The sequence below is a fragment of the Paenibacillus sp. P5_B5 genome (genome assembly GCF_056400365.1).
In genome coordinates, this window is the sequence record NZ_JBFULK010000011.1 from 1 (window position 1) to 57,671 (window position 57,671).

At 41.7% G+C, this 57,671-nt stretch carries 58 protein-coding genes, 1 pseudogene and 2 riboswitches (1 of these 61 running past the window's edge); of the genes and pseudogenes, 44 read left to right on the forward strand and 15 right to left on the reverse strand.

Translation table 11 applies throughout. The features are described 5' to 3' along the window. The 5 genes from AC1DOK_RS15100 to AC1DOK_RS15120 all read left to right on the forward strand — a co-directional run. The coding region (locus AC1DOK_RS15100) for a GNAT family N-acetyltransferase (RefSeq protein ID WP_477555127.1) at positions 1–320 on the forward strand (320 nt) is incomplete at its 5' end. Positions 321–572: 252 nt separating this feature from the next. Then, a complete protein-coding gene (locus AC1DOK_RS15105; RefSeq protein ID WP_477555128.1) occupies positions 573–1,355 on the forward strand; it encodes a DeoR/GlpR family DNA-binding transcription regulator in 783 nt (260 codons plus the stop codon). 2 nt (positions 1,356–1,357) lie between these two features. Further along, positions 1,358–2,503, forward strand: a complete 1,146-nt coding sequence (gene nagA, locus AC1DOK_RS15110; RefSeq protein WP_477555129.1) for an N-acetylglucosamine-6-phosphate deacetylase — start codon at positions 1,358–1,360, stop codon at positions 2,501–2,503. A 123-nt stretch (positions 2,504–2,626) separates the two neighbouring features. Next, a complete protein-coding gene (locus AC1DOK_RS15115; protein ID WP_477555130.1) occupies positions 2,627–2,974 on the forward strand; it encodes a RidA family protein in 348 nt (115 codons plus the stop codon). 96 nt (positions 2,975–3,070) lie between these two features. Beyond that, positions 3,071–3,574 (forward strand): DinB family protein, encoded by a 504-nt coding sequence (locus AC1DOK_RS15120; RefSeq protein WP_477555131.1) that lies wholly within the window; start codon positions 3,071–3,073, stop codon positions 3,572–3,574. Positions 3,575–3,800: 226 nt separating this feature from the next. Here AC1DOK_RS15120 and AC1DOK_RS15125 read toward each other — a convergent pair whose 3' ends face one another. Next, the gene (locus tag AC1DOK_RS15125; protein ID WP_477555132.1) at positions 3,801–4,745 is read right to left on the reverse strand and encodes a helix-turn-helix transcriptional regulator; all 945 of its coding nucleotides are present in this window, start codon (positions 4,743–4,745) and stop codon (positions 3,801–3,803) included. A gap of 115 nt (positions 4,746–4,860) precedes the next feature. On the opposite strand from AC1DOK_RS15125, the gene AC1DOK_RS15130 reads away from it, so the two are divergent. From AC1DOK_RS15130 to AC1DOK_RS15180, 11 genes are all read left to right on the forward strand, one after another. Beyond that, a complete protein-coding gene (locus AC1DOK_RS15130) occupies positions 4,861–5,382 on the forward strand; it encodes a dihydrofolate reductase family protein (protein WP_477555133.1) in 522 nt (173 codons plus the stop codon). Between the two features lie 640 nt (positions 5,383–6,022). Further along, positions 6,023–7,093 (forward strand): metallophosphoesterase family protein, encoded by a 1,071-nt coding sequence (locus AC1DOK_RS15135; RefSeq protein ID WP_477555134.1) that lies wholly within the window; start codon positions 6,023–6,025, stop codon positions 7,091–7,093. 533 nt (positions 7,094–7,626) lie between these two features. Next, positions 7,627–8,073, forward strand: a complete 447-nt coding sequence (locus AC1DOK_RS15140) for a DinB family protein (RefSeq protein WP_477555135.1) — start codon at positions 7,627–7,629, stop codon at positions 8,071–8,073. A 258-nt stretch (positions 8,074–8,331) separates the two neighbouring features. Then, a complete protein-coding gene (locus tag AC1DOK_RS15145; RefSeq protein WP_477555136.1) occupies positions 8,332–9,489 on the forward strand; it encodes a winged helix-turn-helix domain-containing protein in 1,158 nt (385 codons plus the stop codon). Positions 9,490–9,563: 74 nt separating this feature from the next. Then, positions 9,564–10,880: an MFS transporter gene (locus AC1DOK_RS15150; RefSeq protein ID WP_477555137.1), complete on the forward strand. Its 1,317-nt coding sequence runs from the start codon at positions 9,564–9,566 to the stop codon at positions 10,878–10,880. A gap of 1,175 nt (positions 10,881–12,055) precedes the next feature. Continuing rightward, complete coding sequence (locus tag AC1DOK_RS15155; RefSeq protein ID WP_477555138.1) at positions 12,056–13,093, forward strand: hypothetical protein; 1,038 nt, start codon at positions 12,056–12,058, stop codon at positions 13,091–13,093. A 184-nt stretch (positions 13,094–13,277) separates the two neighbouring features. Further along, a complete protein-coding gene (locus AC1DOK_RS15160; RefSeq protein WP_477555139.1) occupies positions 13,278–13,877 on the forward strand; it encodes a DUF5412 family protein in 600 nt (199 codons plus the stop codon). 79 nt (positions 13,878–13,956) lie between these two features. Beyond that, positions 13,957–14,919, forward strand: a complete 963-nt coding sequence (locus AC1DOK_RS15165; RefSeq protein ID WP_477555140.1) for a hypothetical protein — start codon at positions 13,957–13,959, stop codon at positions 14,917–14,919. 167 nt (positions 14,920–15,086) lie between these two features. After that, positions 15,087–16,067 carry an aldo/keto reductase gene (locus AC1DOK_RS15170; RefSeq protein ID WP_477555141.1) on the forward strand — a complete coding sequence of 327 codons (981 nt, stop codon included), beginning with the start codon at positions 15,087–15,089 and terminating at the stop codon, positions 16,065–16,067. A 177-nt stretch (positions 16,068–16,244) separates the two neighbouring features. After that, the gene (locus tag AC1DOK_RS15175; RefSeq protein WP_477555142.1) at positions 16,245–16,589 is read left to right on the forward strand and encodes a putative quinol monooxygenase; all 345 of its coding nucleotides are present in this window, start codon (positions 16,245–16,247) and stop codon (positions 16,587–16,589) included. A 20-nt stretch (positions 16,590–16,609) separates the two neighbouring features. Continuing rightward, the gene (locus AC1DOK_RS15180; protein WP_477555143.1) at positions 16,610–17,062 is read left to right on the forward strand and encodes a zinc-binding dehydrogenase; all 453 of its coding nucleotides are present in this window, start codon (positions 16,610–16,612) and stop codon (positions 17,060–17,062) included. A 115-nt stretch (positions 17,063–17,177) separates the two neighbouring features. Here AC1DOK_RS15180 and AC1DOK_RS15185 read toward each other — a convergent pair whose 3' ends face one another. Beyond that, positions 17,178–18,230, reverse strand: a complete 1,053-nt coding sequence (locus AC1DOK_RS15185) for a PdaC/SigV domain-containing protein (protein WP_477555144.1) — start codon at positions 18,228–18,230, stop codon at positions 17,178–17,180. A gap of 265 nt (positions 18,231–18,495) precedes the next feature. Between AC1DOK_RS15185 and AC1DOK_RS15190 the strand changes: the two genes are divergently transcribed. Together AC1DOK_RS15190 and AC1DOK_RS15195 are read left to right on the forward strand one after the other, a co-directional pair. Further along, positions 18,496–19,026, forward strand: a complete 531-nt coding sequence (locus AC1DOK_RS15190) for a PadR family transcriptional regulator (protein ID WP_477555145.1) — start codon at positions 18,496–18,498, stop codon at positions 19,024–19,026. Positions 19,027–19,037: 11 nt separating this feature from the next. After that, positions 19,038–19,856 (forward strand): SDR family oxidoreductase, encoded by an 819-nt coding sequence (locus tag AC1DOK_RS15195; protein ID WP_477555146.1) that lies wholly within the window; start codon positions 19,038–19,040, stop codon positions 19,854–19,856. A gap of 91 nt (positions 19,857–19,947) precedes the next feature. Here the strand turns inward: AC1DOK_RS15195 and gcvPB are convergent, their stop codons facing one another. The 3 genes from gcvPB to gcvT all read right to left on the reverse strand — a co-directional run bounded on the left by gcvPB (position 19,948) and on the right by gcvT (position 23,984). After that, entirely contained in the window at positions 19,948–21,438 is a 1,491-nt protein-coding gene (gcvPB, locus tag AC1DOK_RS15200) for an aminomethyl-transferring glycine dehydrogenase subunit GcvPB (protein WP_477555147.1), read from the reverse strand. Beyond that, the gene (gene gcvPA / locus AC1DOK_RS15205) at positions 21,438–22,790 is read right to left on the reverse strand and encodes an aminomethyl-transferring glycine dehydrogenase subunit GcvPA (protein ID WP_477555148.1); all 1,353 of its coding nucleotides are present in this window, start codon (positions 22,788–22,790) and stop codon (positions 21,438–21,440) included. Before gcvPA ends, gcvPB begins: the two co-directional genes overlap by 1 nt. An 87-nt stretch (positions 22,791–22,877) precedes the next feature. Continuing rightward, positions 22,878–23,984, reverse strand: coding sequence for a glycine cleavage system aminomethyltransferase GcvT (gene gcvT / locus AC1DOK_RS15210; RefSeq protein ID WP_477555288.1), 1,107 nt, complete (start codon positions 23,982–23,984; stop codon positions 22,878–22,880). 71 nt (positions 23,985–24,055) lie between these two features. Beyond that, a riboswitch (glycine riboswitch) is annotated at positions 24,056–24,158 on the reverse strand. 3 nt (positions 24,159–24,161) lie between these two features. Beyond that, a riboswitch (glycine riboswitch) is annotated at positions 24,162–24,256 on the reverse strand. A gap of 167 nt (positions 24,257–24,423) precedes the next feature. Here gcvT and gcvH point away from each other — a divergent pair. The 9 genes from gcvH (at position 24,424) to AC1DOK_RS15255 (ending at position 32,877) form a co-directional block, all read left to right on the forward strand. After that, on the forward strand, positions 24,424–24,810 hold the full coding sequence (gcvH, locus tag AC1DOK_RS15215; RefSeq protein ID WP_477555149.1) for a glycine cleavage system protein GcvH: 387 nt from the start codon (positions 24,424–24,426) through the stop codon (positions 24,808–24,810). A 105-nt stretch (positions 24,811–24,915) separates the two neighbouring features. Further along, positions 24,916–25,392, forward strand: coding sequence for an acyl-CoA thioesterase (locus AC1DOK_RS15220; protein ID WP_477555150.1), 477 nt, complete (start codon positions 24,916–24,918; stop codon positions 25,390–25,392). Positions 25,393–25,604: 212 nt separating this feature from the next. Beyond that, on the forward strand, positions 25,605–26,699 hold the full coding sequence (locus tag AC1DOK_RS15225; protein WP_477555151.1) for a sulfate ABC transporter substrate-binding protein: 1,095 nt from the start codon (positions 25,605–25,607) through the stop codon (positions 26,697–26,699). Next, positions 26,689–27,534 carry a sulfate ABC transporter permease subunit CysT gene (gene cysT / locus AC1DOK_RS15230; protein WP_477555152.1) on the forward strand — a complete coding sequence of 282 codons (846 nt, stop codon included), beginning with the start codon at positions 26,689–26,691 and terminating at the stop codon, positions 27,532–27,534. The genes AC1DOK_RS15225 and cysT overlap by 11 nt, the downstream gene beginning before the upstream one ends. 26 nt (positions 27,535–27,560) lie before the next feature. Continuing rightward, entirely contained in the window at positions 27,561–28,418 is an 858-nt protein-coding gene (gene cysW, locus AC1DOK_RS15235) for a sulfate ABC transporter permease subunit CysW (RefSeq protein WP_477555153.1), read from the forward strand. 1 nt (position 28,419) lies between these two features. Further along, positions 28,420–29,496, forward strand: coding sequence for a sulfate/molybdate ABC transporter ATP-binding protein (locus AC1DOK_RS15240; RefSeq protein ID WP_477555154.1), 1,077 nt, complete (start codon positions 28,420–28,422; stop codon positions 29,494–29,496). A gap of 41 nt (positions 29,497–29,537) precedes the next feature. Next, positions 29,538–29,960 (forward strand): alpha/beta hydrolase family protein, encoded by a 423-nt coding sequence (locus AC1DOK_RS15245; protein WP_477555155.1) that lies wholly within the window; start codon positions 29,538–29,540, stop codon positions 29,958–29,960. Between the two features lie 92 nt (positions 29,961–30,052). Next, positions 30,053–31,006, forward strand: coding sequence for a lysophospholipase (locus AC1DOK_RS15250; protein ID WP_477555156.1), 954 nt, complete (start codon positions 30,053–30,055; stop codon positions 31,004–31,006). A 185-nt stretch (positions 31,007–31,191) separates the two neighbouring features. After that, a complete protein-coding gene (locus AC1DOK_RS15255) occupies positions 31,192–32,877 on the forward strand; it encodes an AMP-binding protein (protein ID WP_477555157.1) in 1,686 nt (561 codons plus the stop codon). 235 nt (positions 32,878–33,112) lie between these two features. Here the strand turns inward: AC1DOK_RS15255 and AC1DOK_RS15260 are convergent, their stop codons facing one another. Further along, the gene (locus AC1DOK_RS15260; protein ID WP_477555158.1) at positions 33,113–33,346 is read right to left on the reverse strand and encodes a hypothetical protein; all 234 of its coding nucleotides are present in this window, start codon (positions 33,344–33,346) and stop codon (positions 33,113–33,115) included. A gap of 173 nt (positions 33,347–33,519) precedes the next feature. Between AC1DOK_RS15260 and AC1DOK_RS15265 the strand changes: the two genes are divergently transcribed. From AC1DOK_RS15265 to AC1DOK_RS15280, 4 genes are all read left to right on the forward strand, one after another. Then, positions 33,520–34,065: a chromate transporter gene (locus tag AC1DOK_RS15265; RefSeq protein WP_477555159.1), complete on the forward strand. Its 546-nt coding sequence runs from the start codon at positions 33,520–33,522 to the stop codon at positions 34,063–34,065. Positions 34,066–34,108: 43 nt separating this feature from the next. Further along, complete coding sequence (gene ytxJ, locus AC1DOK_RS15270; protein WP_477555160.1) at positions 34,109–34,450, forward strand: bacillithiol system redox-active protein YtxJ; 342 nt, start codon at positions 34,109–34,111, stop codon at positions 34,448–34,450. 3 nt (positions 34,451–34,453) lie between these two features. Further along, positions 34,454–35,338, forward strand: a complete 885-nt coding sequence (locus AC1DOK_RS15275) for a DMT family transporter (RefSeq protein ID WP_477555161.1) — start codon at positions 34,454–34,456, stop codon at positions 35,336–35,338. A gap of 151 nt (positions 35,339–35,489) precedes the next feature. Beyond that, positions 35,490–36,776: an NCS2 family permease gene (locus tag AC1DOK_RS15280; protein ID WP_477555162.1), complete on the forward strand. Its 1,287-nt coding sequence runs from the start codon at positions 35,490–35,492 to the stop codon at positions 36,774–36,776. Between the two features lie 85 nt (positions 36,777–36,861). Here the strand turns inward: AC1DOK_RS15280 and AC1DOK_RS15285 are convergent, their stop codons facing one another. Continuing rightward, the gene (locus AC1DOK_RS15285; RefSeq protein WP_477555163.1) at positions 36,862–38,034 is read right to left on the reverse strand and encodes a M20 family metallopeptidase; all 1,173 of its coding nucleotides are present in this window, start codon (positions 38,032–38,034) and stop codon (positions 36,862–36,864) included. Positions 38,035–38,175: 141 nt separating this feature from the next. On the opposite strand from AC1DOK_RS15285, the gene AC1DOK_RS15290 reads away from it, so the two are divergent. The 5 genes from AC1DOK_RS15290 to AC1DOK_RS15310 all read left to right on the forward strand — a co-directional run bounded on the left by AC1DOK_RS15290 (position 38,176) and on the right by AC1DOK_RS15310 (position 41,779). Beyond that, complete coding sequence (locus AC1DOK_RS15290; RefSeq protein WP_477555164.1) at positions 38,176–38,829, forward strand: GDSL-type esterase/lipase family protein; 654 nt, start codon at positions 38,176–38,178, stop codon at positions 38,827–38,829. Between the two features lie 33 nt (positions 38,830–38,862). Continuing rightward, complete coding sequence (locus tag AC1DOK_RS15295) at positions 38,863–39,645, forward strand: alpha/beta fold hydrolase (RefSeq protein WP_477555165.1); 783 nt, start codon at positions 38,863–38,865, stop codon at positions 39,643–39,645. Between the two features lie 55 nt (positions 39,646–39,700). Further along, positions 39,701–40,483: a GNAT family N-acetyltransferase gene (locus AC1DOK_RS15300; protein ID WP_477555166.1), complete on the forward strand. Its 783-nt coding sequence runs from the start codon at positions 39,701–39,703 to the stop codon at positions 40,481–40,483. A 19-nt stretch (positions 40,484–40,502) separates the two neighbouring features. Beyond that, positions 40,503–41,117 (forward strand): cyclase family protein, encoded by a 615-nt coding sequence (locus tag AC1DOK_RS15305; protein WP_477555167.1) that lies wholly within the window; start codon positions 40,503–40,505, stop codon positions 41,115–41,117. Between the two features lie 149 nt (positions 41,118–41,266). Then, positions 41,267–41,779, forward strand: coding sequence for a glutathione peroxidase (locus AC1DOK_RS15310; RefSeq protein ID WP_477555168.1), 513 nt, complete (start codon positions 41,267–41,269; stop codon positions 41,777–41,779). A gap of 168 nt (positions 41,780–41,947) precedes the next feature. Here the strand turns inward: AC1DOK_RS15310 and AC1DOK_RS15315 are convergent, their stop codons facing one another. Together AC1DOK_RS15315 and AC1DOK_RS15320 are read right to left on the reverse strand one after the other, a co-directional pair. Next, entirely contained in the window at positions 41,948–44,032 is a 2,085-nt protein-coding gene (locus tag AC1DOK_RS15315; RefSeq protein WP_477555169.1) for a HelD family protein, read from the reverse strand. A gap of 164 nt (positions 44,033–44,196) precedes the next feature. Then, positions 44,197–44,292 (reverse strand): annotated as a pseudogene (locus AC1DOK_RS15320) (undecaprenyl-diphosphate phosphatase); the annotation flags it as partial. A 140-nt stretch (positions 44,293–44,432) separates the two neighbouring features. Here AC1DOK_RS15320 and AC1DOK_RS15325 point away from each other — a divergent pair. Further along, positions 44,433–46,808 carry a type IA DNA topoisomerase gene (locus AC1DOK_RS15325; protein ID WP_477555170.1) on the forward strand — a complete coding sequence of 792 codons (2,376 nt, stop codon included), beginning with the start codon at positions 44,433–44,435 and terminating at the stop codon, positions 46,806–46,808. A 103-nt stretch (positions 46,809–46,911) separates the two neighbouring features. Next, positions 46,912–47,583: a uracil-DNA glycosylase gene (locus AC1DOK_RS15330; RefSeq protein WP_477555171.1), complete on the forward strand. Its 672-nt coding sequence runs from the start codon at positions 46,912–46,914 to the stop codon at positions 47,581–47,583. Between the two features lie 535 nt (positions 47,584–48,118). On the opposite strand, the gene AC1DOK_RS15335 is transcribed toward AC1DOK_RS15330, so the two are convergent. Together AC1DOK_RS15335 and AC1DOK_RS15340 are read right to left on the reverse strand one after the other, a co-directional pair. Further along, positions 48,119–49,516: a hypothetical protein gene (locus AC1DOK_RS15335; protein ID WP_477555172.1), complete on the reverse strand. Its 1,398-nt coding sequence runs from the start codon at positions 49,514–49,516 to the stop codon at positions 48,119–48,121. Between the two features lie 168 nt (positions 49,517–49,684). Continuing rightward, positions 49,685–49,831 carry a hypothetical protein gene (locus AC1DOK_RS15340; RefSeq protein ID WP_477555173.1) on the reverse strand — a complete coding sequence of 49 codons (147 nt, stop codon included), beginning with the start codon at positions 49,829–49,831 and terminating at the stop codon, positions 49,685–49,687. A gap of 100 nt (positions 49,832–49,931) precedes the next feature. On the opposite strand from AC1DOK_RS15340, the gene AC1DOK_RS15345 reads away from it, so the two are divergent. Both AC1DOK_RS15345 and AC1DOK_RS15350 read left to right on the forward strand, forming a co-directional pair. Then, positions 49,932–51,191, forward strand: coding sequence for a spinster family MFS transporter (locus AC1DOK_RS15345; protein ID WP_477555174.1), 1,260 nt, complete (start codon positions 49,932–49,934; stop codon positions 51,189–51,191). A gap of 128 nt (positions 51,192–51,319) precedes the next feature. After that, positions 51,320–52,282 (forward strand): ROK family protein, encoded by a 963-nt coding sequence (locus AC1DOK_RS15350; RefSeq protein ID WP_477555175.1) that lies wholly within the window; start codon positions 51,320–51,322, stop codon positions 52,280–52,282. A 97-nt stretch (positions 52,283–52,379) separates the two neighbouring features. Here the strand turns inward: AC1DOK_RS15350 and AC1DOK_RS15355 are convergent, their stop codons facing one another. Next, complete coding sequence (locus tag AC1DOK_RS15355) at positions 52,380–53,495, reverse strand: aminopeptidase (protein ID WP_477555176.1); 1,116 nt, start codon at positions 53,493–53,495, stop codon at positions 52,380–52,382. A 152-nt stretch (positions 53,496–53,647) separates the two neighbouring features. Here AC1DOK_RS15355 and AC1DOK_RS15360 point away from each other — a divergent pair, with 152 nt between their 5' ends. Continuing rightward, the gene (locus AC1DOK_RS15360) at positions 53,648–54,187 is read left to right on the forward strand and encodes a hypothetical protein (RefSeq protein WP_477555177.1); all 540 of its coding nucleotides are present in this window, start codon (positions 53,648–53,650) and stop codon (positions 54,185–54,187) included. 51 nt (positions 54,188–54,238) lie between these two features. Further along, positions 54,239–55,384 carry an MFS transporter gene (locus AC1DOK_RS15365; protein ID WP_477555178.1) on the forward strand — a complete coding sequence of 382 codons (1,146 nt, stop codon included), beginning with the start codon at positions 54,239–54,241 and terminating at the stop codon, positions 55,382–55,384. 4 nt (positions 55,385–55,388) lie between these two features. Here the strand turns inward: AC1DOK_RS15365 and AC1DOK_RS15370 are convergent, their stop codons facing one another. Beyond that, positions 55,389–55,709, reverse strand: a complete 321-nt coding sequence (locus tag AC1DOK_RS15370) for a hypothetical protein (protein WP_477555179.1) — start codon at positions 55,707–55,709, stop codon at positions 55,389–55,391. A 252-nt stretch (positions 55,710–55,961) separates the two neighbouring features. Here AC1DOK_RS15370 and AC1DOK_RS15375 point away from each other — a divergent pair, with 252 nt between their 5' ends. Continuing rightward, positions 55,962–56,099: a hypothetical protein gene (locus AC1DOK_RS15375; RefSeq protein ID WP_477555180.1), complete on the forward strand. Its 138-nt coding sequence runs from the start codon at positions 55,962–55,964 to the stop codon at positions 56,097–56,099. A gap of 270 nt (positions 56,100–56,369) precedes the next feature. Beyond that, the gene (locus AC1DOK_RS15380; protein WP_477555181.1) at positions 56,370–56,933 is read left to right on the forward strand and encodes a DNA-3-methyladenine glycosylase I; all 564 of its coding nucleotides are present in this window, start codon (positions 56,370–56,372) and stop codon (positions 56,931–56,933) included. Here AC1DOK_RS15380 and AC1DOK_RS15385 read toward each other — a convergent pair. Continuing rightward, on the reverse strand, positions 56,920–57,147 hold the full coding sequence (locus AC1DOK_RS15385) for a hypothetical protein (protein ID WP_477555182.1): 228 nt from the start codon (positions 57,145–57,147) through the stop codon (positions 56,920–56,922). The two genes, AC1DOK_RS15380 and AC1DOK_RS15385, sit on opposite strands and share 14 nt — an antisense overlap. 164 nt (positions 57,148–57,311) lie before the next feature. Beyond that, a protein-coding gene (locus AC1DOK_RS15390) for a MetQ/NlpA family ABC transporter substrate-binding protein (RefSeq protein ID WP_477555183.1) crosses the window boundary here: on the reverse strand, positions 57,312–57,671 show its final stretch. It continues 432 nt past the right edge of the window; 360 of the gene's 792 nt are visible here — the last part of the coding sequence; its start codon lies beyond the right edge, outside the window; it ends in the stop codon at positions 57,312–57,314.

The following is a 57,671-nucleotide window of genomic DNA, read 5'->3' on the forward strand; positions in this document are numbered from 1 at the left end:
TTAATCATCGATTTCCATATGTCATTAAGCAAGAAGACAAGTATATAGGTTTTGTGTTAGTAAGATTTATTGAATCAGAAGAGCGGAAGTACTACTCGATTGCGGAGTTTTTTATTATGAAGAAATATAGAAAAAAAGGAATAGGTAAAGCGGTAGCTAAACAAATATTTGATTTACATAAAGGGCAGTGGGAAGTTGATCAATTAGAAAGCAACAAACCAGCTCAGGTATTTTGGAATAAGGTCATTAATGAATACACGCAAGAAGAATTTAAAGAACGAATTGAAAATAGTAAAAAGATACAAGACTTTAATAGCTAAATCAAAGAAGTGGGTATTGCGCACCGAACAATGTTGGTATTACAATGCATCCAGCAAGAGGTATTGGTAAGGCGAACCAATCACTTACATAAATGAGTAATTCAGCAGTACATTTTATAGAAATAAGCGAAATGGATCTACTACGTTGTGGTGAATCCTTTTTTTGACTTATAAACACTTATTGAATTTTATTAAATGCTTATATATACTTAAGTCATAAATTAAAATACTTATCTAAGGAGTGCTTCCAGTGTGTTTCAAGAAGCTAGATTATTGAAAATTCTTGATTACTTAAAACAACATCAATCAATGAGCGTTGTAGAGATATGCTCGATCTTTCAAGTATCCAGAGATACGGCGCGAAGAGATATTGTCAAATTGGTTCAAGAAGGTGTTGTTGTTCGGACACATGGAGGGGTAGCTCTTCCGGAACTTCAGAAGGAGCTCTCTTCCTATCAAGATCGTCTCATTGAGGGATCCACCAGTAAGAATCATATTGGTAAGCTTGGAGCTAAGCTGATTCACGATCATGAGACGGTATTCTTGGACGTATCGACAACGGTCCAATTTGTCGCGGAACATATTCAGGCGAAACAGATTACCGCTGTTACACATTCGATTGATAATGTAGGCATTCTCTCCAAACGAGATGATTTGAGCATTTATGTACTTGGTGGCTATCTACATACCCAGAACCGCCTATTATATGGTCCTTCCGTCATCGATAAGATTAGTGAAATTCGAGCAGATAAGGCGTATATTGGGGCAACGTCTATCCAGCCAGACGGACTCTACTATCCCTATGAAGAAGATGTTCGAGTGAAGAAGGAAATGGCCAAGCAGTCGGATCAAGTGATCCTAGTTGTGGATCATTCGAAATTCGCGGCAAAATCAAGATTTAAGTTAGATATTGATTACGTGGATATCATCGTGACAGATCAATCCATTTCCAGCAAAATGAGAGAAGTATTAGATCAGAAAAATATCACACTGATTGAATGTACAGCAAATAATCCTCAGGACGGAGCTGAGTAGAGATGAACAACAAAATCATTCAACATGTCAACGTATTGCTCCCACATCAAATACTACCTTCCGCTACAGTCTGGGTCACAGACGGGAAGATCGAGCGAATTGAGACACAAGAAGCTCCGCAATTTTACGATGGGTACGAACGAATAGATGGCAATGGGATGTGGCTCATCCCTGGAATGATAGATGTTCATATCCACGGAGCCAATGGCTACGATATGATGGATGGCACGGAGGCTAGTATTCAAGAGGTATCCCTTACATGTGCTGCAACCGGATGCACCTCGTTCTTAGCGACATCCGTAAGTTCAACGATGGATGATCTACTGAACATGATTCGCAGCGTGAAATCGGTGATCGGTCGTGAGCAAGGGGCGAAGATTGCCGGCATTCACTTGGAAGGACCCTATTTGAATCCAAAGCGTAAAGGGATGCAGAATGAGAAGTATCTTCGCCATCCTGATCTCGATGAAATGAAGCTTATTTTCCAGGAAGCTGGTTCGCTCATTAAAATGGTGACGATTGCTCCAGAATTACCGGGTGGATTAGAGCTGATTTCTTACTTGAAGGATCAAGGGGTTGTCATTGCCGTTGCACACTCCGACGCCTCGTATGAGGAAGCGAAGGAAGCATTTGGAGCAGGCGCGAGTCATGTGACACATTGCTTTAACGGAATGAGACCGATTCATCATCGAGACCCCGGTCTGATCGTTGCCGCATTCGAGGAACCGCATGTAAGTCTGCAAGCGATTGTCGACCAAGTACATCTACATCCTGCAATCATCCGCCTGATGCATCGCATCAAAGGACCGGAAGGGATGATGCTCATTACAGACGCGCTTCAAGCGATGGGAATGGGCGATGGAGAGTACCTGTTTGGCGGCCACCATGTCACTGTTTCCGAGGGGATTGCAAGACTAGCGGACGGTACTTTGGCATCGAGCACGGTGACGATGAATGAAGCGTTGCGACTAACCGTAGAAAATGGAATATCCTTCACAGATGCTGTACAGATGGCTTCGACATCGCCTGCTCGTATTCTAGGTCTGTCGAACAAAGGGAAAATTGAAATTGGATGTGATGCGGATTTTGTCCTCCTCAATGAGAAGTATGAAGTACAATGGACGATGATTGAGGGGCAACAGGTTTAATTCATTCGCATATTCCTATTAACGCGGATCCTGTGTGGAATTCAAGTAAAAGAAAATATTTACAAACGGGAACGTTTGTTCTAATATTGAGGGGTGAACTTATAACATAGGAGGCTCATGGAAATGATAAATCGGATTTCAACACCGTTTAGCTATTCATCTGCTGTTGCGGCTGGAGATTATGTGTTTCTCGGATTACATAGAGGTTTTGGAGTAACCTTTACAGAGCAGATTCACAATACTTTTTCACACTTAAAAGACACACTCAATCAACTCGATGTACCACTTCAAAACTTTGTAAAAGTTAATGTTTACCTCAAAAATATTAAGGACTTACCTGAAATAGAACAAGTTTTTTGCGAGTATTTTGTGAAGGATACTTTCCCTGCAAGGATGACATCCACAACAGAGTTCATCGATTCAGATTGTCTTATGATGATTGACGGAATAGCGTACAAAGGATTGAACTAACGTGTCCGTATAGATATTCGTGTTTTCATAGATGAATTGGAAGGATAATCCAAAAATTAGCGAAATTATTATATAAAAACGCTTAGGGGGATTGTTATGTTCCAAACCGTAGACAATTTTTTAAAATCTTGGGAGTACGAAGCCGGGGCAACACAGAGACTATTAAATAATCTAACGGATGAGTCACTTAAACAGGAAATCACTTCGCAAAATTGGACTTTAGGACGTATTGCTTGGCATACCGTAGCTGCCATTCACATAATTGCCTCAAATACAAATTTAACGTTTAAAGCCCCAGCTGAAGATTGGCCCGTTCCTGCTTCGGCTCAGTTTATAGCAGACAGCTATCATCAAGCCAGTGATGCATTTGTTCAGGCATTAAAAACTCAATGGATCGATAATACCTTAGGAGAACGTATAGACTTTTTAGGTCAAAAAATGCCAAATGGGTCTCTTTTGATGTTTTTGATTCTGCATCAAAACCACCATCGAGGACAAATGACGGTTCTTATGCGACAAGCAGGATTAACCGTTCCAGGTATATATGGCCCGTCAAAAGAAGAATGGGCTAATTTTGGTATGGAAACCCCGAAAATGTAACCTAATCATAACAGAAAGTTTAGTCAAAATTAGTTAGCTCTTTTTGTCAGACGTAAGACAATAATATTAAATACAATATGTAGTATCTTATTAAGTTCCCTCGGAGAACGCTAGTGCAAAAGACGAATAAATTAAACTCTCCTATTTCATGAAAGCCTAGATTTAATAGGTTTATTGGGAGGGTTTTGTAATGTGCTGGTTAGCAAACTAGGAATAAAGTATAATATCAAAACTTTATATCTTGATACATCGTTAAAATTTCTTCTGCTTTTACTAGCAAACCATCAATTAATTCCTTAGGTTCAATAATTCGCGCATGAGTGCCAAGTCTATAGAATAGTGGGGTTATAAAACCAATCTCACCCTTATCAATGATTGAATCCATGTATCCGGTACCATCTTCGTTGGTTACTACGAAACCTTCAAAGTAAGGAACACTTTTACATTGCCGTACTCCTTCTGTTGTTAACAGAACATGCAACCGTACTGGATTTTTCACTTCATTTGAGCTAAACCATTCTTCTAAATTCATGAATTCCTCTTCATTTTTTTCGGTGGATAATATGGAAAGAATGCGATCTACACGATATAGTAATATTTTTTGTTTACCATAATCATAAGCAGGTAAATACCATAATCCATCATGAGCATATACACCGATCGGACGAATATGTTTGATTGTCATTCCTGATTTAGATTCATATTGAATCCGTAAATTGTTACCTTCAATAGAAGCCTCTAAAACGTCTTTTAACAGTGGTGTATCAATGGTTCTCTTGGGATTCCAAAAAGCGATATAGGAACGAATTTTATCCACCTTTATTTGGGCATCACGCTGTAGTGAACTATATAATTTATGAGCAACCGAGCTAATTTCAGCATCAAAAGGCAGGTTGCGATAGTAACTTAGTGATTGAAAAGCAAAAAAGATTGATACAGCTTCCTCTTCGGTAAATAAAAGTGGTGGAAGCATTCTACTTGTTAAGACTGTATATCCGCCGTTCCGTCCTTGTTCAGCATATATGGGCAACCCCATATCGCTTAAGTCCAAAATATATCTGTGAACAGTGCGAATGGATATGTTAAATTCATCTGCTATTTCTTGAGCTGTAAACTTTCTTTTGGCACTAGCGTACATAAGAATATCTAATAAGCGTTTTGCTTTTGACATTTTCCTCACCCTTTATCGTAATCATGCCATTACTTGTCATGTTTTATTGTTAGTATAGTACTTACCTGATGATTTTATCAATAAGGACTATGATCAAGATAAGGGGAGATTCATTATGTCACGTGAAGTTGTTTTATTTATTGCAACTAGTTTAGATGGGTTTATTGCGAAAGAGGATGATGATTTACAGTGGTTAATAGAAACAGCGGGGGAAGGTGACAATGGATATACCGAGATGTATCAAACCATTGATACCACGATTATGGGCAAAAGGACATATGACTATGTAATAGAACATATGGAACCATTTCCGTATCCTGATAAAAAATGCTATGTCTTTTCCACTTCAGAAACAGGTTCAAATGAATTTGTGGAGTTTGTGAATGAAGATGTAGTGGAGTTTACCAAAAAGCTAAAAGAACAAGAAGGCTCAAAAATCTGGATGATCGGCGGGTCAGGTATACTTGATGCTTTTGTAAAAGAGAACTTAATTGACGAGTATATGATTACTGTCACACCTCATATACTTGGTTCTGGCATTCCATTATTTAAAGAAAATAATCCGCAACTAGATCTATGTTTAGTGGATACTAAACGGTATGGACAATTCGTACAACTACATTATAAGGTGAAGTAAGGTAAGAGATAGCAAAATTTGAGTAACAGAACACGACTGTCATTGGACAGACGTGTTCTGTTTTTTCGTGTTCAGCTAACAAACAGGCAAAATAGTTTAAGATCAAGCGCAGTGAACCCTATCACAAATAGTGGTAAAGCGGAGTATAGAGTTAGCTGTGAGCTTCAAAGAGTGCAATAATGTGAAATAAATAAATCCACAAAAGAATAAATTAGGGTTTAAAAAGACCGGAGTGGCTTGCGCTACAAACAGGTGATAAGAATGAGTGACTTATATATTAAACCCTTGAGAATTATTTACTTTTTATTTTTTATTGTTTTATATATTATTAGAATTATCAGTTTTAATGTCTCTAGTTGATTACATGGGACAAGGAAAACGACGAAACGAAAGTGAACGGATGGGAGCCGATTTGGACCAGTCCAACCTGATCGACGCGGTACTGAGCAAAGGCGTGAAGGCGCGCAGTTCAAAGCGTTCAGTGAGAAAAATCCACAGATCGATGTGCCACTGTTGCAAGCTCAAACCGCTAGCGCACCGCTCAACAATGATCTGATCGGCCCCAAAAATGAGGATGCGCTCAAAATAGCGGCAGAACGGGAAATGTATCGATACTAGAAATGAGAGGATTGATTTTACCTTGAGCACATTGTTGCCCGAATATTATTCATCCACCTTGGATCGGGTTGTCAAGAAGTCAGTGCGGCTTCGTAACGAACAAACGGTAAACTTCGTGTTCATTACCGATATGCATCATTATGCCGGAGGCGAACAGCTGCACGGTGCCGAAGCGCTGGTCAGGCTTTCGCAAGCCGTCCCCCTGGATTTTATCGTATCGGGCGGCGATATGAGCCTTAACGGGCCGAAATCCGCGGTCATCCGCGCGCAGAAGGAAATCAGCGACGGCATCGCGGCTGCCAGCGCTCCAATGCTTCCGATCAAGGGCAATCACGACGATAACTCGGTGTACGGCTACAACGACAGCCATAGGCACACAAGACATGTGCTGTTTTCGGAAGAGACGTTCGATCTCGTCTTCCACCGTCTAGACGAGGTCGTGACGTTTGACGAAACGAACCGGAACGGGATGTACTACTACATGGATTTGACTGAGAAGCGGACGCGCGTAGTTGTGTTGAACTGCATTGATATTCCTTATTTGGTGAAGCCGGACGGCGGATTGAAGTATCAGGGGCAATGGAAATACGTCTTCTCTGACAAACAACTGAATTGGGTCGCACATCGAGCGCTGAACTTGCGCGACAAGCCAGACCGCGAGCAATGGCAGGTCATCTTCTTCTCCCACGTGGCAATTTTGCAGGACAACGTAAGCGGAGCCGACTTTGCGGTCAAGAACGGCGAAGCGATGTGGGACATCATTCAAGCGTTTCGCAATGGCATTGCTTTTGCTGATTCCGAAAACGATGAGGAATTTTCATACGAACTTAACGCGGACTTCACCGATCAAGGTGCAATCTCTGTAATCGCCTGTTTGTTCGGGCATGTTCATTGCGATCAGGCGTTTATGAAGGATGGGATCTGGATGATTTCCACCTTAAACGCGTCATGTCATCAGGAATTCGAGGATTCGCCGGAAAGAATTGTGGGTACGGCTACGGAAACGGCATTCGATCTGATGATGGTGGACTGTTCGGCGGTGGCTATTCACGCTGTGAGGATCGGAGCCGGTGAAGATCGGACGATCGCGTAATAGGTAAGGAGAATCACCCGCTGGTTCTCGTACCGATATTAACGGAAAATGAAGCTGCAAATACCTTCTTTACAAATAACAAATTGAAAGAAATTGGTTTTGAATTCCGTTATCCAACCTCAAAAGATGGTGTGCCGTCTATAGCTCAGGAATGGGTATCTAAAGCGAAATAAACGAAGCAACTGGATGTACACGTTGAATGCCGTACGACAGCTGGAGCGATTGGAGCTCTAACCAGGATAAACCGATGGCGACAGGAGCAGAATAAAAATACAAAAACCCCGTCTGACGCGGGTTTGGGGGATTCAAACCAATAACCAGTGAAATATTAATGAGAGAAAAAGCAAGTTCCCAAAAGACACATGTAGTGATCTAAGGTTATTTGCCTTTTGAATTTCTTATGTCTTAAAAATTTTATGGCATGATTAATTATTGTTTTCTAGGTATAACGAATATTTTAAGTGAAAAAGGGGTGGGACTCTATTATATTGAATTCATACAATACAATTGATTGAACATAGGAGGCGGTACCATTGAAAACAATCCAAAAGATGTTTGAACATTTAAATTGGGCTAATCAACGCATTCTAGAAGCCTTGCAAAACGGTGAGATTAATGGTGAACAGCTACGATTATTTACTCATATTCTAAATGCAGAACAAGTATGGATAACTAGATTAAAAGAAATGGATAGTTCACAAATGCCGATCTGGTCGGACGGTGATATTGAAATCTGTGAAAAACTTAGTAAACAAAATGAAGGAAACTATAAAGCATTTCTCACTAGATTAGCGGAAACTGACCTAGATAACTTAATAACATACACAAATAGTAAAGGTGAGGAGTTTAAGACTTCTATACGAGATATTTTAATTCATGTTGCACTTCATGGTCAGTATCATCGAGGACAGATTAACTCGCGACTTCGAGCAGATGGAATTGAACCAGTTAGCACGGATTACATTATATTTGTAAGATAGATGTATCAGAATTTCTCGGAGAATATAGTTAGAAAATTTAATATTTTAAAAATTAATTGTGTTGCAGGGTAATGCCTGTCCATGATTAGAAAGAAGCGAGAGTAAGCAGCAGGAAGTTTGCATGCTACTCTTTTTATGTTTTGCTGCCAAAACAGATTAAACGATAGTCGCCCATGCGCATTTTTTCTGGAGCACGGCGAAGGTTGGCTAGTATACTGAGGTCATGAAGCTGGTCCATAGGAAAGAAGGGTTCCCTGAATGCAACTGGAATTATACGCAAGTGAATATAAAGTGACTGTCGAAGGCATAACGGTAAAGTTACTACCCAAGGAGTTTGCTCTTTTGCAATTTCTCTACCGCAACAGAGGTCGTTCATTCAGCCGAGAGCAGTTGTTGGATAAAGTGTGGCCGCTGGAATATCCGGTTGAGCGGACGGTGGATGACCATATATACAGGCTGCGTAAGAAGTTAGACTCTTTTGCAGGGTTGGAGATTAAGACGATCCGGGGAATGGGCTATAGCCTGGCTGTGCAGAATTCAAAGAACGCTGGGGAAGCGACCCCCACTACCCAGGACCTGGAGCTGCATAAGACTATGCGGGATGTCTTCGAGAAATACCACCAATACGGCCAGGGCCGTTCGATGCTGACCMTTGCACGCCAACAGGATGTGCTTGGATATAAGTTGGACCCGTTCTATTCCGTCTATGTCCGTTTTGTACAAGGAGATCTAGAATGGCTGCTGACTACGAAAGAGGTTCCGCTGAACGAACGCTTATATTCACTACTGTTGTTTTATATTTTCACGGGGAACCCAAAGCAGAAGCTGGCACTCTGTGAGCAAGTGCTTGAGAAGAAACTGTTGTCTCCCGCGCAGCATAGAGAAATGGAGATTCTCAACATTCTTGATTTGTATACACTAGCAGGAGAGCCTGATAAAGCGCTGGAACGCTTAAAGGTGAGTCACGCCGTGATGACAGAACCGGATTATGAGAATTTCATCCCGCAAATGGCTATTACGGAGATGTTTGTGCACCTGGTTGCAGGGGCGGAGGAGCACGAGCTGGAGAAGATGGCGGAAGCTATTGAAGCTGGGATTTTGTTCACCAAGCCTTTTCTACGTGAGATGGGCAGTTACAAGGTGGTCAAGGGACTGTGGGTGTTGCGGCGTCAGGCATGGCGCGAAGCGGAGAATCTGCTGGACGAGGGGCTCCAAGTGCTGGGGATGTCCGGTTTTGTGCCGCTGAGGCTGCATGCCCTGCACCGGATTACTCATTACTGCGCCTTGTTTCCCCCGGTAAAAGAATTGCAGCAGAAATACACAGATATTTTTGAAGAAGATCAGGAGCGGATTGGGCTCAAAATGCTGTTAGGGTCGCTAGAAGCTACTATGCTGAACGAGTTGAACCGTTTCTGATGATGCTCTGACATTGTTCCACTACAGTAATATTGTGCTCTATACGATCTTACTGTGATTTGGAGGAATGAGTAATGACGGCTTCACAACAAGCAGGAGCAAGCCTGCTTCGTAACAAAGTATACATGCTCGTATATAGCGCCTTTGCCGCAGCAACCTTTGGCGACTGGTTCGACACGTTGGCGATCCAGGTGCTTGTAGGGTATCGCTGGCAGGCTGGGCCGCTGATGCTGGCCCTGATTCCGGTCGCCAACGCTCTGCCCAGTATCCTGCTAGGTTCGGTTGCGGGTGTCGCTGCCGACCGGCTGAACAAGCTGAAGCTAATGCGTATTTGCGATCTGCTAACGGCAGTCCTAACCTTGTTGGTGTTATTGGCTCCAAATATGTTATGGCTGCTTCCTCTGCTTATGTTACGTGCGGCTATCTCTACGTTAAATGTGCCCGCGCAGCAGTCGTTGACACGCAGCATAGTCAGGGAGGATCAACTGCTTCAGGCTACCTCACTCAACGGAATCGTGAACCAGGGCTCCAAAATCGCCGGTCCTTTATTTGGCGGATTCGCCTTGTCTCTCCTGTCGCCGCAGTGGTGCATTTTGCTGTGTGCCTGCTTCAGGGTAGGTTCATATTTGCTGCTGCTCACCGTCAAGAATGCAGAGGCGGGAGGTGGCAGGAAAGCGGTTGAAGGGGAGCACCCGTCCGTGCCTGCGCTGGAGCAACGGGTTCCGCTACGTACCATGTGGAAGGAAGGTTGGAGCTTCATCCTGCACAGCCGACTACTGCTGATCACCATGCTGTTCGGGTTAACCGGGTCACTTGCAATCCAGATGATCGACTTTCAGTTCACCAGCCTCTTCCGTGCGGTTGCGACGGATCAGGAATCTTTGCTCGGCTGGATGGTGGCGGCATCGGGTGCAGGCGCCATACTCAGCATAGTAACGATGAACAAAATGAACCGTGCAACGGGTTATGGTTGGAAGTTTGGAAGCGGTTATGCGTTGATCGGCTTATCTGTTGGAGGGCTGGGATTGCTCCCTGCCGGAGTTTCCGTGCTTCCCATACTGGTACTGGGGCTCGTGCTGGGCATCGGAAATGGCATGTTCATGGTTACATTCAACTATTGTTTGCAAAAAGAAACGCCTCCACATATGACAGGCCGTGTGTTCGGGATTCAGAGCACAGTTCTAGGGATTGTTATGATTGGAGCGCCGCTGCTTGGGGGATTTCTAGTACAAGTTACCGGTCCCGCGCGTACCTTCCTGAATTTGGGCTTTGTGATTACCGTGATCGGCCTGCTGGGCATTTTGTTCGGAAGAGTGCTGTGGCCTGCGTCAAAAGTGTTGAACAAGTTGAACAGCAATAGCTCTGTGGAGCAAACAATGGGGGGAATATAGAAATTTGAGAATGACGATATTCAGATTTTACTGCACTTTGCTGGAAGATGAAATTGGCTAAGGTGAGAATATGAAGACCGTAAACTGAGAGCGCTCGCCTTAAAAACCGTAATTGATGTATTTCATATTGGATAATAGATACTGGGCAATCATTTGAACAATTTGACAAAACAGCAGCTTTTTAAATTGTTGTTAAGCTAACATAGGACGATAGCAATAATGCAAGGGCTACCAATTGGTAGTCCTTTGTTGAATGAGCAGGATAGCGCAACAATTACTCTCCGATTGCGTCAAATATTGGGATAGGCGACTGAAGGAGACATGAGAGTTGATTATGCAAGGAGGTAACGATGGCCTACACACGTTTGATTGTTTTGGTGATGGTGTTTGAAGTATTTGTCACGACTGTAGTCGGACTTGGCATTTATTTTGGATTTTCCGTATTTCCTTATATTCAGTCACCGTTAACGACAATTGCTACTGATGAGCATACAGCTGGGTTCACCGCAACCATCCCATTATATATGCCGTCGCTTTCAGATCTGAAAATCCCATACACGTACTTTCATGCGGGGGCACAAGCATGGGGAATCACGGCATTCCTTGTATCTGCGGCTGTAATGGGGTTACAAAGTTATGTCCGGGGCATGTACCTCGGCGGTTTGAAAGGATGGGTTCTGAACCGTAAGACAGTCCCTCTATTCGCGTGTGGACGCAGGTATTTCGGCGATATGATAGCATGGTCTATCTTTCAAAGCGTGATAGGCGCGTTGATTGTTTTCCTCGCTGCAGCCTTTTTCCCGTTTGGGTTCATATTGATGATTGCTTTACTGTTCTATTCGCTTACGCCATATCTGATTGTCCTCCAAAATATCTCTTTTAGTGATGCATTGGCAAAGGCGCCTCGCATGTTTCGGCGCTATTTCGGCACATTGCTGCCGCTTACGCTATTTGCCATGCTGTGCACGCTAGTTGTCAGCCTATTACGGTCACTGACACCCCCTTGGGGATACGCAGTACCGTTTCTCGCTTACGCATTCATTGGAACCATGCTGATCGGCGAGCTTATGAGGCGGCTTGCAGCGAAGCTAACGCTTGACGGCGAACGGGCTCCGGATCTGCCATTCGGTGAGGTCCGCGCTCGTAGGATAGTAAACGCTATGATTGTGCTGCTCGTGCCGGTACTAGTCTCGGCGGGTATATTTGCAGCTTCTGGCAAGCACTTAAGTGCGTTTGAATTTGGTAGTAAAAAGAGGCTCGACGGTATCTCCTTCAATACGAATTTCTCTGACGTATTCTATGCGTCAGAACAAAAGTATACAGCTTATGAGTGGCAGACAAGTGATTACCGCCTTGCCATAAGGCTTCCGGACTTGTCTAACGAGCGGAAGCCAGGGGAACTGCGTGGAATAGCCGACATTACGTGGAAGGTGAATGAGGAAATTCGCACTTCATTTGGGAATTCAACCCACATCGACGTACAGCCGATCATGCACAAGAGCCGGTTAATGTATCGACTTGTTCGGGAGACAGCTAACGATGGCAGCTACTACTACTCCAGTATGAGTGGCTCTGCTTCGATCCTGCCAGGAGGGGAGCAGCCACGTGAGCCATTATCCATTCAAATGATGGTTAGTGGAGACGGCAGACATATTTTTGTAATGCAATACCCATCGCGCTATGATATCTCACAGGTATTCCGTGTTTCGGATGACGGGCGTTATTTGATCCCGGGAACAAGCCAGATGAATCCTATGGATTTCCACGCTTATTGGTTCACTGCGGAGCAGAGTGCGGAGAATCTGTTCGAATTGCTGGCTGCCAAGAACAAAACCAATTACATAGCGACGATTAACCGAGCTTACCTGGCGCTTGCTTGTGCCTTGCAGGAAGGAGATGGGCGATTGGTCGTCAATCTGCTGGAGACGATGCGGCAGTCCGGCGTAAACGTGAAAGCTCCCGACTGGGATGACGTGACGTGGACAGACAACTTACAGGGCAGATATAAAGGTGCCAGCTTGCAGAAGACCTTGGAGTTACTGACAAAGACTGGCGTTCAGGGGGGTTATGAAGTAAAAGAACTACTGGACAAAAGCGATGAAAAGATCGGTGTTTACCGGTTCGAGGTGCCGTTCCCGGACGGAATGCTGCCAATCACATATAAGGAATCTAAGGTAGACGGCGAACTGCTGTCCGTTAATATAATGGACTAGATCAAAAAAAGAAGTTCAGGTGTATAAGCCCACTGAATATTATCTTGCTGGTTTCAAAAAAACGACAACTGATTCAAGAAAGAACGATTGATTTAGATCCTAAACTAAACAGGCGAAGTTGGAGGAATTAAGTTGAAGCGTAACAATATTGGGAGAGGGAAAGAAAGAATCGAAATCTATGTAAGTGAATAAAGAAATTAATTCTTGTTCAACTAACGGAGGAAATATGAACAGTCTTTTCTTAACTTTATTTGGTCTAATAATCCTTCTATTAACTGGTTTAATTCTCCTAATCTTTTGTGCCAAATTGTTTATTTTTTTTATAAAAAGACGACATTTTCCGAAAAAACTCCTAATCGCTTCTCTAACAGGAATTATTGCGGTTTTTGCACTATTTGTATATACGCAGTACTTTTTTACATTTGATAACCTTGAGGGTGAATTTTACAAAGGACCTGTGAAATCCCCCAATGAAAAATATACAGCTAATGCTTACTATAGGACATATGGTGGTGCTGCTGGTGGTGTCGATGTATGGGTAGAACTCACTTACAATGATGAGAATGATAAAATTAAGACTATTTATTATAGTGATGTAAAAAGTAACTTTTCTATGGATTGGAAGGATGAGGATACTCTAATTATCGTAAATGAAGAGCCTAAGTATCCAAATTCAAATAGAAGTGTTGAATTGGAGATTGGTAAAGAGATTTATCATGATAATGGTTTAGCTTGTCAAAGTTTATTAATGAAGGACCAGTATGAAACTTGCTATCAGAACTAATCCCTATTTGAAACGAATATGTGTAAGAATCGTAATTACCAGTAATAAGGATGCAAAATGAAATTAGGAGGTTCGTTTAATGCCGGACTCATTCCACGACAGGTTGATGGAAGCAAAGGAGCGAAAGTTTCAATTGGAGAAAATAATACGTAAACGAGAGGAGCTGCAGAGACGGCTGCGAGAACAGGAGCGGATGTACATAGAACTGGAGATACAGGTTGAGTCAGAACAGACGGATGTTGACGAACTGACCCGAATGTCGCTGACCAACTTGTTTCATACCATCCTTCGAAGCAAAGAGGAACAGCTTGAATTAGAACGTCAGCAGGTATTAGCAGCCCTACTTAAGCTTCAAGAGGCCAAGCGAACTCAGGAAATTATTAAAACTGAAATCATTCAGATTGGAGAGGAATTCACCACTTTACAAAATGCGGAGCATGATTACAATCGGTTAATGGTGGAGAAGGAATCGGCACTTCGAAATTCGACTGCCGCCTCTTTGGAATTAGCGGAGATTGAGGTGCAAATAACCGACCAGACCATCATAGTCAAAGAAATTCATGAAGCATGGACAGCAGGTAAGCGGGTGCTAACTTCTCTGGAGGATGCTTCTTCCAGCCTGGAGAAGGCAGAAAATTGGGGTAAATGGGATTTATGGGGAGGAGGAGGAGTGATCAGCACTCATTTGAAGCATGACCATGTAGATGACGCGAAGCAGTTCATCCACAATGCGAACTACCTCATGCAAAATTTCCACAGTGAACTGGATGATTTGAAGCGCACTGTCCATGTAGAAATCGACATTAGTGGCATGCTTAAGGGCGCGGATTATTGGTTTGATGGATTAATCACAGACTGGGTTGTACAAGGGCGGATCAAAGATGCCCAAGACCAAACACTGAACGCGATTCAGAAGGTGAGAGACGTAACCAGCCAGCTTCAATCAGAGCACTCCTCAGCCGAATCTAGATTAAGGGGGCTGAGAACAATGCGCGTCGCTTGGATCGAAGAGAGATCATTGAATGGTAATGAGAGTATCTAGGTTTGCGTAGCTGGCATGTAAGCCATTTGGCAGCCCTATCGTTAGCTAATGGGCGGTTTAATCAACTCTGGTCAGGCAATCGCAATGACGCTTACTTGGAGTAACTCCAAGGCGCACACTACATGTATAGGAAATAAAATCTCTTTTTCAAAGTGAGGAATAATTAAATGCAATATGTGAAACTTGGAAATACTGGCTTGGATGTATCTCGGTTCTGTCTTGGCTGTATGAGCTTTGGAGTAGCTGAGCGATGGATTCATCAATGGGTACTCGATGAAGAGAATAGTCGACCTATTATCAAAAAAGCCCTTGAGCTTGGTATTAACTTTTTTGATACGGCGAATGTGTATTCAATGGGGACAAGTGAGGAAATTCTAGGAAGAGCTCTAAAGGATTATGCCAATCGTGATGAAATTGTACTTGCAACGAAGATACATGGTCGCATGCAAGAAGGTCCAAATGGTGCTGGTCTTTCTCGAAAGGCAATCATGAGTGAAATTGATAAAAGCCTTAAGAGACTCGGAACTGATTATGTAGACCTGTATATAATCCACCGCTGGGATTACAATACCCCTATTGAAGAAACGATGGAAGCTATGCACGATGTGGTTAAAGCGGGGAAGGCAAGGTATATTGGTGCCTCAGCAATGTACGCATGGCAGTTCCAAAAGGCATTATATGTGGCGGAGAAGAATGGATGGACTCGATTTGTGTCAATGCAGAATCATTTGAACCTCATCTACCGTGAAGAGGAGAGGGAGATGTTACCGCTTTGTAAAGAGGAAAAAATCGGAGTGACTCCATATAGCCCCCTCGCATCAGGCAGATTGACACGCGATTGGTCGGAAACAACGCATCGGTCCGAAACCGACCAGGTTCAAAAATCAAAGTACGATGCGACTGCAAATAGTGACCGATTGATTGTGGAACGGGTTGCGGCAATTGCAGAACAACGTGGCGTTCCTCGTATTCATATCGCGCTTGCCTGGTTGCTACAGAAAGAATCAGTTGCTGCGCCTATAATCGGTGCTACGAAAATGTCTCATCTAGAAGATGCCGTAGGTGCTCTTTCGATTACGTTAACACCCGAGGAAATAGCATCGTTAGAAGAACCGTATGTACCTCACCAGATAGTTGGTCATCAGTAAATGAGCAAAACAAGCAGATATGGTGCATTACGCTAACAGGACACGAGAGTTGAGGAGCTTGCTCGGAGGCAGCTCCTTTTTCTTTGTTAAAGTAACTCAATATCATAGTTTCAATGCCTACTACATGATATGATTACTTAGATGATACGTCTAAACTTATTAAGTAGGAGGATATTTATGAGTAATAATAAAGAAAACGTAATACTCTATATAAGATTTAAAATTAAAAGTGGAAAAAAGGAAGAATTCAAAGAACTATTATCTGCTAATATGAGAGCGATGGAACATGAACCAGCTTTTGTAAGTGCCGTTCTTTCAGATGATATTGATAATTCAAATGAGGTTACTCTTTTTGAAATCTGGAAAGGAACAAAGGAAAGTTGGCTAAAAGAAGAACTTCCTAAACCTTATAGAAAAACATATGAGAATAAACTTGTGGATTTAATCGATGAAAGAATCATTAGTTATCTTACACCAACGAATGAGTGGAGAACTAATTTAACAAACAAAAAGATAGATTAATTTATAAATTAAAGAGTGACTTGTCTAAAAAACAAGTTGCTCTTTCTCATATTAAAGAATGGACCATTTCAAAATTGGATCAAGAGGTACTACGTGCTACTGGCGGTAAGGGTGTTGACCTGATTCTGGACTTTATCGGTGCGGACTTTTGGGACAAAAACTTGTCTAGTATTAAAGTAGATGGTCGCTGGGTCCTTATTGGTATATTAGGCGGAGGTAAAATTGAAAAGTTGAATTTATTTAGCTTGATGTTAAAATGCGTACAACTAACAGGAACTTTATTAATCCCAAGAAGTGATGAATACAAGTCTAATTTAACGAATGAGTTCGCCACGATCGTAACTCCTTATTTTGAGCGAGGTGAAATAAGACCGATTGTTGACATGATATACCCAATTGAACAGGTAGGGGAAGCTCACAAGCGCATGGAAGCTAACTTAAATACCGGCAAGATAATTCTTCAAATAAACTAATTCGTCTCCATGAACATGATATTTCTACAAAAAATCGGTATGCATTTATACAAAATAAGCTAGGGGGCACCTAGCTTATTTCTTATTGATATGGAATTTTCAACTAAGGATAAACTTATTTTGCTACAGGTGCATGGAATCCGTCAAAAGTGATCGCGTATTCAGGCATCCCCATGGCATACGCAAAGTATTCATATTGCTGGAAGTATACATACAATTTATGATCGTCTGTAATGAAGAAAGGCTGATCTGCGTCAATAGTTTCAAATGGAGTTAGTAAAGATTCTGTTTGTTTCAGATCATCCATTTGTTGCTTAATCTCTTTATTGATGACTGTTAAGTAGTCTTTGTTGTCAGCAAATAAATCTTTAAGTTTATAATCATAACCTGTGTTCAGGTCAAAATTGTATGAGCTTTGGATGGTCGTGCCGTGTGCACCACCTGTATAGTCATAGTGCGAGAAGGTGATGCTCAGTATGTTATTTTGGTTATATTTAATAGCATAATCAAGGATCGTCTGTGCTTGCACATGTTTCGTTTCTTCATTGTCTGCAAATTCTTTGGCGATACTAAGCGCTTGCTGCTTAGCAGTAGCAGCGAATTTCTCAAACGTTGTATTTATTTGATCTTGAACCGTAGTATTCGTTAGTCCCGTAATTTGAGGATACTGAATGTTAAGTTCGAGATTCGTAGTTGTTGATGCATCCTTAACATTGCGGATGGTGATTGGATTCTCTTGTATACTTGTTAATTGAATAACCTGACGATCCTTGTCTCTTGTAACGTTGTAGCCCATGATCTCTGCTATCAATTCGGGAGTTATGTACGTGTTTGCATTAATAGTTGTAACTTCATCTTGGAGGTAGCTTTCATGATCATTAATAGAATAAGTATTGTGACTAAGTGAAATCGTTATACTCTTCTTACCTGACTGGGTCAACGTAATTTTCTGATCTGGAGCAGACCAGCCTACGGTATAACCGCTTGCTTCACTAATGCTACGGAGTGGAAGCAGCAACGTATTCTCCTTCGTTTGTGCAGTTGCTTCAACTTTCTGACCATTGATCTCGATCCCTTGCAACTGATCATTTGCAGCTAATATATTTGATGACAGACTCAAACTCATAGCAAGCGATGTTAACACAGCAATTGATTTCTTGTTCTTCATATCTTCCATCCTTTCAACATTTTTTTGATTATTACTAATTAAGTATAATATAAGAATGCTCCGAGTAGGTTACGTAAAGATAACAAATCTTACTAATAGATAACCTGCGTATCTGGGTTAGGTTGCATGACGGTAACCACAAAATGGATTTTATATATTGACGCGATATATATCGGAGTGATATATTAATAATTGTAATATTTCTATTTGTCTAATAATTTTCTGAAGTAAGTAATCCTTCGTACACAATTAAGGAGGTGATTGAATGAACAGTCAAGATGCTATTCTAGGCATGCTTATGAAGCATTCGTTATCGGGCTACGAAATAAAACAATTATTCGAGAATTTATTCTCTTATTTCTATCGATCGAGTTACGGAACGATTTATCCCATGCTTACTCGGATGGAGAAAGAGGGATTGATAACTAAGGAAGTTGTGCTACAAGATGGCAAGCCTAACAAAAATATGTTTACCATAACAGATAAAGGACAAGAATCTTTTCAAGCTTATTTACAAGGCCCTTTAGAGGGAGATAGTACAAAATCGGATTTTCTGATGAGACTTTACTTTGGCGAATTTGTCGGTTTTGACAAAGTGATCGCCTGGTTAAAGGAAGTACAGGAGGGTGCACAAACGGAGTTAAATCTGTTAAGTGAGAAGTATGCACTTTACAAAGATGAAATGCATCCTGCACAGGTCATCTGCATCCAGATTGGGATAAATGAATATAAGGCTAAACTTGAAACCATTGCTCAGGGATTGGCAAGTATAGAACATTTAGAACAAGGGAAGTAGGGAATTTACTAATGAAAACGATTCTTATCACTGGTTCTTCATCAGGAATTGGAAGAACTACAGTAAAACATTTTGCTGCAAGAGGTTGGAACGTAATAGCTACGATGCGGACACCTGATAAAGAAACTGAATTCAATCAGTCAACTAATATTTTGGTGCTTAAGCTTGATGTTGAGAAGAAAGATACGATTCAACAAGCGTTAGAGGAAGGGATTAAGCGGTTTGGTAAAATTGATGCTCTGCTCAATAATGCAGGATATGGAACAATGGGGATTCTGGAAGGAGCTAGCGATGAGCAAATCAGAAGACAATTTGAAGTGAACGTATTTGGACTGATCAACATGACGAAAGCGATTTTGCCACATTTCAGATCAAATAAAGAAGGCTTACTCATTAATATTTCGTCCATGGGAGGAAAAGTTACCTTCCCTACAATGTCACTTTATCATTCTTCTAAATTTGCGGTTGAAGGCTTTTCGGAATCTGTTTCCTATGAATTAGCATCACAAAACATCCAAGTAAAGTTGATTGAACCAGGAGCTATTAATACAGATTTTGGCGGAAGATCAATGGAGTTCTATTTTAATGAATCATTAACGGACTACAAGCAGTTTATGGGTGCATTTCTAGGTAAATTGAAGGTAATGGAACAAGATCCAGCGTATGCCTCAGCTCCAGAACTAGTCGCTGAAACGATCTATCAAGCGGCAACAGATGGTACAAGCCAGTTTCGATATGTCGTTGGAGAAGATGCCAAAATGCTCATCAATATGAAGGAAACCTCGGATGAAGAAGAGTATATGACGAATATAAGACAGCATTTTGCGTGAAAATAATTGATTCAATTAAGTAAGAAAAATGGATAGAGTATCAGATTGTTTCTGATGCTTCTATCCATTTTATTGTGTATAGCTATCTACATTAACCGCAGCTACAATTGAGCACAGGCTTACGGGCAGCAAGTGTTTCGTCAAGTCGGCTAACTACTGTTGAGTATGGTGCATTAATAACGAGTTCTGGGTTATCGATCGCTTCTTGAGCAATTTGAATCATGATATCGATGAATCCATCCAGTGTCTCTTTGCTTTCTGTTTCGGTCGGTTCGATCATGATACTCTCTTCAACATTGAGCGGGAAGTAAATTGTTGGCGGATGATAGCCAAAATCAAGTAATCTCTTCGCAATATCAAGTGTACGAACACCGTGCTCTTTCTGTCTGTTGCCTGACATAACGAACTCATGCTTACATGCACGATTGAACGGAACATCATAGTAAGGAGCTAGTCTTGCCATCATATAATTGGCATTCAGAACGGCGTATTCGGATACTTTGCGTAAGCCATCTGGACCTAGTGTGCGCATATAAGTATAAGCACGAACGAGTATACCGAAGTTGCCATAGAAGCTCTTTACTCGGCCGATAGACTCTGGGTAGTTATATTCAAAATAATATTGTCCAGCTTCGTTACGTTCGACCATTGGTGTTGGTAGGAACGGAATTAATAAGGATTTCACACCTACTGGGCCAGCTCCTGGACCACCGCCACCATGTGGTGTGCTCATCGTTTTGTGCAAATTAAGGTGAACGACATCAAAGCCCATATCACCTGGACGTGTAAGCCCCATAATGGCATTCGTATTCGCTCCATCGTAATAAAGCAGTCCGCCTGCTTCATGTACAACAGCTGCAATTTCAGTGATTTGTTCTTCAAATAAACCTAGCGTATTCGGATTTGTTAACATGAGTGCTGCTGTATCAGATCCGACTGCTTTCTTCAGTTCATCTATATTCACAAGTCCACGGTCGTTGGATTTAATGGTAACTGTCTCAAAGCCTGCAACAGTAGCACTAGCAGGATTGGTTCCATGGGCTGAGTCAGGAACGATTACCTTGGTCCGTTTATCTCCACGACTCTCGTGATAGGCCTTAATCATCATAAGTCCAGTCCATTCACCATGGGCGCCGGCTGCAGGCTGAAGTGTGACACGATCCATGCCTGTAAGTGCAGCAAGGTCTTGCTGTAAGTTATAGAGCAATTCAAGTGCACCTTGGATGGACTCTTCTGGTTGGTAAGGGTGGATCTTAGCAAAGCCAGGGAAACGAGCCACATCTTCATTAATTTTGGGATTGTATTTCATCGTACAAGAACCCAGCGGATAGAATCCGTTATCGATACCGAAGTTACGACGGGACAACGCTGTATAGTGACGAATGACATCCACTTCAGATACTTCAGGTAGCTCAGCAGGCTGTTGTCTTTGGAATTTCGCAGGAATGAGATCATTAAGCTGTTGCTCTGGAACATCACAAACAGGTAGGGAGTAGCCTACGCGGCCAGGGTGACTAAGCTCGAATATTAGCGCTTTATCGTGCTTAATTGCAGGAATAGATTCAGTAGCAAGCTGTGTCATTACACGAGCACCTCCAAGCATTCGATAAATTGATCAATTTCTTCTTTGGAACGTTGTTCAGTAACTGCAATCAGCATGTGCCCTGCAAGTTCAGGGAAAGCCTTATCTATTTGATAACCTCCGATGAAGCCTGATTGAAGTAATTTGGAATTCAATTGCTGTACGTCAGTTCCTTCTGGCAATTTAACGAGGAACTCATTAAAGAAGCTGCTTTCGTAAGCAAGTGATAGCTTATTTGAAGCTGCAATACGTGAAGCGGCATAGTGAGCCTTCTGTACGTTAAGCGTAGCAACTTCTTGGATTCCGCTCTTACCAAGCGTTGATAGGTACACAGACGCGCATAGAGCGAGAAGGGCTTGGTTCGAGCAGATGTTCGAAGTCGCCTTCTCACGGCGGATATGTTGTTCACGCGCTTGCAGCGTGAGAACAAATCCACGCTTGCCGCTGTGATCGACGGTTTGACCGACGATGCGCCCTGGCATACGGCGCATCCATTTGTCAGCGACGGCGAAGTAGCCGCAAGTTGGGCCCCCAAGCGAAGCTGGGATCCCTAGTGGCTGGCAATCGCCGACGACGATATCAGCGCCGAGCTTGCCCGGCGCTTCAAGCAGCCCTAGCGTGAGCGGATTCGCGCTTACGACAAGCAAGGCGCCCGCGTCATGCGCGAGCGGCTCGAATGCCGCTAGGTCTTCCAGTACGCCGAAGAAATTCGGCGACTGTACGATGACAGCGGCAGTGTCCGCGTCCAGCTTGGACGCGAGGTCGGCTGCGCTTGTGATGCCTTGCTCACAAGCGATCTCTACGACGTCGAGGCCAAGGCCTCTTGCCGACGTCGCCAAGATTTGGCGCGCTTCCGGATGGACAGCGCGGGAGACGAGCAGGCGCTTACGCTTTGTAGCGCCGCAAGCAAGTGCACCGGCCTCCGCAAGCGCCGTCGGCCCGTCGTACATCGAAGCATTCGCTACAGCCATACCTGTTAGTTCACAGATATAAGATTGAAATTCGAATATGGCTTGTAATTCACCTTGGCTGATTTCAGGCTGATAAGGTGTGTATGCTGTATAGAATTCAGAACGTGAAATTACATGATTAATAACTACTGGTAGATGGTGATCATAGATACCAGCTCCTAAGAAAGAAGCATATTGATCAAAATCAGCATTCTTACCAGATAATTTACGCATATAGCGTAGGAGTGCACCTTCATCAAGTGCTTCAGCTACGTTCAAACGTCCTTGGAACCTTACTTCTTCCGGAATATCTGCAAATAATTCGTCAATGGATTGAATGCCAATCGTTTCTAGCATTTGTTGTTCATCTTGCTCAGTCATCGGTAAATAACGATGTTTCATGTCGTAAGTTCTCCCCCTAGTTAAATAAATTCTAGTACATGCGGCCCTAGCATCTTTAAGCGTGGTACGACGAAAGAATAGGGATTTCTAACCTTTCGGACTTGATTTATAAAAAGGTGTTGCCACCACTTTAGCTCTAACCATTGAACCTCTAATCTCAACATCGACTTCTGTCTCCAGAGCAGAGTAGGAGGAGTCTAGTAAAGCAAGGCCAATATTCTTCTTAAGCGTTGGGGATTGCGTACCTGTTGTTACTTCACCAATCTGCTTGCCATCAGTGGAATAAACAGGGTAGTGGCTCCGCGGAATTCCGCGACCGATCATTTCAATGCCTACAAGCTTGCGAGGGATCCCATTTAACTTCTGCGCTGCTAGAGCTTCGCGTCCATTAAACTCAGCCTTGTCTAATTTAACAAAGAAGGAAAGCCCTGCTTCAAGCGGTGTAATGCTCTTAGATAATTCTTGCCCATAGAGTGGCAGTCTGGCTTCAAAACGAAGTGTATCCCGCGCTCCAAGTCCCACAGGGAGTAGACCATCAGGTTCTCCAGCTTCCAGAAGCTTCTTCCAGAGTGTAATTGCATCTGCTTCGTCAATATACATCTCAAAACCATCTTCACCGGTGTATCCAGTACGTGATACGAGTGCTTTCACACCTGCGATTTGCACATTCTCGTAAAAACGGAATGTTTTTAATTCGCTTAGAGGTGTATCCGTAAGCTTACTTAAAATTTGGATAGCATGAGGTCCTTGTAAAGCTAGTAAAGCAGTATCGTCTGAGATGTTGTTTAAGCGAACATCTCCTTGTAAATTTTCTTGCATCCATTCGATATCCTTATCGATGTTGGAGGCGTTAATAACAAGCATGTAAGCATCCTCACTCATGCGATAGACAAGTAGGTCATCAACAACACCGCCGTCTGGGTAGCACATGAGCGTATATTGACATTGACCATTATGCAGTTTTGATACATCGTTGGTAGTAAGCTGCTGCAAGTATGCAATGGAGTCACTACCTGAGACTAATACTTCCCCCATATGAGAAACGTCAAATAAACCAGCCTGCTCTCGAACTGCAGTATGCTCCTTCTGAATCCCAGCGAATTGAACAGGAAGCTCCCATCCACCAAAATCTATTACACGAGCATCGTAATCCGAGTAAATCGGAAATAGGGGCGTTCTTTTTAGCACCGGAATCACCTTCACTTTACTTTTTTTAGTCAATAAAAAAAGAGCAAAAAGCGCGCATGCGAGATGCGATCTTTTTGCCCTGTCCTTTGTACCTGAGAGTGTCCCTACGCACATGTTTAAATGCGTCAAGTTTCCCCATGGGTGTTTACTTGATCTGTTATCAAGCAAAGCTCTCCAGAGATGCGTCCTATACAAGTCCTTTTGCCTGAGAGATTCACCCGTTTTGGGGCTTACTCCTTCGGCGTTACGTTTGTCGTAATCTCTCCCTGTATGATCATCCGCAATATTTATTTGAATCTTATAAAAATTTTGTTGAACAAATAACTACTCTCTATATTTACGATTACCAGAACATTTTGTCAATACCTGAAACACATATAACTTGACTTTATTGTTTTATTTGATTTAACCTTATATCGAAATCACAAAACGGAGGCGGATTAAAATGAGTGAAGTATCATCAAAACTATTATACTCGAAAGAGCATGAATGGGTAGAAGTTTTATCGGATACAAAGGTTAGAATTGGAATTACAGATTTTGCTCAACATCAGCTTGGAGATATCGTATTTGTTGAATTGCCAGAAATTGGTGCGAAGGTTGCACAAGATGATAGTGTTGGAAGTGTGGAATCGGTTAAGACGGTTTCGGATATTTATTGCCCTGTAGGAGGCAAGATTGCAGCTGTTAACAGTGCGCTAGAAGATGCTCCTGAGCTAGTCAACAGCAGTCCTTATGGCGATGGCTGGATGATTGAGGTTGAATTGAGTGGCCCAGAAGCACTTGAAGGATTGCTTACGGCGGCTGAATATGAAGCTTTTACAAAAGGATAAGAATTGATACTATTCGCTACATAGTTTAATATGGAGTTAAGGCACATTTGGTGTTTACCTAATGTGTCTTAACTTTTTTTTTATGAAAGAAGGATAGCCTCAATTATGAACAACGAAGCCAAATCAGTCAGTCATTCAAGATCCGTTTATACGGATATTATATTGCCAGGACAGACCAATTATCATGGAACTGTTTTTGGTGGACAGTTACTTCAATCTGTTGATAAGGTTGCAACAATTGCAGCCATGCGTCATAGTCAACGTGGAGTCGTTACAGCTTCTTGTGAAGCTCAGTTTCTATGCCCAGTTGGACTTGGAGAAGCGATTGAGTTAACTGCATCCGTGATTTATACACATCGGTCATCCATGGAAATTCAAGTTATTGGACAAGTTGAAAATTTACACACAGGCGTTAAGAAAGAAGCACTAATTGTTTTATTAACTTTCGTTGGACTAGGTGAGAATGATAAACCGACACCAGTTCCAGCTGTTATTCCCGAAACGAAAGAGGAAGAACGTTTATTTAAGCTTGGCGAAGAACGGTATCAGGAGCGCAAGCGCAAACGCGCTGCTATGCAGTAGTTCTGAACTATAATGATTTCACTCCAATTCATACCTTGAAATGTTTTCAAAGGTGAATTGGAGTTTTTTAATTTGGATATGGAAAAATAGTCTAATTCATGCTAATATTATTCCGAGTAAACAGATGTGATAACTATAGTATTGTCCGTTTAGTAAGTGCCGACATAGGCTAATGCAATGGGGTCAATCGCCCAAACACACATAGGAAGGGTGTGCTTGCTATTCGGGTTCGTAAACGATACGTTAACTTTGGCGTGTGTGGTAAATATATTCTTTGTTTAATTGTATTCATTGTTTTAACCGCATGCGAGTTTAATTCAACCAATGGGCAAGGTTACCAGGATAAAGGTCAATCGAACCCAGATAAGCCTTCCAAATCCATAGAATTGATTCATGTTTCCTTTGATTCTACACGAGAATTATTTCGTGATGTGAACACCTCATTCGCTGCTGATTGGTTAGCCCAAACTGGGGAGAAGGTCACAGTTAGACAATCTCATGGTGGTTCTGGTAAGCAAGCTCGCACAGTCAATGACGGATTACAAGCAGATGTTGTGTCACTAGCCTTGTCGTATGATTTGGATCGCGTGAAATCTGCTGGTTTAGTGGATAAGGACTGGCGAACTAAATTTCCTACTGGTGCATCACCATTTACTTCGACAATCGTATTTCTTGTTCGTGAGGGAAATCCGAAGCAGATTCGAGACTGGGATGACTTAACAAAGCCAGGAATAAAGGTCATTACTCCAAATCCCAAAACGTCTGGTGGTGCAAGATGGAACTATATGGGTGCATGGGGGTATGCGCTGCAGACATCTAGCGGTGATGAAGCCAAAGCTAAAGAGTTTGTGACGAAGCTTTATCAGAATGTACCCATCTTAGGCTCGGGCGCTCGTGACTCCATGACCACATTCTTAGAGCAAGAGATTGGTGATGTACTTATCGCTTGGGAGAGTGAAGCCTTGATGGCTGTTCATGAGCCAGGAAGACATGTTGAAATGGTTGCACCATCAATTTCTGTTAGCGCAGAACCAGTTGCAGCTGTAGTAGATCAAGTGGTTGACAATAAGGGAACACGTAAGGCTGCAGAAGCTTATTTGAATTACATGTATACCGAAAAAGTGCAACGGATTGCAGCTGAACATTATTTTCGCCCTCGCATGACTGGTGTTGCAGCAGAATATGTAAGTCAGTTTCCAACAATTAAGCTATTCTCTTTAGATGAACCTGATTATGGTGGCTGGGATAAGGTGCAGAAGAAGCATTTTGCAGACGGGGGCATATTTGATGAGATCTATGAAAACTAAGATTTCTGGCAGAGGGTCTAAGAAATCAATTTTGCCCGGCTTCGGATTATCGATGGGCTTTTCGATTACTTATCTTAGCTTATTCGTTCTGTTACCACTCGCTGCGATTTTTATCTATGCAGCAGGACTTACTTGGCATGAGTTTTGGAAAATTGCGACGACAGATCGAGTGCTTGCTTCGTATGCATTAAGCTTTGGGACTTCTTTCATTGCGGCAGTAATTAATGTCGTGTTTGGCTTTATCGTAGCGTGGGTCCTAACGCGTTATTCTTTCCCTGGTAAACGAATTATCGATGCATTAATCGATTTGCCATTTGCACTCCCTACAGCTGTTGCTGGCATTGCACTGACAACACTCTATGCACACAAAGGCTGGTTAGGTAGTTTTCTGGAGCCACTAGGTATTCAAGTTGCCTATGCACCTCTTGGGATTATCGTAGCCTTAACTTTTATAGGACTCCCGTTTGTTGTAAGAACTGTTCAACCTATTCTGCAAGAGCTTGATCCCGAAACGGAAGAAGCAGCTGCAAGTCTAGGAGCATCTAGGATACGTGTATTTATCCGAGTGCTATTACCTGAGTTATTTCCTGTTCTGTTAACAGGGTTTGCTCTTGCGTTTGCAAGGGGAGTTGGAGAGTATGGCTCCATCGTGTTTATCTCAGGAAATATGCCCATGCATACAGAAATTGCTCCGCTGCTTATCATGACAAAGCTCGAACAGTTTGATTTTGCAGGTGCAACAGCTATTTCGATTGTCATGCTCGTTGTATCCTTTGTCTTACTCCTGTTGACGAATTATATGCAAAGACGTGCGAGCAAGCGTCTAACAAACTAAAGGCCTAATGGTATGGAGGTGAAGCTATGGCGATCGCTCGCCCTATTCAAAAGGATCGCAACTTAGGCAAATGGGTTCTATTTGTAATTGCAGGTATGTTCCTGCTTGTCATGCTCATATTGCCGCTTCTAATGGTGTTTACGCAAGCATTATCGCAAGGAATAGGCATATTCTTCGACGCTTTGATCGATGAGAATGCTTGGGAAGCCATTAAATTAACGTTTAAGATTGCGGTCATAACAGTCCCGCTTAATGCATTGTTTGGTATCGCTGTGGCTTGGTCTTTATCTAAGTTCAGATTTCGTGGCAAAAGCTTGTTAATGACACTAATCGACCTGCCTCTTGCGGTATCACCCGTCATTGCTGGATTCGCTATTGTCTTATTATTCGGAATAAGGGGATGGTTTGGGCCTTGGTTAACAGCGCATGGTATCCAGATTATTTTTGCACTTCCAGGAATGGTTCTTGCTACTATATTTGTGACAGTTCCGCTCGTGGCAAGGGAATTAGTTCCTTTGATGCAGTCGCAAGGTACACAGGAGGAAGAGGTTGCTGCAACGCTTGGAGCGAAGGGGTGGCGAATTTTCTGGAAAGTAACATTGCCGAACATCAAATGGGGATTAATTTATGGGATATTACTGTGTAATGCAAGAGCGATAGGTGAGTTTGGCGCTGTCTCAGTTGTTTCCGGACATATTCAGGGACTAACGAATACAGTCCCCTTGCATATTCAGATTTTGTACAATGAGTATCAGTATACTGCCTCGTTTGCGATCGCTTCTCTGCTAGTTTTATTTGCAGTTATGACGATGATGATCAAAAGCTTGGTTGAATGGAAAGCTGAGCGAACGCAGCAATTACTGAAAGAAAGCGGGGAACTTTAGGATGCATATCGAAGTTCGTGGTCTTACGAAGCAGTTCGGTACCCACTTAGCAGCTAATCAGGTGTCTTTTGAGATTAATAATGGAAAATTAATAGGATTTCTGGGTCCAAGTGGTGGTGGTAAGACAACAATTCTCCGCATATTAGCTGGACTTGAACATCCAGATGAGGGTGAAATATTTTTTGATGGTATACGGGTAAATGATTTGACGCCTCAGCAGCGACATATTGGATTCGTTTTTCAGAATTATGCCTTGTTTAAGCATATGACAGTGAAGGAGAATATCGCCTTTGGACTTCGGGTTCAGAAGCGTTCCAAGGAGCAAATAAATAAACGGGTGAATGAGTTATTAGATTTAACGGGGCTAACAGGCCTAGATCATCGATTACCCTTACAGTTATCAGGTGGTCAAAGGCAGCGGGTTGCGTTCGCTAGAGCTTTAGCACCAGAACCACAGCTGCTGTTACTTGACGAACCATTCGCTGCAATTGATGCAAAGGTACGAAAGGAACTAAGAGGCTGGCTGAAAGAAACAATCGATCGACTTGGCATTACGACGATATTCGTCACGCATGATCAAGATGAGGCTGTTGAAGTAGCTGATGAAATTATGATTATTAATAAGGGTCAAATTGAACAGAAGGGTGCTCCATATGTAATCTATAAATACCCGGAGACGCCATTTGTTGCGGAATTTATTGGTGAAACGAGTATTCTGCAGGATGTATCATCCCTACGAGGATTTGACAGTATAAGTGATCAGGGTCAAGCGATCGTAAGACCAGAGTTCGTTGAAATTGGCTATGAGCATGAAATTTCACATCTAGCAGCTACTGAAAGTGGAATTGTTCGCAATGTAACCTTTCGTGGCCATAGCTGGCAGGTCGAAGTGGAGGTATGTGGGCTAAGCCTGGTCGCATATCGAACACTAGAACGAGAAACGCCTAAGTTAGGAGATCGCATTCAGGTGCTGATTCATAGATTGTATGTATTTAATCAGCAGGAATCTTATGCTGTTGAGAATAACATGAAAGAGCAGAGTGGCGATATCGCTTGGAAACTCGTAAACACTAGATAGAATTTAGAAGAGAGCATTCATATACAAAAGGGGTTCATACAATGGAACAATCAATGATTATTCATACATCGCAAGTAGATTTAGCCGCAACATTTCATGAGCCTGATGAAGGAGTTAACAAAGAGCTACTCATGTGTGATGGTTCGTGGCCGATTATCATTATCTGCCACGGATTCATCGGCTCTCGTGTTGGGGTAAATCGATTATTCGTCAAAGCAGCGCGCCATTTGAGCGCGCTTGGCTTCATGGTTCTTCGATTTGATTACGGTGGATGTGGAGAGAGTACTGGCGATTATGGAATGAGTGGAATGGACGAGCTAATTACCCAAACACGCAGTATACTGGACTATGTAACAAGCATTGACGGTGTCGATCCGAATCGCATCTCATTTTTCAAGCAGATCACACATTTTCCTCACAAGCGGCTGTCGGTGAATTACTGCAAGTTACAGGCGATTGGTTGATGAAGGCAAAAGGATCGAATGATGAATGGTGTAGTTGGAACATATAATTTTCTTTCGGTATAATACATATAGCATAAGAAAGGAGGAACAACTTGAGAACAGATACATTTACCCTAACCGATCCTCAAAAAGTTCAAATTCATGTCCAGCGCTGGACGCCAGATCACTTGGAGCCATCAGATTATCGCGGGATCGTACAGATCGCTCATGGTATGGGAGAATATGCGGCACGTTATACAAGGCTTGCAGAAGCTTTAACAACAGCAGGATATGTTGTATATGCGAATGATCATCGTGGGCATGGACATACAGCCTCTGAAGAAGATAAAGGGTACATCGGTGCGGATGGATTTAACTGGATGGTACGTAACCTAGCAATGGTGACGGATATCATTCGAGAAGAAATGCCAGCCTCACTACCTTTATTTTTGATGGGTCATTCCATGGGTTCCTTTATGACGCAAAAATACATGTACATGTTTCCTGGGAAGGTAGACGGTATCGTCCTATCTGGAACGAATGGAAAGCAAGGGCCCGAGCTTATCATCGGTCATCTTATAGCAAGTAGCCAAGCTTCCAAACGCGGTGATCGCTATTACAGTAAACTGCTCTATCGTCTAACATTCGGTGACTATAATCGTAAATTTAAACCGATTCGGACAAAAGCAGACTGGATTAGCCATGATGAAGTGGAAGTTGATGCTTATTTAGCAGACCCCATGATCATTCACAGCTTTACAGCAGGTTTTTATCGTGATTTTCTGCAATCTCTTAGAGAAATTCATAAGACTGAGAATATGGACATCATACCTGTAGATTTACCGATTTACATATTTGGTGGGGATCGAGATCCTGTTGGTAATATGGGCAAAGGAATACCGAACTTAGTAGAGCTTTATAGGAAAATTGGATTAAAACATGTTCAATATAAGCTGTATTCTGGCGGGAGACACGAGATGTTGAATGAAATTAATCGTGGGGAAGTTACTCAGGATTTAATTGCTTGGTTAGACAGTCAGACCCTTAAACAGACCCCAAATCAATAAACGATGTCGCCGGATTCTAGAACCGGCGATTTCTTTTTAATAAATATTTTCATAATTTTGTAAATAACAGGTTTATTTGGATTAACAGCGAAATAAATAGAGAGTATCTGAATGCATAAAGTAAATAGACTACTGGAGTTAAACACATTCTGTAAAGATCTTGATTGAGAAGGGGATGAACAATCATGACTACGGAAATGACTTGGCACAAGTGGTATCCAGAAGAAATTACTCCGCATATCGATTACCCTAGACATAACCTCGCTGAAATTCTGGTCAAATCGGCTAAACTAAATCCTGACCAGATCGCTATGTATTTTATGGGCAAGAAAATTACTTATGGACAATTGTTAGAACAAAGCTATCGATTTGCTAACGCCTTGTATGGATTAGGTATTCGCAAAGGAGATCGAGTCGGTCTCATGCTACCGAATTGTCCGCATTCTGTAATTGCGTATTACGGGGCTTTGATGATCGGGGCCATTGTTGTGCAGACGAATCCGCTGTATACAGAGAGAGAGTTGCAGTTACAAACGGCCGATTCTGGGGCTATCGTTATGATTACGCTTGATATTCTTCATCACAAAGTGCTTGCTGTTAAAGCAAATACGGATCTTAGACATATCATTGTGGGATCGATCAAGGATTACTTACCTTTTCCCAAAAGCGTGCTTTATCCTGTTGTTGCCAAAAAAGATGGGTATAATCTGAATGTAAATTACTCGGATCAAATCCTTAGCTTCAGAACGCTACTGCAATCCGCTTCGAGTAAGCCGATTTGTGTAGAAGTAGATGCTGAGAATGAATTGGCATTATTGCAATATACAGGCGGTACAACAGGTGTTTCCAAAGGAGTAATGTTGACGCATTACAACTTAGTCAGCAATACAATCCAAAGTTCGCGTTGGTGTTATAACACGGAGAAAGGGAAGGAACGATATTTGGCAACCCTACCTTTCTTTCATGTTTTTGGAATGACGTTACTTATGAATATGGCCATTCTACGTGGGGATTCCTTGATTCTATTGCCAAAGTTTGAAGTCGAGACAGTGTTGAAAACGATTTCATCCATGAAAGCAACTATTTTTCCTGGGGCTCCGACGATGTATATTGCTTTAATTAATCATCCGCGAATTCGCGAGTATGATTTATCTTCGATTAAAGTTTGTGTATCAGGTGCAGCCCCGCTTCCACTAGAGGTTCAAGAAACCTTCGAGGCACTAACCGGTGGTAAACTGATTGAAGGCTATGGTTTGACGGAAACCTCTCCAGTTACTCACGCTAATTTAGTTTGGGGACATCGCAAAATTGGAACTGTAGGTATTCCATATCCTGATACTGAGGCTAAAGTTGTAAATTCAGATACTGGTGTTGAGGTGCCACTAGGAGAGATAGGTGAAGTCATTGTTCGAGGTCCACAGGTGATGGTGGGCTATTGGAATAGACCGCAAGAAACCTATAAGGCATTACGAGATGGGTGGCTATATACGGGGGATTTAGGCAAAATGGATGAAGATGGATTCTTCTCGATTGTTGATCGAAAGAAGGATCTCATTATTGCAAGTGGTTTTAACGTATACCCTAGGGAAATTGAAGAAGTATTGTTTGAACATCCAGCGATCAAGGAAGCTGTTGCAGTTGGCGTCCCTGACGAATATCGGGGTGAAACCGTCAAAGCCTATATCGTGTTTAAAGAAGGACAAACAACAAATCAAGAGGAGCTTAACCTCTGGTGCAGAGAGCGCCTTGCTGCATTTAAAGTACCGCGGATTTATGAATTTCGTGACTCACTGCCAAAGTCTATGATCGGCAAAGTCCTTAGACGTAAGCTACTCGAAGAAGAGCAGGATAAAAACAAGATTGTAAGTTAGTATTCTGCCTCTGAATCATAATCAGTGCTTGCTCAAGACAGAACCATATGCAGAACGTAGAGGAGGGGACGGAATTGTCCTGGAGAAGTGAATCGTTCGCCTTTGCCACCGGATTTCTACCGCTATAAGCGGTATACGATCAAGAAATCTGGGGGCAACAGCGATCGTAAGGACAATCCGTCCACGTAGCGGTCATCTATCGGCACCATTACAATTTTTCAAGTACTGATGTTGGTTATTTGTCCTTGGGATTCACTCTTGACATATATTCGTCGTAACGGTCATCCACTTCTTTTGCAATTGAACGGATGATTTTCGTTTCTTCAACAATCGGATCATGCTTAGCTATATGTCGAATTTCATACTTGGGACTTAGTTGTCTGATTGCATCCAGCTCGAGATTATTCTTCTTTATCTCTTCTTCATTCAATGTATCAGCAAGCTGTTGTTCGATGTTCTTCTTATCCACATAAAACACCTCCCTTGTTCTATTATGATACCAAATACTTGGCTGTACTTGTATGTTTTGCCGTTTGTAGGTAATCTTATCCCTTAAGAGAAATTCTCATATTGTAGAAAAGAACTCGGATGGTGTATTCTAATAAGGATAGTCTAAAAGAAAGTTGAGATAAGTACATTTTGATGAAGCTATGGGAATTATTCGTTGGATTTGGTCGTTCGACAATGCTTGGATTTGGTGGAGGTCCTTCCATTATTCCGCTGTATCAGCATGAAGCTGTTGAACAGTATCAATGGCTGACCAAGGACGAGTTTGGGCAAGCTCTTGCTTTTGCCAATGCGATGCCGGGACCAATTGCTACTAAGTTGTCTGCTTATATTGGTTATAAAGTTGCAGGATGGTTAGGTGCAGCTGTTGCGATTGGAGCCGTCGTATTGCCAACTGCATTACTCATGATTGCACTAGTTTTTGCTATGAATAAACTACAGAATAACCCTGTTATCAAAGGAATGATAAGAGGCATCCAACCGGTGATTTTTGTCATGTTTGCAATGCTTGCATTTGATTATGCTAAGTATGTGTTTGGACCAACAAGCGGGGATGTTATTGCTTTTATTCCATTTGTTATAGCTGCTGTCTATTTTATACTTGTGCAATATACTGGGGTAAGCGTTGTGTGGGGAATCATAGGTGCTTTGATCGCTGGTGCAATTTTTCTAAGACCATAACACAAAAGTTATATCAAGGATATTACGGAGAGGGGTAAGGAACATGGCAACATGGAAAGAACTACATACTGTAGAAGAATGGCAAGAGGTGTTTGAACAATCACAAAATACAGGCGTTGTTGTGCTTAAGCATAGTACGACATGTCCAGTATCTGCTTCGGCTTTAGAAGAGTATGAGGAGTACTTGGAGAATAAGCCGAATGAGAAAGTAAACTATTATTTGGTGAAGGTAATTGAATCAAGACCTGTATCTAATCAAATTGCAGAGGATTTGAACGTGAAGCACGCATCTCCTCAAATCATCTACATCAAAAATAAATACCCTGAATGGAATTCATCTCATTGGTCAGTCACTGCTAAACATATAGCTGCTGTATTGGATTAGTAGATGGAACGTACACTAACAACAACAACAATACGCTATCCCGTATCTGTTCTATTGTTCATTGGGATCGCTGCAATTTCATTCTCAGCTATATTGGTTAAGTGGTCGGCAGCACCAACATCTATTGTTGCTTCACATCGCTTACTCATTACGGTACTGTTAATGTCCCCATTCTTAATTAAATATTGGCCTGAAATGAAGAGAATTACGACAAAATCCTACATTAAATTAGTGTGGTCGGGGATATGCCTTGGACTGCACTTTTTATTGTGGATGGCTTCTTTGCGGTATACATCAGTTGCCTCATCGACAGCGATTCTCACATTAGAACCTGTAGTCGTTATGCTTGGTTCTTATCTAGTGTTCCGTCATAAGACAAGTAGCGGCGCACTTATTGCTATGTTCATCGCGATCATAGGGGCTATGATGATTGGATGGGGAGATTTTCGTTTTTCGGGGGATGCTTTGTTAGGCGATTTCTTATCGTTTCTAGGTATGATCGCGGTTGCTATACATATGATTCTGGGGCAAGGTTTACGTACTCACATATCAGCCTTCGTCTATTCTTGGTGGGTCTTCTTGATCGGTGGGATCGTTCTATTAATCTATAATCTAATTGCAGGGTATTCGCTATGGAATTATGGACCTTCAGAATGGGTACTATTCCTTCTATTAGCCATTATACCGACGTTATTCGGTCATCTTCTGTTTAATTGGTTGCTTAAATATATGCAAGCTACAACTGTATCCATGAGTGTAATCGGAGAACCGCTCGGAGCAACAATCCTAGCCTATTATCTGCTCGGAGAGACAATAACTTGGATTCAATTTGCAGCTGGTATTCTATTATTAATTGGCGTAGGTCTATTTATTAGACAAGAGAAATAGCCAGATTCTATTCGGATGAATCTAGAGATGTGAATATTCTGATTTTCCTTATTTAGATGCAGAATTTACATGATTCTGTTATAATTGCGTCATAACGGCTATAAGCGCTGTTAGGGTGGGTGAGGGGCTGTAAACAGAAGGTTTGCGATAGATGATGAATCGGTTTTTTGGATTAAAAGAACATAATACTAATGTGAAACAAGAATTTATTGCTGGATGTGTTGCTTTTATTACGGTTATATATATAGTCGTAGTGAATGCTTCGATACTTGCTGATGCTGGAGTTCCTTTTGAAGCTGGAATTATAGCAACTGCTTTAACGGCTTTTGTAGGCTCTTTAATCATGGGTCTTTGGGCGAATAGTCCAATCCTTATCGTACCGGGAATGGGAGTGAACGCCCTTTTTTCGTATACGATTGTGCAAGGGATGGGTCTTAGCTGGCAAGAAGCTTTGGCCGCGGTGTTCGTTTCAGGTATACTCTTCATGATTATTGCGTTTACATCGTTATCACAACTTATTCAGAAAGCGATACCGAATTCGATAAAAGAAGCAATAACAGCAGGTATTGGTCTGTTTATTGCCTTTATCGGTTTACAAAAAGGCGGAATCGTCGTAGCAAGTTCAACGACTTTAGTCGCGATCGGTGATTTCGGTAATGTCCAGGTTCTTCTCACTGTCGTAACGCTGATAGTAACACTAGTTCTATTTGTGCGTAATGTTCCAGGTAATTTGTTGATCGGAATTATGTTTGGGACCTTTTTAGCTGCAATATTCGGCCAAATTGACAAGTCAAACTCGGTTGCGTCGAGTCACTTCATTGATTCCTTGGATGTAATTGGTGCAATGTCATTTAGTAGTGTTTCTTCCATTATATTTTGGATCGCGACATTCTCAATTGTACTGGTACTCGTTTTTGAGAACATGGGGCTGATTCACGGGCAGTTAGATATGCTGAAACAACCGCAGAAGTTTAACCGTTCGTTACAAGCAAGTTCGGCATCCGTCGTTATTTCTGGACTTTTGGGTAGTAGCCCTGGTGTTCCTGCTGTTGAGAGTACAGCTGGAATCTCAGCTGGAGGTAGAACGGGTCTTACGGCAGTAACGACAGGATTTTTATTCTTGATATCGCTGTTTTTTATTCCATTTATTAAAATGATACCAGACACTGCAATTGCGCCTGTCCTCATTCTAGTGGGCGGACTCATGATTCAAAGTGTCAAGAGCATTCCTTTTAGTGATTTCACAGAAGGTTTTCCTGCCTTTTTGGTTATCGCTACTATTCCGCTGACATCTAGCATTGTAGACGGTATTGCATTTGGTTTCATTGCGTATCCGATATTAAAAGTAGCTACAGGCAAATGGAAGCAAGTAGGCATTCCGTTGTTTGTAATTGCAGTACTATTCCTATTGAATTTTGTATTTCACGCAATAGGCTAATATAAAAGCGTCGTTACTAAAGGGGACTCACTCTTGGTAACGACGCTTTTTTTGGGACACGAGAATGATTATATTAGCTTACTGCCTAGTTAGCTTTGCTCTTCAATATAAATTCGGACTTGATGGTATCAAGTAAACCTGGCTCAGTAATGACATCGTATGCGGTTGATGCAAGCATCTTAGCGGAGAACACCATCGCATCGAGTGCACGGTCTAACATAGCCAAATCACGGAACTCGTTTGTATGGAGCTGATGTCTAGCATCAATTACTTTCATAAATGGATGGATCGTCGGGCAGTGAATGGAAACATTGCCAAGATCGAGCGAACCATGATCTTTGCCCACTTCGATCTCATCTTCTTTGATACCTGCTGCAAACAGATTACGGTTAAAAGTATCGGATAATGCTCGATTAGTCAGCAATTCATCGTACGAATATTCATAGTTACTTGTCTTAAGTGTACAGCCGGTCTGAAGAGCTGCTCCTTCTGCACATAAAAGTACCTTACGTACTGTTTCATCTGTATACATGCGAGACGCGGAACGGACATAGAATTGTGCGACAGCATAATCTGGGATGATATTCGCAGCTTTGCCGCCTTCTGTAATAATACCATGGATACGTGTATCGCTTTTAAGCTGTTGTCTTAATGCATTAATTGAATTAAAGAGCTGTAGAACGGCATCTAACGCGTTAACCCCTTCGTATGGACTAGCCGCGGCATGCGCAGGTTTACCGAAATATTCAATCTGAATAGCGTCCATCGCGAGAGATTCACCAGACTGCTCGTAAGTGTAGTAGGGGTGAGCCATAAGTGCAGCATCAACATCATTGAACAGCCCTGCAGCTGCCATAGGGACTTTAGCCCCCTTGGTTTCTTCGGCAGGTGTTCCATATACTCGAATGGTACCACCTATTTCATCTATGACGGATTTCAGACCAACAGCTGCGCCTATGCTCATCATACAAATTAAATGGTGACCGCAGGCATGACCAAGCTCAGGCAGTGCATCAAATTCGGCAAGAAAAGCAATCGTCGGTCCTGGCTTAGCAGACTTATATGTAGCGAGGAATGCAGTCGGAATATCGAGCACAGCTCGTTCCACCTTGAAGCCATGATATTCAAGTTCATTTGTTAATCGTTCAAAAGCAAGAAATTCTTCATGTCCAAGTTCAGGGTTCTCACCGATAAATCTTGAGATGTCTTTGAATCGTTCGGCATGGGTATCTATTGTTTGGAGAATAGTTTGTTTCATAACTTGGTAACTCCTTCGCTTAAATGATTTGATTTCGTTATAAGTCTATTGTAACGGATTCTTTTTGTAACTACCACCGAATCGAACAACTAGTCAGATGAATATATGTGTAATAATAAATAAATTTAGGGAGAGGATCTCATGAGCAGGGAAGCTGTATATTTTGCTTTTGGAGATTCATTGACAGCAGGTACTGGTGCACCAGCAGGTAAAGGCTTCGTTCCTATTTATCATTGCTATCTTGAACAGTGTCTAGAAAAGAGAATTACGCTTATCAAATCAGGAACAGAAGGTGCAACAACGGGTGAATTACTTAATAAGTTAAGAGTGGATCAATCTATTCGTCATAGCGTGGAACATGCGAAGCTGATCACCATCACTGCTGGAGGAAATGATTTAATACAGGCTGCTATTCCTTTTTTTATGGAAGGGCAATTTCATCATTTAACAACTGCTTTGCGCCATTTTGTCGTTCATTCTCGGCAGATTGTTTCAACAATTCATGAGATTAAAGCCAAACAACCTCAGGATTATTTGATTTTATTCGTTGGATTATATAATCCATTAGTTAAGATTCCGATTGCTGATAAATGGATTCGCCGTTTTAATCGATACACAATGGCCTTGAAGAGATCAGGAGTCATTTATGTGAATGTTTATAATGGTTTTTTGCATCGTGAATCTGAATTGTTGTCTGATGATCTCGTGCATCCGAATGCAGAAGGCTATAAAGTGATTGCTCAGAAGGTAGCTCGAGCAGCAGATCCTGCTACATTACAAAAGTTACTTAAATGAAGTGTATCGATAGATAAAACAGGAGGAATTAATGTGGGATATTATGTCATTGTTGAACCTGGTGTTAGAATATATGTTGAGGATATTAATCCTAAAGGGAATAAGACAATCCTATTTATCCATGGTTGGCCATTAAGCCATAAGCAGTTTGAATATCAGTTTAATGTTCTTCCCAAAATGGGATTTAGGTGTATAGGCATTGACTGGAGGGGGTTCGGTAATTCTGATAAACCGTTCGATGGGTACAATTATGACAGACTTGCAGATGATATTAGAGCTGTAGTCGCTGCACTGCAGTTAGACAATTTTACACTCGCAGGACACTCCACTGGAGGATCGATAGCGATTCGTTATATGTCTCGGCACAAAGGCTTCGGAGTATCTAAGCTTATCCTTATTGATGCTGCCGCTCCCACTGGGTTTACAGCAGCTACTGCCAATCAACTCCTGACTGAAACATCGAATGATCGTGCCAAGATGATGAGTGGAATAACGGATGACTTTTTTTTCCAATATATAACCGCTCCCTTCTCGGACTGGTTCTTTCAAATGGGGATGCAGGCAGCAAGCTGGTCGACTGCGGCAGTAATAGTCTTACTAAGAGATGAGACATTATACCAAGATCTTGATAAAATAGCTGTCCCTACTTTAATCATTCACGGCATTCATGACAAAGTAATACCATTCTCACAAGCGCAAGAATTAAATAAGAAAATTAGAAATTCTCAGCTTGTCCCATTCCAATACAGTGGTCATGGAGCATTCTGGGAAGAGCGTGACAAGTTTAATCAGCTCGTCATTCAATTTATTGGTTAAGAACAAAGGGGTCCTTATAGAGATGCATACTCATCATGATAATCAAAAACTAATCATGGATAATTTTAAATATAAGAATATATATATTACAAATCGTATAAAAGGTATGACCGCAATAGAAACACCTGATTATGTGAAAACCGACTGTGGTTTACCATCAGATACCTTTAATAACATTACACTGCTGCAAGCTTCACATGTATCGCATAAGGAGTTAGTGAAGGAAATCCAAGATTATAATGCGAAGAAGTTCCCTATGGGTCTATGGTTTTGGGATGAAGGGGAGGAAGTGAATAGCGGAATCGTTCATTTGTTAGAAGGAATTGGTTTAGTTGAGGCTGAAATCAATATGGCAATGAGGACCAATTTAAACACGATAAAGCCGATAACTGATCTGCCTGAAGGATTCACTATAAGAGAAGTCAGTACTTCTTCTGATATTAGGCTATTTGGAGATGTACTGTCTTCTTTGTTCGGTGAATCACAAGAAGCCCGATCGGTTCAATTGTATTATGAGCTAATCTCGTCGTTGCCTCTTTGGAAAGATTCGAATTACAAACTATATATAGGTACATATCAAGATACAGTTGTCTCTACGGGTTCATTAGTTTTAACTCAAGAAAGTATGGGTATTTATGATATTGCAACAAGAGAGGAAGCAAGAGGACTAGGCTTTGGGACTGCGATGTTTCATTATTTATTGAAAGAAGCTAAGAAACAACCTACCGAAACTTGTGTGCTTCTAGCCTCATTAGATGGGATTGGAATTTATACCAAAGCCGGATTTGAAGCAGTAGGACAGATAAAAGTTTATGAGAATCGACATTTAGTGGAGTAACATAGGGAGGGTTCATCGATTGATTATTGATCTAACTCACATCATTCAGAACGGCTTGCCAGTATATCCAGGGGATTCCGAAACTGCATTGATCCAATCGAAGCATATTAGCACGGATTATTATAACAATCATCAATTGTCTATCAATATGCATGCTGGTACACATATCGATGGTCCTATGCATCTGCTAGACACTAACACGTATCTGAATGAATTTGCGCTTGAGACATTTATAGGTGAAGGATGTTTGTTAGATGTATCTAAAGAAACCATCATTGATTACAAGGAAGAGTACGAGCAATTAATCAAAGAGCGGCAAATCGTGATCTTATATTCTGGTCACAGTAAGTTATTTGGTCAGCCTGAATATTTTACGGATTATCCGGTATTAACGAAAGCATTCGCAGAATTGCTAGTCAGAAAACAAGTCAAAATGATTGGGCTAGATACACCTTCACCCGATAAATATCCATTTGAGATCCATAAGTGTTTATTCGAGAACCAAATTCTGATTACAGAAAATCTAACCAATGTCGAACTTCTACTGAATGTTAAATCATTTGAAATTATAGCTCTACCTCTTCACATCAAAGCCGATTCTTCTCTTGCACGTGTAATTGCACGAGTTCGATAGACCACTAATCTGCGATCCCATTTTTAAAATCCATGAAAGGAGGTTGGGTGAACAAATAACGGTATTTGTCGAAATTAACTGAAATCTAAGAATTAATATGCTATGATAATAGATATAATATTCGACAATTCCGTTAGAGGGGGAGAATTATGGAACGAATATACGATATTGCAATTACCAAAGCTGATGGTGAAGAAACTACGTTAGAACAGTATTCAGGTAAGACCTTACTGTTAGTTAATGTGGCTTCTAATTGTGGATATGCACATCAATATGTTGGTTTGCAAAAATTGTATGAGCAGTATAAAGGAATGGGCTTTGCAGTTTTGGCCTTTCCTTGTAATGATTTTGGCGAACAAGAGCCAGGAACAATGGACGAGATTATAAGTTTTTGTCTATCTAAATATGGCGTAAAGTTTGATTTTTTTCAGAAGATTCATATTGTGGGTAAAGATAAACATCCTCTCTATAAATTCCTGACCAAGCAAAGTCCTGAACAGAATGAGGTCAAATGGAATTTTGAGAAGTTCCTTATTTCACGAGATGGTAGAATTCTAAATCGATTTGTTAGCAATATTGGACCTGAAACGCTAGAATTAAAACAGGCGCTTGAAAAGGATTTATTCAATACCTATATGACGAACGGTAATGAGGGAGTTTAATCAATGGAAAGCTAAGAAGATTCTCGTACAGTTGAGGATCTTTTGTTGTAAAAAAGGTTAGCTCCTCCTCTAGAGGCTTTCATTGAACTCACGTACGCGAACATTCAGAACTTATTAGGAAGAAAGGCTCCCTATACAGATGCATTCTGTAAAGGGAGCCTGTTTTGATTAGATTTGATTATATAGGTCAGTTGGTATTTGGCTGACCAGCGGAGAAGGAGTTCCATTATGCGCCACGACAAGCTCATGTAATGCACGTGTACAACCTACATAGAGCAACTTAGCATCATGATCATTCTGCTCATAATTGACGGGATCTACATCAATCAGAATGACAGCATCGAATTCAAGTCCTTTGGCCATATAGACTGGCAGAACGGAGATTCCTCCAGCATATTGTTTGTTCTTCGGTAAGATAAGAGATGTACTAAGACCTGCTTGCTCTAGCGCTGTGTGTAACTTGATGCACTCTTTAGCAGTACGCGCTATTAGAGCAATTGTATCATTATTCCGAGAAGCAAGCTGTTCTACTGTACGAGTAAGATAGGATATTCGGTCAGATGCAGAGAGCTGAATCACTTTAACGGATTCACCACTTCTGAAGACAGGTTCAGCAAGAGTAGTTTGATCCTTGATTGCCATCAGGACTGCATTGGCAAAATGAATGATTTCCATCGTTGAGCGATAGCTTCGTTTTAATTCAAAATAACCAAATTGATCCTCAGGGAATAACCCGCGTAGCTCATCCCAACTCGTAACGCCCTGATACGCATGAATTCCTTGTGATAGATCACCAAGTATGGTGAAAGATTGATTAAGTGTATGCTGCTGAAGTAAGGTTACTTGGAATGGAGAGAAGTCTTGTGCTTCATCAATCACCGTATGATCGAACCGATCATCACTTTCGATTCCATTAAAGAAGTTCCTGATATATACAAGCGGCGCTAAATCTTCTAAATCCACTTGTTTTTTTTTGAATAGAGTAGGATCGTTCATCATTTGTTTATAAAAGGTAAATGGCGTATGAACTGGCCATCGCTTCAAATAAGTCCGTAGCTTTTGATTAGCACTCTTCTTTAATTCTTTACGAGCATTAGCAGATGAAGCTCGGTCTAACTGCATTTCAAGCCATCGTTTAATCCTTGCAACTACGCGTTCATAGCGCTTCATAAGTGGATAATGCTTGTATTCTTTATCAAACCAATCACGTATCGTAAGCTCAGGTAATGTACTTCCATCCCATGGCTCAAAGTTGCCAGAAGGTACAAATTGTTGTTCGTAATTGGCTAACTGTTCATCAATATGTTTCATGAAGCTGATAGAGCCTTTGGCACGACCTGGTGCGAGATCGTTCATCTGAGGCCGCTTGGGTCCTATAGCAAACCAATATTCTAATGAATCAGCGGGATCCTTCAAGATGACCTCTTGATCAAGCAGTCTAAGCGCCCAATCAGCGAAGGTGGTCTGTTGAATATTGCCTACCCCAAGTTCAGGCAAGACGCCCGAAATATAGTCAAGAAACATACTATTTGGAGCAAATATAATCATTCGCTCTGCGCGAATATTCTCGCGATATTGATACAATAAGAAAGCAAGTCGATGCAGGGCAACGGTTGTTTTACCACTACCTGCGACGCCTTGAATAATGAGTGCCGTATTCTTAGCGGAACGAATGATAAGGTCTTGTTCAGCTTGAATGGTGGAGACAATATCGCGTAAACGATTATCTTTATTTTCGCCAAGTCGGTAGAGCAAGAATTCATCTGTAATGGCTGCATTGTCACTTGCACGATTATACGTGTCAACAACGCGTTGTAGAGTTGTTTTGCGGATCACCATATTGCGCTTCAGATACACAAGTCCTTCGATCATACCTTCAGGCGATTCATAGGATGTAGGTAAATCCCCGCCGGTAAATGAATAGAACATGCTGGCAATAGGAGCGCGCCAATCAATGACAAGTGGTTCGCCTTCGATATCATGTTGAACGCCTGTTTTGCCAATGTAAAGCGGCTTTACTTGCTCAGTTCCTGATTCGATAAAATCGAGTCTGCCGAAGTAAGGCTCAACCGTAGCAACAGCCAAGGATTGTTTCGACGCTTCACGCATCGAATCAAGCAATTGCTCCGTTACATCCTGTCCATAATAACGTGAAGTCTGTTGCAAGATTCGCAATTGTTCATCGATAATTGCATTTACTTGCTCAAGTTTACTTAGTTCCTCTTGATAGGCACTTTGAATCTGTTGTTCCAAGCTCAGTTACCTCCTAAGAGCTTTTCGAAAGACGTTCTTCGAATTCATCTGCTCTATTTTTATTTGGGAAAGAGATCCATTATATCACTAAAGGAAATGTTGATCAAATCAATTGTCGGTAAGACAAAACCGCCCTCACACAATTGTGATCAGGAGGTCTATATGATAATTATATCTTCTTTTAAGGTTAAGTCCTGATCATTCTTGCGACCTCTTAAATTACGAAAAATCCAAAGGGTAACACCCGTGATTAATAAGGTATTTGGGTTAAAGGGACCATATTCATGTCGTATTCTATCTTTTTGCGGCATTTATTCTGTATAATATAAGGAACTAGTGTTTGTGAAAGCTGATGAAGAACGCTTTTCTTTGGAAAGAGCTGAGGAGGATTACCTATTCTATGAAAGTACTCGTAATCGCCGAGAAACCTGATATGGGGCGGAATATCGCAGCAGCTATTGAGCCACGGGCTGTAAATAAACGTACGCATATTGAGGGCGAGACCTACATTATAACTTGGGCGATTGGACATTTGATTGGACTAGCAGAGCCAGACGCCTATGACGATAAATATAAAAAATGGAGCATTCATCATTTACCCATTATCCCAGATGAATTTCGTTTAGTACCGAATGAGAGAACGAAGGACCAACTGAAGGTTATCGGTGATTTAGCTAAACAATGTAATTCGCTGGTAAATGCATGTGATGCTGGGCGTGAGGGTCAGCATATTTTTGCGCTGATTGCACGCTATTTAAACTTGAATCAGCCTGTTAAACGGCTATGGATATCGGATTTGACACCTGAGACAATACGTAAGGGCTTTGAAGAACTTAAGGATGGCGCCGAATTCTTGAATTTAACGAATGCAGCTAGGGCTCGAAGTGAAGCGGACTGGTTGATCGGAATGAACGGATCCCGCGCCTTCACGACAAAGTACAATACTTTATTATCTGTAGGACGAGTACAAACCCCTGTACTTGCGCTTCTGTATGACCGAACGAAGCTGATCGAATCGTTCGATTCACTTGTTTTCTATGATTTAGAAGCTTCCTTCAAGCAGAATGAGACAGAGTATCACGGGATGTGGCAGGGTGAGCGACTAACCGATAAGGATAAAGTGGAAGAGCTTCTAAAGAAAGTTGATGGTAAGACGGGACATGTTCGGGAGTATGAGGTCAAAGATACCAAAGAATATCCGTTTAAATTGTACGATTTAACTTTATTACAGCGGGATGCGAACGCGAGATATAGCTTTTCAGCCAAGAAAACATTGGATACTGCACAAGCATTATATGAGAAGCACAAAGTGATTACCTATCCACGTACGAACTCCAACTATGTGAATGAGGCGAATATTCCTGAGATGCATAAGGCGTTAGCTTCACTCCAAGGGACGAGCTATGATGCTCTAGTTAGAGGCGCAGACCGTTCCATAGTCAATAAGAATAACAAGTCGATCTGTAATCCATCGAAGGTCGAGGATCACCATGCGATTATGCCAACAGGTCGTAAGGCATCAGGCTTGACACCCGATGAGAATAAGCTGTTCGATCTGATCATTCGCAGGTTCTTATCACAGTTCTATCCGCCAGCGCAATACAAGGCTCATACCGTACTTACTGAAGTAAGCGGGGAAACCTTTAAGACAAATGTGAAAGAACTGCTAGATAAGGGTTGGAAGGTCATCTATGACGATCTTCAGCAAACGAAGCAGAACAACAAGCGTAAAGCAAAGGGTGATAAGCAGGAGGAAGAAGAGGAAGAGGAAACAGAAGTATCCGAACCCTTCTCTGTGATCCAGGGCGATCCATCACATTGTTATCAAGCGGAGATCAAGGAGAAGCAGACGCAGCCGCCTAAGCATTTTACAGAAGGTACGTTACTCAAGGCCATGGAAAGCGCAGGTAAGGCTGTAGAGGATGAGGAACTCCGAGATGCGATGAAGGACTCAGGGCTTGGGACTCCAGCAACACGTGCGGCTACAATTGAGCGGCTCAAAACTGTTGGATATATCGATGCGCAAGGTAAGCGTCTCATGATTACCCAAAAAGGCCGAACAGCCATCGAACTAATTCGTGGGGCTGGTGTAGAGCTACTAACATCTCCAGAAATGACTGGCCAGTGGGAACGAAGGCTGAATCAGATCGCAAGAGGCGACGCAACGGATACAGCTTTCATTGAGCAAGTGAAGCGATTTGCTGGCGTGATTGTAGATAAAGTCAAAGCACAGCGAGGTGCATCGCAGGCAGATTTCGGTGAACAGGATCGTGGTGCTAGCGGTAAGGACAAAGATGGTAAATCTAACAAAACTAAGAGCAGAGCTTCTGGAACTAAGCAAGCAGATGGACAATCCAGACAGTCTGGACAAGCTGGACAAGTTGGACAAGTTGGACAAGCTGCTGCATCCCGAAGCCGGGAAAGCGCCAAGCAAGCGGCAGGTGGGCAATCCCAAGCCACATCATCAACTACTCAAGCGCAAGTAAGTGGGAATGTGAGTATAGTGGGTCAATGTCCAAGAGAGGGTTGTGGCGGGGCTATTTTTATGGGCAAAAAAGGATACGGCTGTTCTCACTATAAGTCTGGTTGCACTTTTGTAATTTGGAAGGAAAGCTGTGGACGCACGTTAACGGATGCCCAAGTGAAGGCACTGATTACCAAGGGTGAAACAGCGAAGCTGAAGTTTAAGAGTGAGGATGGTTCGTCTTCAGATGGCCGTATAGTGTTGAAAAACAAGAGCACTGGCGCATTAGAAGTTAATATGATAAATGATTAATTATATTAAATAAGTACAATGAATAATGAATGAATTGAACTAGAAAGGCGGAACTAGTCTTATGCTAATCCCGGAATATATACATCCGTCTTGGGAATCTTTTATGACTAACCAGATGATTGATCATATACTAGAGATTGAAGGGGAGCTTGGTGCGAATCGGAATCCAAGTCGTCCTGAGGTTATTCTCAGATTTCTGACCATCGATTTGAGTCAAGTGAAAGTTATTTGGCTTGGACAGGATGTGTATCCTGCTCAAGGCGTTGCGACGGGAAGATCATTTGAAGTTGGTGGCTTGTCCGATTGGAATTCGACTTTCCGTCAGGTATCACTGAAGAACATTGTTAGACTGATTCATAAGTCATACAACCAGATCAACGCCTATCAGGATATCAAGGGCTTTAAAGAGATCCAGGGTGAAATAAGCAGGGGAGAATTCCTTATTTTACAGCCTGACAAATGGTTTGATTCGTTAGAACAGCAAGGCGTTCTATTCTTGAATACTTCCTTTACTTGCGTGGTAGGCAAGCCCAATAGTCATAAAGAAATTTGGGAACAGTTCTCGAATCAAGTGCTAGCCTTTATTTCGGAAGCGAGACCTGATCTAGTCTGGTTCTTATGGGGCAAAGAAGCGATTTCGAATAAACGCTTACTTCAAGCTGGTATTCTAAAAGAGAGTAGACATCCGATGATGTGTAGTGAGAAATATGAGGATGATTTCTTGAAATCCGATTGTTTCAAGTCGACGATGGATATCATTAACTGGTTGGGGTGAATTTTCAGCAAGTCTTATACTTGTACGAGATCATTAATCGATTAACGTACACATATTCATCATAGCTTGTTCATACAAGTTATCACATCAATAGTTTTCAGTCCAAGCGACTCTACAATAACTGGATTTACTCCCGCTATTCTCGCCAACTTCCTTCTATCAATTAGATTAGCGGGAATAACTCCCTGTAAATAAATGGTATTTGGCGAGACTAGCTTCAAAGACCAGAATTAACAGGATAAATTCCAGTTAATCCCTCTGAATCCTCAAGTATGCTGAAAATAGCGGGATGGTTTCCGGTTAATGTTGTATTAGTTAGCGGAGTATCGTTGAACACTGATTCTAACACCTTCCACTAAGCGGGGGTTGTACGATTTTTTCGATGGAAAATTACTATCAATTCATATGAAGTTTGAAATAAAGCGAACTTATCTAGTTAATCAATGTCTAATGAGGCTGTTCTTAGAGTAGAAAGAATCTACTTTGGGAACAGCCTCATCGTTTCTTGGATCTGTGTTTCTTGGATCCGTATTCGTTAAATAAGGAACATGGCAAACACAGTTGTGACAGACAATCCGATAACAACTGGCTTGAGGTTGCGTCTAGCAAGCTCGAATGGGCTAACGCCGCAGATCGCTGCTGCAGGGATAAGTGCCCAAGGGACGAGAGTACCGCCACCGACCCAGATTGCAGCGATTTGTCCGAGTGCAGTAAGTGTGGCAATGCCGGAGCCAAGCGCGACGGAGAATAAATGAGCGATGGAGCCAGCGAGTGAAATACCAGAGAAACCGGAGCCGTCGAGTCCGGTAATGGCACCAACTGTTGTCAGCGTGATACTGCTGACCGCTGTATTCACAGGAACCGAGTGTGCTAATGCGACACCGAGATCATTGACGATGCCTTGCGAACCTTCAGGTAATACTTTACCGAATAATTCGAAGAAAGCAGAGTCACCCAGATAGAAGAAGGCTGCAATGGGAATGACGGGGCCGAATACTTTGAAACCAAAGTGGAACCCTTCGAGTAAATAAGTTGTTGATTTCTCAAGTCCATTCGATTTATGGGCAATAAGAGCTACTAGGCCCATAATGAACACACATGTTCCACCAATAAGTGCTGTTGCGTCGCCACCTTGTAGATTTAACTGCACCATAGCTACAACATCGCCGATGAATAGAAGTGGAATAAGGATTGCAAACAGTTTTCTAGTCCCTAATGAGATTCCATAAGACTCTTTAGAAGCGCTTACAGTAGAAGGGTTAAGTGTAGATAATTCGTTCTTAAATACGCCTTTCTTCAAATCGCGACGTAGGAACCAGAAAGCGGTAATTGTTGTCACAACCCCCATGACGATTACGAGGGGAATAGATGCCGTTAAGACGTCTCCTATTGGTATGCCTGCTGCTGTTGAAGTAAGCTTCGGAGCACCTTGAATTACATAATCACCTGACAATGCAATTCCGTGTCCAAATAAGTTCATCGACATCGCAACCCCAAGGGCTGGGAGTCCAACTCGAACGGCTACTGGAAGCAGAACTGCACCAATCAGTGCAACCGCAGGGGAAGGCCAGAAGAACCAAGAAATGATCATCATCAGAATACCGATTACCCAGAATGCGAGTCCAGGTGTCCGGATTAACTTGGTGAATGGTGTGATCATCATTTCATTGATACCTGTTTTGGTTAGAACCGAACTCATTGCGACGATTAAGGAGATGACTAGGATGGTTCCTAGCAATTCCTTAATGGCATAAATAAAAGAGTCAAATACGCCTGAAACCGAATCTGGTAATGACTGTGTTGCAATTAATCCTATGAGGAAAATACCTGCTACACAAATCAGAGTTGTATCTTTTCTCATCACCATAAAACCGATAATGAGTACGATAAATAGGACGTACAGCCAGTGTACTCCTACTAACTCAATTCCCATATACACACACCTCCATGTAGGCTTTAGCCTGTAGTAATACAGGTTATGTGCGTACATTAAATTGGTGCAGATTGACTAACCAATCATTGAGTTGACATGTACAATTCCTAGACAGCTATTACAAGGCTTACCTGAAGCATAGGATGCAAAAGAACTGTTACGCCAAGGTTATAAGTTATGGTAAAATAAGACATCAGGGCCTTGGTAACCGAGATTGAATATTTGCTTCAAATCCTGATCTGCCACGATATGCGTGAGTCCTACTTCCTCAAGAAGCTCTTCACTATAAATGATATGTGTCCAAACATTTGGCATGTTCCATCCTCTTTTCCACATCTATTCATTATCTTCAAAACTATTACATCATGTAACATATTCCATATACATACAAGAGTTTAATGAACATTATCTGATAATGAACGGAGGTTTTTATCTGAAAACTCGAAATGTTTTCTATCTTTTCTTATTACTTAACATCATGAATTATTTAGATCGCCAAATTACTTCCGCCGTATTACCACTGCTTAAAGAAAGCTTCAACGCTACAGATCAAATGCTAGGTATACTCGGCACAGCTTTTATGATTACTTATGCATTGACTGCATTGCCCTTTGGAATCTGGTCGGATCGTTGGCAGCCACATAAGGTTGCGGCCATTGGTGCGGTGGTGTGGAGTTCAGCTACGATACTGTCTGCTTTTGCATGGTCAATTGAATCCTTATATGTATTTCGTGCATTCATTGGTGTAGGTGAAGCTGCATTCGTCGCAACAGGTTCAACTATTCTATCCAAATTATATGTGCAGAGTAAACGAGCTCGTATCATGGGTCTGTTTAATCTCGGAATGCCAATCGGAAGCTCAATTGGTGTACTTGCTGGTGGTGCGATTGGATTGCAATTCGGCTGGCAATTTGCATTTCTGATCGTTGGTTTCCCCGGACTAATCTTAGCTTTCTTCACATGGAGATTGAAGCTTGACCGTAATCCCGATCATCAAAAGCTTCCTTCCAATCAAGAAGGAACGAAAATCAATTTGTCCGATGTGAAGCAATTATTTTTAAATAAGCCTTTTATACTATTATCAGTTGGTTACGCTATGATATCTTATGGTTTTGGGGCGCTATCTTTCTTTGGCCCTACGCTGTTGCAACGAGAACTAGGCTATTCGATTGACACAGCTGGGCTTGTACTAGGGGCAATTATCGCTCTCTCTGGTTTTATTGGGGTGCCAATTGGCGGTTATATTGCTGATTATTGGCACAAGTATAACCCTCGCGCGCGCATACATGTGATTACAATATCGATGATTATTAGCTGTATCCTTCTGTTAATGGGGCTTCAGTGGGTTAATATACCATTAATAGGTATATCGATATTCTTCTTATTCTGGCATGTTGGGGTCATATTAGCTCTCCTATATGATGTTACTGAACTTCGAATATGGAATACGGCGACAGCGTTAATGCTATTTATCATGCATATTATTGGCGATGTTCCGAGTCCAACGGTAACTGGTATGATATCGGATCAAACTAATCTCCTATTCTCGTTAAAATTACTTGTGATTCCGATGTTCCTTGCTGTTATTTTCTTCATATGGATGAATCGATATATTTCTTCTAAGACAGTCAACTCTCCAGCAACTCCTCCTGGGTCAGACCATGCTTCCTTATGACAGTAAACTACTATATTGCAGGTTGGTGATTTAATCCGTATAATAGTTTCCGAATGTAACAGAATTACGTGAATTTATTGGTTGCTTGAATACGGATAAAATGAGTAGCTGCAGGAGGAATCAATGAGATGAAATATTGGATTGGAATTGATCTTGGCGGTACGAATATTGTATGTGGTTTGTTAAACAATGAGATGGATTTAATTGGCAAAGTGAAGAGACCGACTGGAGCACATTTGGGTAGTGAGCATGTACTTGGTCAAATAGCAGAGATGGTTGATGAAGTACTAGAATTACATAGTGTGAATAAAAATGATCTGCATGGTATTGGCATGGGTTCTCCTGGATTTATTGATCCCTTACAAGGCGTATGTTTATTCTCGGCTAATCTAGGCTGGAGAGATTATCCTGTTGCGGCCAACTTACAAGAATTGACTGGTAAACCGGTATTTATTGATAATGATGTCCGCATGTATGTGTATGGTGAAGCAATGAACGGAGCTGCACGCGGGTTCGATTGTGTATTCGGAATTACGCTAGGAACTGGCATTGCAGGAGCATATGTTACTAACGGCAAGCTGTTCTATGGTGGCGGATTCATGGCTGGTGAAGTCGGCCATATTCGGATGGAAGGCGAGACACATCTGTGTGGCTGCGGCTTGGAAGGCTGTCTTGAAACAGTGGCGTCAGCAACAGGTATTGCACGACAAGCGAATGAAGCAATAGCAGCAGGACGTACAAGCATCATGCAGGAGAAGCTAGTACAAGATCCTAACGCTGTGCTAACTGCGGTAGATGTATCTAAAGCTTATGACTTAGGTGATGAGCTTGCAATTGAAATTATGGAGCACACTGGCAAGCTACTTGGTAAGGGATTAGCAGCTGTTGTCTCACTCATGAGCCCGGATTGTATTGTAATTGGTGGCGGAGCTTCGCTAGCAGGGGAACGTATATATGCTCCAATGCGAGAAACGCTTAAACAAAACGTGATTCCCAACTATTGGGATCGCCTAACAATCGTGCAAGGTGAATTGGTCGATGATGGTGGCGTTATTGGATCTGCTTCTTACGCCAAAAGTAGAGTGGAATAAATTAACAAACACAGGTCAAGAAATGATTCTTATCCATATGACAAATAAAGCAAGCTCACCGTTAATACGGGAGCTTGCTTTTACTTCTTACTAATTGCTATTTTAAGTTCTCAGGATTCAAGCACTCAAGCTCAGGGATGACGAATAAGCCATCTTTACGAATGAGTACATCATCAAAGTAAATTTCTCCGCCGCCGTATTCAGGACGTTGAATCAGAACCATATCCCAGTGTACTGAGGAGCGGTTACCGTTATCAGCAACAACATAAGCTTGACCTGGTGTGAAGTGGAAGGATCCCGCAATTTTCTCGTCGAATAGGGTATCCTTCATTGGATGCAGGATATAAGGGTTAACGCCGATCGCGAATTCACCGATATAACGAGCTCCGTCATCTGTATCTAGTATTTCATTGATACGTTTGGTATTGTTCGCAGTGGCTTCAATGATCTTACCATTCTCGAAACGAAGCACAACATTCTCAAATGATGTACCTGAGTATACGGTAGGACAGTTGTATGAAAGAACACCATTGACCGAATCAATTACGGGAGCGGTGTATACTTCACCATCTGGAATATTGCGTAAGCCGGAGCATTTGATTGCTGGAATATCTTTAATGGAGAAGCTTAGATCCGTACCTGGGGACACGATACGAACGCGATCTGTCTTGTGCATAAGTTCAACAAGAGGATCCATTGCAACTGCCATTTTACTGTAATCCAGATTACATACATTGAAGTAGAAATCTTCAAAAGCTTCTGTGCTCGTATTTGCTTGCTGAGCCATTGACGGGCTTGGATAACGCATAACACACCATTTCGTATGGTTCACACGTTGATCAGTTACAGGACGGGCATAAATTTGCGTATACATCTTCATTTGATCCTCAGGAACATCTGAAGTTTCTGTGATGTTTTCGCCGCCGCGAACACCTATGTAAGCATTCATTTTCTTCATGCGGTGTAATTCAATATCAGCCATGCTTTCGAATAGCTCTTTCGTACCGTTTAACATGATGGAACGAGTGACAGCAGGATCTTTCATGTCTACGAAAGGATGACCGCCTGCTTTGTGTGCTTCCTCAATAAAGCATTTCAGTAGTTCAGAATCTTTGATGCCGATAAAATCGATTAGAACGTTTTCGCCTGGTTGCAAGTTGACGGAGTAATTGATGATATTCTTAGCGAATACTTGTAAACGCGGATCTCTCATGCGATTTCGTCTCCTTTGAGAATAAAGTTATTTTAGGAATACATGTTGTATTATATAATAATTGGGCTATAAACGAAAATGTTTTCATGGCATGATGATGACGATGGTAGGTTAATCTAGATACAGGTATTCGAAAGGTGGTTGGGATAACGATGGCTAGAGACAATATTACAGTCCCTTTTGGTTATGAGGAGCCTAAGTCAAAGGTTAAAGGGACGTTATTTGTGTTAGATTCGTTCGATGATTGGGAGGAGGAGCAGGTGACTAGATTGTTTGAGCTTACTAATGAACGATCATTTGCTAAGGTCGTATTTGCTCCTCAGCATGAAGAAACGCTTAAACGTATGAAGTTTCCTTGTGACAATCCTTATTATAAGCGGATCAAGAACTTACAAGCGATAATCGAAAGCCTTCATATACAAAATCATTATGTGATTGATCAGTGGGAAGGTAAACGTAAGAAGTATACCCCGCTGAATACGTTGCTATCGTTTCTTACAGAGAAGTATCCTGGACCTTATTTTGTCTATATGAATGATTGGTATGCGAACGTATTTGCAGCTACAGCTGAATTTGATGCTTGGATCAAGAGGCTTCGAATATTGTTAGATCCAAAGTTTCGTGTTCCAGCTCATCACAAGTTGCAAAATGTGGTTGATCGATTAGATAGGGCAGAGCTCTTCCCGGATTAAGTGTGTTATGAACTCTGTAATCGTTATAAACTTGGAAGGAAGTCATTATTAGTGCAACTTATTTTACTTTTATTAGTCGTCATTGTAGCAGGATCAAGTCAAGGCTTATTATTACCGCTATTGACGATCATATTAGAACAAGCAGGTGTTTCACCTGAGGTTAATGGATTGAACGCCGCTGGATTATATATCGGTATCTTAGGAACGATGTTCTTTATTGAGAAACCAACAAGAAAATTTGGTTTTAAGCCTGTCATTGTAGCAGGTATGATCCTTGTTATAGGTTCAATCGTTATGTTCCCTCTTACACAAAACTTATGGATATGGTTTATCCTTCGATTACTTGTAGGAATAGGAGACAGTGCTCTGCATTTTGCTTCCCAATTATGGGTTGTTGCTTCAGCTCCACTTGATCGTAGAGGACGGTACATTTCCTTATACGGCATGTCTTATGGTTTAGGGTTTACCATCGGACCATTCGGAATCCCACTTATTAAACACGGAGTGTGGGTACCATTCGTTGTATTAGCATTTTGTTATTTATTGGTACTAACTTTACTCGTTGTTAAGATGCCTGATTCCAAAGAAGGCTTCGCCGTCAAAAGTACCAAAAAGATTAACCAAACTTATTCCAATGTGATTCGAATTGCTTGGTTTGCCTTAATTCCATCGATCCTCTATGGATTTATGGAAGCGTCGATGAACGGACAGTTCCCTGTATATGGACTGCGCTCTGGGTTTACGGAAGGAGCTGTTGCTATCCTGCTGCCGTTAATTGGTATCGGTGGTTTAATCCTGCAATTGCCGCTTGGTACATGGAGTGATAAGCTTGGTCGTAAACCTGTGTTACTGGTTACTGGAACAATTGGTGCAGCAGCATTTTTACTAGTTCCATTCGCAGGTGCAAATGTGTGGATAGTCGGAACCTTATTCGTAATAGGCGGAGGCATGGTTGGCTCCTTCTTCTCACTTGGTATGGCGTATGCGGCAGATATACTGCCGAAAGAATTGTTACCTAAAGCGAATATTATTGCTTCGGTGAACTTTAGTCTCGGCAGCTTAGTAGGACCTCTGATCGGTGGATTTATGCTTAATTATGTGTCACTGGCTTCATTGTTTTACGTTTTGAGTGCATCATTCTTATCTTTTGTATTGCTGGGATTCATACACCGAAGATCAGGTAGTGTGGAACTGTGATCCATTATCTCACTTGTTTCGGCATTTTGGATCTGTCAGTTGCTACTTCCATATCAAGCGAAGCTTTATGTAAATCTTCAGATTTGGAAGATAGCTGCTGTGCATATGGCTCCATAGTACTAAACTCAACCATATGTTTACGAGCTTCCACAATATCATGTTTCGTTTGCTCTATTCTTGCTTGTGCAGTTTGAATTTGCTGTGGATCAGCTGCTATTAAAGCATCATGAAGCATTGCTTCAGCACGTTGTGCTGCCATAATTGCACTTTCTGCATGTTCTTCCGCGTGCTTAATTGGTTCTTGATGTTGTTGACTTTCCGGCACGGTATTCGCCTCCTTCAATTGATGGTTCGCATCGCTAATGTTCCAATATGATGCACATCAATTAAATTGCACTAAATTGGCGGGTTTCATACCGAGCTTGTAGCTTATCTGAAACAACGGGAAATTGAATATTTCCTTGCGAAGTATTTCCTGGGTAAGCGCACAATCCGATCTGCTCACCATCGATTCGACACATACGAAATGTCTGTTCATAGCAAACTATGTGAGGATCGAATGGAGGTGACAGACAAAATGCCGAAGAATAAAGCGGAAAAAATAAAAAATCGTCAGAATAACGCATCCATATTGGAAGAGGCAATAACATTGAATTCTACGAAGGCGTCGGAATATAACCCAAGCATGAATCGTATATCTAAGAATAAAGTTTAGACAAGTTAAGATCTATTGCAACTTTGTTGTATTGTATAATAATGGTGAATATAGATATGAGTCATTCACCTAATTTATTCAATACACATGTGTTGCAATTTTTTTTGCCATAAAAGTTTCCTTAGGGGAAACTTGCTTGCTATCAACTAGTCAAGGCATCATTGTAAGATTCATTCATCAAAAAAAGGAATCGACAAAAACAACATCTGTCTGTTAAGATACGAACATGAGTTTCTATTCTTGTGATCGTTATGAAAGGTGTTGATTGGTATGGCAGTTAGGTGTGGGTGGGTAAATGAAGATCCGCTATATGTAGATTATCATGATCATGAGTGGGGAGTGCCTGTTCATGATGATGTTAAGCTATTCGAAATGCTTATTCTTGAAGGAGCCCAAGCTGGGCTGAGTTGGTACACAGTTCTGAAGAAACGTGAGAACTACCGAGAAGCGTTGGATCACTTCGATGTCCACAAGGTGGCGAGCTATGATGAAGCCAAGTACAATGAGCTATTGCAGAATAAAGGGATTGTGCGAAATCGATTGAAAATTCGTGCAACAATCAATAACGCACAGGCCTTTATTCGTATTCAAGAAGAGTTTGGTTCATTTAATCACTATATCTGGAGCTATGTGAACCATCAACCTATTCTTAATGAGTGGCAGTCATTAAGTGAGGTTCCAGCTTCAACTCCATTATCGGATGCTATAAGCAAGGACCTGAAGAAACGCGGCTTTAGCTTTGTTGGATCCACGATTATCTATGCATTCATGCAAGGTGTAGGTATTGTTAATGATCATGTGATGAACTGTGAATATAGATCTACGCATATTTAAGTTGTTGTTCTTGTAGGTTTGTCTTAATGAGATAAATACGTTTGCGAATATAGAAATCTAACGCTTTACCTTTCAATTGTTTCGGATGCACACGATTTCCTGACTCATTGTCAATGATCACAACATGACCCTCCCGATAGAACTTGAAAGTAAGGTCATTCCAATTATATTCATTCTCCTCATCGATAAAACGAAAATTGTAGCAAACTTTCATCATTAATACCTCCTTATAAGAACATTTGTTTGGTTTAATTATAACAAACATTTGTTCGTATTGGAAGATGTTTACACTAAAAAACCTCGAAAATATTTATGCTGGATAATCAGCATCATAATTTCGAGGTTTTGTTCATTTATGAAGAAAGGATAAGTTCTACATTAGAATGCTGGAACGATGGAACCTTGGTACTTTTCTTCAATAAATTTCTTTACTTCTGGTGAAGTAAGTGCTTTGGCAACCTTCTGTAGTTCTTCAGAATCTTTATTGTCAGGACGAGCGGCTAGGATATTCACATAAGGGGATTTTTGATCCTCAATGAACAGAGCATCCTTCACTGGATTAAGCCCTGCTTGGAGAGCATAGTTCGTATTGATTAGTGATAATTCAACATCATCAAGCGCTCTAGGAAGCATTGCCGCGTCAAGCTCTTTAATTACTAAGTTTTTAGTGTTAACTTCGATATCATTTGGAGTAGCTTCAATGCCTGCATTAGCTTTAAGTTTAATCAGACCTTGATT

What these genes read in the sequence shown, in the direction of transcription:
- AC1DOK_RS15325 (WP_477555170.1), top strand. Translation starts at nt 44,433, where the DNA reads ATGAAAGTACTCGTAATCGCCGAGAAACCTGATATGGGGCGGAATATC.
- AC1DOK_RS15360 (WP_477555177.1), top strand. Translation starts at nt 53,648, where the DNA reads ATGGCTAGAGACAATATTACAGTCCCTTTTGGTTATGAGGAGCCTAAG.
- AC1DOK_RS15255 (WP_477555157.1), top strand. Translation starts at nt 31,192, where the DNA reads ATGACTACGGAAATGACTTGGCACAAGTGGTATCCAGAAGAAATTACT.
- ytxJ (WP_477555160.1), top strand. Translation starts at nt 34,109, where the DNA reads ATGGCAACATGGAAAGAACTACATACTGTAGAAGAATGGCAAGAGGTG.
- AC1DOK_RS15275 (WP_477555161.1), top strand. Translation starts at nt 34,454, where the DNA reads ATGGAACGTACACTAACAACAACAACAATACGCTATCCCGTATCTGTT.
- AC1DOK_RS15195 (WP_477555146.1), top strand. Translation starts at nt 19,038, where the DNA reads ATGAAAACGATTCTTATCACTGGTTCTTCATCAGGAATTGGAAGAACT.
- AC1DOK_RS15130 (WP_477555133.1), top strand. Translation starts at nt 4,861, where the DNA reads ATGTCACGTGAAGTTGTTTTATTTATTGCAACTAGTTTAGATGGGTTT.
- AC1DOK_RS15355 (WP_477555176.1), bottom strand. Translation starts at nt 53,495, where the DNA reads ATGAGAGATCCGCGTTTACAAGTATTCGCTAAGAATATCATCAATTAC.
- AC1DOK_RS15115 (WP_477555130.1), top strand. Translation starts at nt 2,627, where the DNA reads ATGATAAATCGGATTTCAACACCGTTTAGCTATTCATCTGCTGTTGCG.
- AC1DOK_RS15120 (WP_477555131.1), top strand. Translation starts at nt 3,071, where the DNA reads ATGTTCCAAACCGTAGACAATTTTTTAAAATCTTGGGAGTACGAAGCC.
- AC1DOK_RS15310 (WP_477555168.1), top strand. Translation starts at nt 41,267, where the DNA reads ATGGAACGAATATACGATATTGCAATTACCAAAGCTGATGGTGAAGAA.
- AC1DOK_RS15185 (WP_477555144.1), bottom strand. Translation starts at nt 18,230, where the DNA reads ATGAAGAACAAGAAATCAATTGCTGTGTTAACATCGCTTGCTATGAGT.
- gcvH (WP_477555149.1), top strand. Translation starts at nt 24,424, where the DNA reads ATGAGTGAAGTATCATCAAAACTATTATACTCGAAAGAGCATGAATGG.
- AC1DOK_RS15280 (WP_477555162.1), top strand. Translation starts at nt 35,490, where the DNA reads ATGATGAATCGGTTTTTTGGATTAAAAGAACATAATACTAATGTGAAA.
- AC1DOK_RS15240 (WP_477555154.1), top strand. Translation starts at nt 28,420, where the DNA reads ATGCATATCGAAGTTCGTGGTCTTACGAAGCAGTTCGGTACCCACTTA.
- AC1DOK_RS15350 (WP_477555175.1), top strand. Translation starts at nt 51,320, where the DNA reads ATGAAATATTGGATTGGAATTGATCTTGGCGGTACGAATATTGTATGT.
- AC1DOK_RS15335 (WP_477555172.1), bottom strand. Translation starts at nt 49,516, where the DNA reads ATGGGAATTGAGTTAGTAGGAGTACACTGGCTGTACGTCCTATTTATC.
- AC1DOK_RS15245 (WP_477555155.1), top strand. Translation starts at nt 29,538, where the DNA reads ATGGAACAATCAATGATTATTCATACATCGCAAGTAGATTTAGCCGCA.
- gcvPA (WP_477555148.1), bottom strand. Translation starts at nt 22,790, where the DNA reads ATGAAACATCGTTATTTACCGATGACTGAGCAAGATGAACAACAAATG.
- nagA (WP_477555129.1), top strand. Translation starts at nt 1,358, where the DNA reads ATGAACAACAAAATCATTCAACATGTCAACGTATTGCTCCCACATCAA.
- cysW (WP_477555153.1), top strand. Translation starts at nt 27,561, where the DNA reads ATGGCGATCGCTCGCCCTATTCAAAAGGATCGCAACTTAGGCAAATGG.
- AC1DOK_RS15290 (WP_477555164.1), top strand. Translation starts at nt 38,176, where the DNA reads ATGAGCAGGGAAGCTGTATATTTTGCTTTTGGAGATTCATTGACAGCA.
- AC1DOK_RS15125 (WP_477555132.1), bottom strand. Translation starts at nt 4,745, where the DNA reads ATGTCAAAAGCAAAACGCTTATTAGATATTCTTATGTACGCTAGTGCC.
- AC1DOK_RS15165 (WP_477555140.1), top strand. Translation starts at nt 13,957, where the DNA reads ATGCCGGACTCATTCCACGACAGGTTGATGGAAGCAAAGGAGCGAAAG.
- cysT (WP_477555152.1), top strand. Translation starts at nt 26,689, where the DNA reads ATGAAAACTAAGATTTCTGGCAGAGGGTCTAAGAAATCAATTTTGCCC.
- AC1DOK_RS15345 (WP_477555174.1), top strand. Translation starts at nt 49,932, where the DNA reads ATGAACGGAGGTTTTTATCTGAAAACTCGAAATGTTTTCTATCTTTTC.
- AC1DOK_RS15300 (WP_477555166.1), top strand. Translation starts at nt 39,701, where the DNA reads ATGGATAATTTTAAATATAAGAATATATATATTACAAATCGTATAAAA.
- gcvPB (WP_477555147.1), bottom strand. Translation starts at nt 21,438, where the DNA reads ATGACACAGCTTGCTACTGAATCTATTCCTGCAATTAAGCACGATAAA.
- AC1DOK_RS15285 (WP_477555163.1), bottom strand. Translation starts at nt 38,034, where the DNA reads ATGAAACAAACTATTCTCCAAACAATAGATACCCATGCCGAACGATTC.
- AC1DOK_RS15220 (WP_477555150.1), top strand. Translation starts at nt 24,916, where the DNA reads ATGAACAACGAAGCCAAATCAGTCAGTCATTCAAGATCCGTTTATACG.
- AC1DOK_RS15170 (WP_477555141.1), top strand. Translation starts at nt 15,087, where the DNA reads ATGCAATATGTGAAACTTGGAAATACTGGCTTGGATGTATCTCGGTTC.
- AC1DOK_RS15330 (WP_477555171.1), top strand. Translation starts at nt 46,912, where the DNA reads ATGACTAACCAGATGATTGATCATATACTAGAGATTGAAGGGGAGCTT.
- AC1DOK_RS15380 (WP_477555181.1), top strand. Translation starts at nt 56,370, where the DNA reads ATGGCAGTTAGGTGTGGGTGGGTAAATGAAGATCCGCTATATGTAGAT.
- AC1DOK_RS15385 (WP_477555182.1), bottom strand. Translation starts at nt 57,147, where the DNA reads ATGAAAGTTTGCTACAATTTTCGTTTTATCGATGAGGAGAATGAATAT.
- AC1DOK_RS15175 (WP_477555142.1), top strand. Translation starts at nt 16,245, where the DNA reads ATGAGTAATAATAAAGAAAACGTAATACTCTATATAAGATTTAAAATT.
- AC1DOK_RS15265 (WP_477555159.1), top strand. Translation starts at nt 33,520, where the DNA reads ATGAAGCTATGGGAATTATTCGTTGGATTTGGTCGTTCGACAATGCTT.
- AC1DOK_RS15190 (WP_477555145.1), top strand. Translation starts at nt 18,496, where the DNA reads ATGAACAGTCAAGATGCTATTCTAGGCATGCTTATGAAGCATTCGTTA.
- AC1DOK_RS15375 (WP_477555180.1), top strand. Translation starts at nt 55,962, where the DNA reads ATGCCGAAGAATAAAGCGGAAAAAATAAAAAATCGTCAGAATAACGCA.
- AC1DOK_RS15150 (WP_477555137.1), top strand. Translation starts at nt 9,564, where the DNA reads ATGACGGCTTCACAACAAGCAGGAGCAAGCCTGCTTCGTAACAAAGTA.
- AC1DOK_RS15340 (WP_477555173.1), bottom strand. Translation starts at nt 49,831, where the DNA reads ATGCCAAATGTTTGGACACATATCATTTATAGTGAAGAGCTTCTTGAG.